The 55,750-nt window shown below is 73.5% G+C and carries 57 protein-coding genes (2 of these 57 only partly in view); 24 read left to right on the forward strand and 33 right to left on the reverse strand.

The genetic code is table 11. From position 1 onward, the window contains the following. Window positions 1–557: the final stretch of a peptidase C39 family protein gene (locus KBX43_RS21110; RefSeq protein WP_064447151.1), read on the forward strand. The gene continues 634 nt to the left of window position 1, outside the view; only the last 557 of its 1,191 coding nucleotides appear in the window; its start codon lies off the left edge, out of view; the stop codon is at window positions 555–557. Here KBX43_RS21110 and KBX43_RS21115 read toward each other — a convergent pair whose 3' ends face one another. Together KBX43_RS21115 and KBX43_RS21120 are read right to left on the reverse strand one after the other, a co-directional pair. Then, window positions 558–1,850 (reverse strand): PQQ-binding-like beta-propeller repeat protein, encoded by a 1,293-nt coding sequence (locus KBX43_RS21115; RefSeq protein WP_210886781.1) that lies wholly within the window; start codon window positions 1,848–1,850, stop codon window positions 558–560. Next, window positions 1,847–3,082, reverse strand: coding sequence for a PQQ-binding-like beta-propeller repeat protein (locus KBX43_RS21120; protein ID WP_210886784.1), 1,236 nt, complete (start codon window positions 3,080–3,082; stop codon window positions 1,847–1,849). The genes KBX43_RS21115 and KBX43_RS21120 overlap by 4 nt, the downstream gene beginning before the upstream one ends. Window positions 3,083–3,175: 93 nt before the next feature. Between KBX43_RS21120 and KBX43_RS21125 the strand changes: the two genes are divergently transcribed. Beyond that, entirely contained in the window at window positions 3,176–5,044 is a 1,869-nt protein-coding gene (locus KBX43_RS21125; RefSeq protein WP_210886837.1) for a hypothetical protein, read from the forward strand. 13 nt (window positions 5,045–5,057) lie between these two features. On the opposite strand, the gene KBX43_RS21130 is transcribed toward KBX43_RS21125, so the two are convergent. Continuing rightward, window positions 5,058–6,839: a hypothetical protein gene (locus KBX43_RS21130; RefSeq protein ID WP_210886787.1), complete on the reverse strand. Its 1,782-nt coding sequence runs from the start codon at window positions 6,837–6,839 to the stop codon at window positions 5,058–5,060. Continuing rightward, a complete protein-coding gene (locus KBX43_RS32130; protein ID WP_307851563.1) occupies window positions 6,797–8,548 on the reverse strand; it encodes a hypothetical protein in 1,752 nt (583 codons plus the stop codon). The genes KBX43_RS21130 and KBX43_RS32130 overlap by 43 nt, the downstream gene beginning before the upstream one ends. 333 nt (window positions 8,549–8,881) lie before the next feature. Between KBX43_RS32130 and KBX43_RS21140 the strand changes: the two genes are divergently transcribed. Beyond that, window positions 8,882–10,072, forward strand: a complete 1,191-nt coding sequence (locus KBX43_RS21140; RefSeq protein ID WP_043330528.1) for a hypothetical protein — start codon at window positions 8,882–8,884, stop codon at window positions 10,070–10,072. A gap of 204 nt (window positions 10,073–10,276) precedes the next feature. On the opposite strand, the gene dxs is transcribed toward KBX43_RS21140, so the two are convergent. The 4 genes from dxs to KBX43_RS21160 are packed head-to-tail and all read right to left on the reverse strand — an operon-like array spanning window position 10,277 to window position 16,849. After that, window positions 10,277–12,220 (reverse strand): 1-deoxy-D-xylulose-5-phosphate synthase, encoded by a 1,944-nt coding sequence (gene dxs / locus KBX43_RS21145; protein WP_210886794.1) that lies wholly within the window; start codon window positions 12,218–12,220, stop codon window positions 10,277–10,279. A 58-nt stretch (window positions 12,221–12,278) separates the two neighbouring features. Further along, window positions 12,279–13,472 (reverse strand): anhydro-N-acetylmuramic acid kinase, encoded by a 1,194-nt coding sequence (locus tag KBX43_RS21150; protein ID WP_307851562.1) that lies wholly within the window; start codon window positions 13,470–13,472, stop codon window positions 12,279–12,281. Between the two features lie 12 nt (window positions 13,473–13,484). Continuing rightward, window positions 13,485–14,765, reverse strand: a complete 1,281-nt coding sequence (locus KBX43_RS21155; protein WP_210886802.1) for a class I SAM-dependent RNA methyltransferase — start codon at window positions 14,763–14,765, stop codon at window positions 13,485–13,487. Then, window positions 14,762–16,849, reverse strand: coding sequence for an APC family permease (locus tag KBX43_RS21160; RefSeq protein WP_043325667.1), 2,088 nt, complete (start codon window positions 16,847–16,849; stop codon window positions 14,762–14,764). Before KBX43_RS21160 ends, KBX43_RS21155 begins: the two co-directional genes overlap by 4 nt. A 158-nt stretch (window positions 16,850–17,007) precedes the next feature. On the opposite strand from KBX43_RS21160, the gene KBX43_RS21165 reads away from it, so the two are divergent. Both KBX43_RS21165 and KBX43_RS21170 read left to right on the forward strand, forming a co-directional pair. Further along, on the forward strand, window positions 17,008–17,673 hold the full coding sequence (locus tag KBX43_RS21165) for a TrkA family potassium uptake protein (protein WP_043325668.1): 666 nt from the start codon (window positions 17,008–17,010) through the stop codon (window positions 17,671–17,673). Window positions 17,674–17,676: 3 nt separating this feature from the next. Then, window positions 17,677–18,360, forward strand: coding sequence for a TrkA family potassium uptake protein (locus tag KBX43_RS21170; RefSeq protein ID WP_043325670.1), 684 nt, complete (start codon window positions 17,677–17,679; stop codon window positions 18,358–18,360). A 7-nt stretch (window positions 18,361–18,367) separates the two neighbouring features. Here KBX43_RS21170 and KBX43_RS21175 read toward each other — a convergent pair whose 3' ends face one another. The 4 genes from KBX43_RS21175 to dut form a co-directional block, all read right to left on the reverse strand. Further along, the gene (locus KBX43_RS21175; protein WP_043325672.1) at window positions 18,368–19,048 is read right to left on the reverse strand and encodes a DUF3159 domain-containing protein; all 681 of its coding nucleotides are present in this window, start codon (window positions 19,046–19,048) and stop codon (window positions 18,368–18,370) included. Continuing rightward, window positions 19,045–19,425 carry an OB-fold nucleic acid binding domain-containing protein gene (locus KBX43_RS21180; RefSeq protein WP_043325675.1) on the reverse strand — a complete coding sequence of 127 codons (381 nt, stop codon included), beginning with the start codon at window positions 19,423–19,425 and terminating at the stop codon, window positions 19,045–19,047. The genes KBX43_RS21175 and KBX43_RS21180 overlap by 4 nt, the downstream gene beginning before the upstream one ends. A gap of 172 nt (window positions 19,426–19,597) precedes the next feature. After that, window positions 19,598–20,221 carry a DUF3710 domain-containing protein gene (locus KBX43_RS21185; RefSeq protein WP_043325677.1) on the reverse strand — a complete coding sequence of 208 codons (624 nt, stop codon included), beginning with the start codon at window positions 20,219–20,221 and terminating at the stop codon, window positions 19,598–19,600. 25 nt (window positions 20,222–20,246) lie between these two features. Next, window positions 20,247–20,744, reverse strand: coding sequence for a dUTP diphosphatase (gene dut, locus KBX43_RS21190; RefSeq protein ID WP_030502984.1), 498 nt, complete (start codon window positions 20,742–20,744; stop codon window positions 20,247–20,249). Window positions 20,745–20,829: 85 nt separating this feature from the next. Here dut and KBX43_RS21195 point away from each other — a divergent pair, with 85 nt between their 5' ends. Continuing rightward, complete coding sequence (locus KBX43_RS21195; protein ID WP_064447141.1) at window positions 20,830–21,321, forward strand: DUF3093 domain-containing protein; 492 nt, start codon at window positions 20,830–20,832, stop codon at window positions 21,319–21,321. A gap of 62 nt (window positions 21,322–21,383) precedes the next feature. On the opposite strand, the gene KBX43_RS21200 is transcribed toward KBX43_RS21195, so the two are convergent. After that, window positions 21,384–22,226 carry a hypothetical protein gene (locus tag KBX43_RS21200; protein ID WP_369830126.1) on the reverse strand — a complete coding sequence of 281 codons (843 nt, stop codon included), beginning with the start codon at window positions 22,224–22,226 and terminating at the stop codon, window positions 21,384–21,386. A gap of 236 nt (window positions 22,227–22,462) precedes the next feature. Then, window positions 22,463–22,759 carry a DUF4193 domain-containing protein gene (locus KBX43_RS21205; RefSeq protein ID WP_013284790.1) on the reverse strand — a complete coding sequence of 99 codons (297 nt, stop codon included), beginning with the start codon at window positions 22,757–22,759 and terminating at the stop codon, window positions 22,463–22,465. Window positions 22,760–23,197: 438 nt separating this feature from the next. Here KBX43_RS21205 and KBX43_RS21210 point away from each other — a divergent pair, with 438 nt between their 5' ends. After that, a complete protein-coding gene (locus tag KBX43_RS21210; protein WP_181373764.1) occupies window positions 23,198–23,713 on the forward strand; it encodes a LytR C-terminal domain-containing protein in 516 nt (171 codons plus the stop codon). Window positions 23,714–23,784: 71 nt separating this feature from the next. Here KBX43_RS21210 and KBX43_RS21215 read toward each other — a convergent pair whose 3' ends face one another. Beyond that, entirely contained in the window at window positions 23,785–24,606 is an 822-nt protein-coding gene (locus tag KBX43_RS21215) for an inositol monophosphatase family protein (protein ID WP_064447139.1), read from the reverse strand. A 287-nt stretch (window positions 24,607–24,893) separates the two neighbouring features. On the opposite strand from KBX43_RS21215, the gene KBX43_RS21220 reads away from it, so the two are divergent. After that, the gene (locus tag KBX43_RS21220) at window positions 24,894–26,498 is read left to right on the forward strand and encodes an RNA polymerase sigma factor (RefSeq protein WP_064447138.1); all 1,605 of its coding nucleotides are present in this window, start codon (window positions 24,894–24,896) and stop codon (window positions 26,496–26,498) included. A 244-nt stretch (window positions 26,499–26,742) separates the two neighbouring features. After that, on the forward strand, window positions 26,743–26,976 hold the full coding sequence (locus KBX43_RS21225; RefSeq protein WP_013284786.1) for a hypothetical protein: 234 nt from the start codon (window positions 26,743–26,745) through the stop codon (window positions 26,974–26,976). Between the two features lie 151 nt (window positions 26,977–27,127). On the opposite strand, the gene KBX43_RS21230 is transcribed toward KBX43_RS21225, so the two are convergent. The 3 genes from KBX43_RS21230 to KBX43_RS21240 all read right to left on the reverse strand — a co-directional run bounded on the left by KBX43_RS21230 (window position 27,128) and on the right by KBX43_RS21240 (window position 29,950). Further along, a complete protein-coding gene (locus tag KBX43_RS21230) occupies window positions 27,128–28,849 on the reverse strand; it encodes a DEAD/DEAH box helicase (RefSeq protein WP_043325686.1) in 1,722 nt (573 codons plus the stop codon). A 191-nt stretch (window positions 28,850–29,040) separates the two neighbouring features. After that, the gene (locus tag KBX43_RS21235) at window positions 29,041–29,691 is read right to left on the reverse strand and encodes a trimeric intracellular cation channel family protein (protein ID WP_043325688.1); all 651 of its coding nucleotides are present in this window, start codon (window positions 29,689–29,691) and stop codon (window positions 29,041–29,043) included. A gap of 40 nt (window positions 29,692–29,731) precedes the next feature. After that, on the reverse strand, window positions 29,732–29,950 hold the full coding sequence (locus KBX43_RS21240; protein WP_030502976.1) for a DUF3039 domain-containing protein: 219 nt from the start codon (window positions 29,948–29,950) through the stop codon (window positions 29,732–29,734). A gap of 88 nt (window positions 29,951–30,038) precedes the next feature. Here KBX43_RS21240 and KBX43_RS21245 point away from each other — a divergent pair, with 88 nt between their 5' ends. After that, a complete protein-coding gene (locus tag KBX43_RS21245) occupies window positions 30,039–30,965 on the forward strand; it encodes a pseudouridine-5'-phosphate glycosidase (protein WP_210886805.1) in 927 nt (308 codons plus the stop codon). Further along, entirely contained in the window at window positions 30,962–31,858 is an 897-nt protein-coding gene (locus KBX43_RS21250) for a carbohydrate kinase family protein (RefSeq protein WP_064447137.1), read from the forward strand. The genes KBX43_RS21245 and KBX43_RS21250 overlap by 4 nt, the downstream gene beginning before the upstream one ends. A 40-nt stretch (window positions 31,859–31,898) precedes the next feature. On the opposite strand, the gene KBX43_RS21255 is transcribed toward KBX43_RS21250, so the two are convergent. Beyond that, window positions 31,899–32,255, reverse strand: coding sequence for a DUF3099 domain-containing protein (locus tag KBX43_RS21255; protein ID WP_013284780.1), 357 nt, complete (start codon window positions 32,253–32,255; stop codon window positions 31,899–31,901). Window positions 32,256–32,362: 107 nt separating this feature from the next. On the opposite strand from KBX43_RS21255, the gene KBX43_RS21260 reads away from it, so the two are divergent. Both KBX43_RS21260 and KBX43_RS21265 read left to right on the forward strand, forming a co-directional pair. Beyond that, window positions 32,363–32,674 carry a hypothetical protein gene (locus tag KBX43_RS21260; protein WP_043325691.1) on the forward strand — a complete coding sequence of 104 codons (312 nt, stop codon included), beginning with the start codon at window positions 32,363–32,365 and terminating at the stop codon, window positions 32,672–32,674. Further along, window positions 32,664–32,975 (forward strand): hypothetical protein, encoded by a 312-nt coding sequence (locus tag KBX43_RS21265; protein WP_030502972.1) that lies wholly within the window; start codon window positions 32,664–32,666, stop codon window positions 32,973–32,975. Before KBX43_RS21260 ends, KBX43_RS21265 begins: the two co-directional genes overlap by 11 nt. A 4-nt stretch (window positions 32,976–32,979) precedes the next feature. Here the strand turns inward: KBX43_RS21265 and KBX43_RS21270 are convergent, their stop codons facing one another. Beyond that, entirely contained in the window at window positions 32,980–34,212 is a 1,233-nt protein-coding gene (locus KBX43_RS21270; RefSeq protein WP_210886808.1) for a low temperature requirement protein A, read from the reverse strand. Between the two features lie 72 nt (window positions 34,213–34,284). Further along, on the reverse strand, window positions 34,285–34,869 hold the full coding sequence (locus KBX43_RS21275) for an HhH-GPD-type base excision DNA repair protein (RefSeq protein ID WP_043325693.1): 585 nt from the start codon (window positions 34,867–34,869) through the stop codon (window positions 34,285–34,287). 92 nt (window positions 34,870–34,961) lie between these two features. Between KBX43_RS21275 and KBX43_RS32135 the strand changes: the two genes are divergently transcribed. From KBX43_RS32135 to KBX43_RS21290, 3 genes are all read left to right on the forward strand, one after another. Next, a complete protein-coding gene (locus KBX43_RS32135) occupies window positions 34,962–36,320 on the forward strand; it encodes a DUF2716 domain-containing protein (protein ID WP_113971744.1) in 1,359 nt (452 codons plus the stop codon). Between the two features lie 131 nt (window positions 36,321–36,451). Beyond that, window positions 36,452–38,035, forward strand: a complete 1,584-nt coding sequence (locus KBX43_RS21285; RefSeq protein WP_069089363.1) for a DUF262 domain-containing protein — start codon at window positions 36,452–36,454, stop codon at window positions 38,033–38,035. A gap of 1 nt (window position 38,036) precedes the next feature. Continuing rightward, window positions 38,037–39,236, forward strand: coding sequence for a type II toxin-antitoxin system HipA family toxin (locus tag KBX43_RS21290; RefSeq protein WP_043325695.1), 1,200 nt, complete (start codon window positions 38,037–38,039; stop codon window positions 39,234–39,236). Between the two features lie 74 nt (window positions 39,237–39,310). Here KBX43_RS21290 and KBX43_RS21295 read toward each other — a convergent pair whose 3' ends face one another. Further along, window positions 39,311–40,531, reverse strand: coding sequence for a S8 family peptidase (locus KBX43_RS21295; RefSeq protein WP_043325696.1), 1,221 nt, complete (start codon window positions 40,529–40,531; stop codon window positions 39,311–39,313). A gap of 180 nt (window positions 40,532–40,711) precedes the next feature. Between KBX43_RS21295 and KBX43_RS21300 the strand changes: the two genes are divergently transcribed. Together KBX43_RS21300 and dtd are read left to right on the forward strand one after the other, a co-directional pair. Then, the gene (locus KBX43_RS21300) at window positions 40,712–42,196 is read left to right on the forward strand and encodes a methyltransferase (RefSeq protein ID WP_187694061.1); all 1,485 of its coding nucleotides are present in this window, start codon (window positions 40,712–40,714) and stop codon (window positions 42,194–42,196) included. After that, on the forward strand, window positions 42,196–42,618 hold the full coding sequence (gene dtd / locus KBX43_RS21305; protein WP_069089362.1) for a D-aminoacyl-tRNA deacylase: 423 nt from the start codon (window positions 42,196–42,198) through the stop codon (window positions 42,616–42,618). Before KBX43_RS21300 ends, dtd begins: the two co-directional genes overlap by 1 nt. Here dtd and KBX43_RS21310 read toward each other — a convergent pair. Next, window positions 42,615–43,403 (reverse strand): sporulation protein, encoded by a 789-nt coding sequence (locus KBX43_RS21310; protein WP_043330535.1) that lies wholly within the window; start codon window positions 43,401–43,403, stop codon window positions 42,615–42,617. The two genes, dtd and KBX43_RS21310, sit on opposite strands and share 4 nt — an antisense overlap. Before the next feature lie 220 nt (window positions 43,404–43,623). On the opposite strand from KBX43_RS21310, the gene sigB reads away from it, so the two are divergent. From sigB to KBX43_RS21330, 4 genes are all read left to right on the forward strand, one after another. After that, window positions 43,624–44,610, forward strand: a complete 987-nt coding sequence (gene sigB / locus KBX43_RS21315) for an RNA polymerase sigma factor SigB (protein WP_043325701.1) — start codon at window positions 43,624–43,626, stop codon at window positions 44,608–44,610. A 104-nt stretch (window positions 44,611–44,714) separates the two neighbouring features. Further along, window positions 44,715–45,056, forward strand: a complete 342-nt coding sequence (locus tag KBX43_RS21320) for a helix-turn-helix transcriptional regulator (protein WP_210886813.1) — start codon at window positions 44,715–44,717, stop codon at window positions 45,054–45,056. Further along, the gene (locus tag KBX43_RS21325) at window positions 45,053–45,544 is read left to right on the forward strand and encodes an SRPBCC family protein (RefSeq protein WP_113971746.1); all 492 of its coding nucleotides are present in this window, start codon (window positions 45,053–45,055) and stop codon (window positions 45,542–45,544) included. The genes KBX43_RS21320 and KBX43_RS21325 overlap by 4 nt, the downstream gene beginning before the upstream one ends. Next, a complete protein-coding gene (locus KBX43_RS21330; protein WP_043325703.1) occupies window positions 45,541–45,948 on the forward strand; it encodes a VOC family protein in 408 nt (135 codons plus the stop codon). Before KBX43_RS21325 ends, KBX43_RS21330 begins: the two co-directional genes overlap by 4 nt. Window positions 45,949–46,100: 152 nt before the next feature. Here the strand turns inward: KBX43_RS21330 and KBX43_RS21335 are convergent, their stop codons facing one another. The 3 genes from KBX43_RS21335 to KBX43_RS21345 are packed head-to-tail and all read right to left on the reverse strand — an operon-like array spanning window position 46,101 to window position 50,767. Further along, window positions 46,101–48,656 carry a bifunctional GNAT family N-acetyltransferase/acetate--CoA ligase family protein gene (locus KBX43_RS21335; RefSeq protein WP_210886816.1) on the reverse strand — a complete coding sequence of 852 codons (2,556 nt, stop codon included), beginning with the start codon at window positions 48,654–48,656 and terminating at the stop codon, window positions 46,101–46,103. Between the two features lie 24 nt (window positions 48,657–48,680). Then, entirely contained in the window at window positions 48,681–49,862 is a 1,182-nt protein-coding gene (locus KBX43_RS21340; RefSeq protein WP_210886818.1) for an acetoin utilization protein AcuC, read from the reverse strand. A 47-nt stretch (window positions 49,863–49,909) separates the two neighbouring features. After that, the gene (locus KBX43_RS21345; protein ID WP_210886822.1) at window positions 49,910–50,767 is read right to left on the reverse strand and encodes a sulfurtransferase; all 858 of its coding nucleotides are present in this window, start codon (window positions 50,765–50,767) and stop codon (window positions 49,910–49,912) included. A gap of 98 nt (window positions 50,768–50,865) precedes the next feature. Here KBX43_RS21345 and KBX43_RS21350 point away from each other — a divergent pair, with 98 nt between their 5' ends. Then, a complete protein-coding gene (locus KBX43_RS21350; protein WP_030502956.1) occupies window positions 50,866–51,552 on the forward strand; it encodes a metal-dependent transcriptional regulator in 687 nt (228 codons plus the stop codon). A gap of 6 nt (window positions 51,553–51,558) precedes the next feature. Here the strand turns inward: KBX43_RS21350 and KBX43_RS21355 are convergent, their stop codons facing one another. The 7 genes from KBX43_RS21355 to KBX43_RS21385 all read right to left on the reverse strand — a co-directional run bounded on the left by KBX43_RS21355 (window position 51,559) and on the right by KBX43_RS21385 (window position 54,974). After that, on the reverse strand, window positions 51,559–52,107 hold the full coding sequence (locus tag KBX43_RS21355) for a hypothetical protein (RefSeq protein ID WP_064447128.1): 549 nt from the start codon (window positions 52,105–52,107) through the stop codon (window positions 51,559–51,561). An 86-nt stretch (window positions 52,108–52,193) separates the two neighbouring features. Further along, the gene (locus KBX43_RS21360) at window positions 52,194–52,427 is read right to left on the reverse strand and encodes a DUF5522 domain-containing protein (protein ID WP_069089357.1); all 234 of its coding nucleotides are present in this window, start codon (window positions 52,425–52,427) and stop codon (window positions 52,194–52,196) included. A 58-nt stretch (window positions 52,428–52,485) separates the two neighbouring features. Further along, entirely contained in the window at window positions 52,486–53,136 is a 651-nt protein-coding gene (locus tag KBX43_RS21365) for a class I SAM-dependent methyltransferase (protein ID WP_064447126.1), read from the reverse strand. A gap of 73 nt (window positions 53,137–53,209) precedes the next feature. Further along, a complete protein-coding gene (locus KBX43_RS21370) occupies window positions 53,210–54,169 on the reverse strand; it encodes a DUF2332 domain-containing protein (protein WP_210886824.1) in 960 nt (319 codons plus the stop codon). Between the two features lie 49 nt (window positions 54,170–54,218). Next, a complete protein-coding gene (locus KBX43_RS21375) occupies window positions 54,219–54,398 on the reverse strand; it encodes a hypothetical protein (protein WP_064447124.1) in 180 nt (59 codons plus the stop codon). Window positions 54,399–54,609: 211 nt separating this feature from the next. Next, on the reverse strand, window positions 54,610–54,789 hold the full coding sequence (locus tag KBX43_RS21380; RefSeq protein WP_069089355.1) for a hypothetical protein: 180 nt from the start codon (window positions 54,787–54,789) through the stop codon (window positions 54,610–54,612). Further along, window positions 54,786–54,974 (reverse strand): hypothetical protein, encoded by a 189-nt coding sequence (locus tag KBX43_RS21385; RefSeq protein WP_064447123.1) that lies wholly within the window; start codon window positions 54,972–54,974, stop codon window positions 54,786–54,788. Before KBX43_RS21385 ends, KBX43_RS21380 begins: the two co-directional genes overlap by 4 nt. A gap of 129 nt (window positions 54,975–55,103) precedes the next feature. Between KBX43_RS21385 and KBX43_RS21390 the strand changes: the two genes are divergently transcribed. After that, a protein-coding gene (locus KBX43_RS21390) for a helix-turn-helix transcriptional regulator (RefSeq protein WP_047891729.1) crosses the window boundary here: on the forward strand, window positions 55,104–55,750 show its 5' portion. The gene runs 196 nt beyond the window's last position; the window shows 647 of its 843 coding nt (coding positions 1–647); it begins with the start codon at window positions 55,104–55,106; its stop codon lies beyond the right edge, outside the window.

A 55,750-nucleotide genomic window follows, 5' to 3' on the forward strand; every position in this document is an offset into this window, starting at 1 on the left:
AGACCCGCTGGGGCGGCGGTGGAGACTCCTGGTGCAGCCCCACCTGCGTGTCCATGGTGCTCGACTTCTGGGGCGCGGGCCCCACCCCGGACCGGTACGCCTGGGTGACGCCGCCCGGCCCCCGCCCGCGGGTGGTGCACGCCGCCCGGCACTGCTTCGACCACGCGTACGCCGGAGCGGGGAACTGGCCGTTCAACACCGCGTACGCGGCGACGCACGGGGTGGACGCGTTCGTCACCCGGCTGCGTTCGCTGGCCGAAGCGGAACTGTTCGTGGCCGCCGGCATCCCGCTGATCGTCTCGGCGGCGTTCACCGCCGGGCAGGTGCCGGGGCTGGACTACGACACCCGGGGGCACCTCATCGTGCTGGCCGGCTTCACCGCCGACGGCGATCCGGTGCTGAACGACCCGTACGCGCCGGACGACGAGCGGGTCCGCCGCACCGTGCCGCGCGCGCCGTTCGAGCGCGCCTGGCAGGTGGGCAGCGGCGGCGTCGTGTACGTACTGCGGCCCGAGTCGACGCCCCTGCCGCCGCCACCGGCGCAGGCCAACTGGTGATCAGCGTCCGGCCGGCCAGATCGCCATGCCGCCGGTCGGGCGCAGGCACACCAGCTGCGTACCCGTGTCCGCGCACTCCGACCAGGCGCCGGGCAGGATCCCCCGGATCCGCACCTGCCCGACCGCCACGTCCAGCGCGCCGACGAGCGTCCGGTCCTCGGTGAGCGTGCGCAGCCCGAGCAGCGGCCCGGACGGGAGGTCGTTGCCCGAGACGCGCCAGCGGCCCAGCCGGGCCAGCACCCGGCCGGTCGGCGGGTCCAGCGCCGACAGTTCCAGCTCCTCCCCGACCCCGCGCTCGGCGGCGATCAGCCGGTCGCCGACCGGCCCCATCCCGAGCCACCGCTCGTCGGTCCAGGCCGGGCGGCCGGTGGCCGGATCGAGGGCCTGCGCGCCGCCCACCTGGTTGCGCAGGCACACCATCCCGGCGCAGTCGGCGAACCAGAGTCCGGCGCGGGAGCCGACCGGCAGGCTCCACCGTTCCTCGAGCCGGTCCAGCCCGTACCCGGTGACTGAGCCCCGGGCGTCCTCGACCAGCAGCAGATCGGCCACCACCTGGGCGTACCGGTAGTCGGCGCGGCCGGCCGCGGGCGCCACCCGGCCGGTGTGCGCGACGGTGCCCGCGTCCGCGTCGTACACGGTCACCCGGCCCTGCGGGGTGACCAGGACGAGCTGTGTCACCCCGTGGTCGTCGCGGCGGTACCCCACCTCCTGGCCCGGTACGGGCAGCGTCCACCGCACCGCGCCGGAGGCCGGGTCCACGGCCCGTACAGTGCCCGCGCCGGGCGGGCGGGGGTTCTCCAGCAGCAGCCCGCCGGAGGCGGTCGGGACCGGGTATCCGGGATGCCGCCAGCGCAGCGTGCCGGTCGCCGGGTCGAGCATCGCCGACACCGAGTCACCGTCCCCGGCCGGGCTGCTCGTCACCAGCAGTCCCCCGGCCACTGTGGTGAGGCCGAGCACGTGGTCGCCGTCGGTCAGCGCGAACCGCCACGCCGGTTCCCCGCCGGGCAGCCGGTACGCGGCGACCACCCGCCCGCCCCGGCCGGTCGCGCCGGGGCCGTCGGCCACCACCACCCGGTCCGGCCGCACCACGAACGCCGCGCCCTGCGGGGCGGGAATCCGGATCGGCACGGGCCTGGGCGGCGGACCGGCGGCAGCGTGCACGACGAGCAGCACCAGTACGCCGAGCAGCGCCACCCGGGCCGCCGGGCCGGGCGGCCGGCGGGGCGGCGCGGGTTCCGGCTCGTCGGCGGACTCGCCGTGCCGCATCTCGCCCAGTTCGATCACCGGGCTCACGGCAGCCGCCGCACCACGTAGTCACCTGCGGGCCTGCGGCAGACCAGCAGCGTCACGCCGGTCGTGCAGTCGGTCCCGGTGATCACTCCCCTGATCGGGGGCGGACCGCCGGACAGGTCCATCTCGGCCAGGAGCTGCCGGCCGCCGCCCAGCAGCCGGGTGGCCAGCAGCGGACCGCCGGACCCGTGCTGCGGGGCCAGGGTCCAGCCGCCCAGCTCGGCGATCAGACGCCCGTCGGCCTGGCCGAGCACCGCCAGGCCGCCGGCGCGGATCGCGGTGTCGCCGACGAGCAGCCGGTCGTCGCGCGCCGCCACGACGCGCGCCCACCGGTCCACGCTCCAGCGCACGGCGCCGGTCGCCGGGTCGAGCGCTGTCATCCCGGCGCCCGGCCGGACGGCGCAGAGCAGGGCGCCGCACCTGTCGACGTAGTCGACGAGCTTCTGTTCGACGGTCCAGCGCGGTCGCAGCGTGTCCAGGTCGTACGCCTCGATGAGCCCGCCGCCGATCTCCAGCAGCAGCCCGGCCACGGTCATCACGTGGCGCGGGCCGGGCGGTCGCACCGGGTGCAGGTCCCGGGCCGCGACCCGCGCGCCGGTGCGCGCGTCCACGACCACCACCTGCCCGGTGGCCGGCCACAACAGCATGCGTTCCGTCCCGGAGCCGTAATCGAACCCCAGCATGCCCGTCGAGGGCAGCGTCCACATCGTCCTTCCGTCGGCGGGGTCGACCCGGGTGATCGACGGGCGGGGGTCGGACGCGGCGGACTGCGACAGCAGCACCCGGCCGACCGCGAACGCGACGCCGCGCCGGCGCCAGACGTCCACGCCGGTGGCCGCGTCGTACGTCACCGTCTCCCAGTCCTCGTCGCCGCCGGCCGGGCCGGCCACCATCACCCGGCCGTCCTGCTCCCACACCGACACGGCGGTGCCGATGCCGGGCAGCGGACTGCGCCACAGTTCCCGCCCTTCGCGGTAGGCGACGATCTCCCGCCCGTCACCGCGGTTCGGCCGCACCACGTACACCACGTCGCCGCAGACGAACACGGCCGAGCCCAGGCCGCCGGGCAGCGTCCACTCCGCCGGTCCTCGCGGCGGCGCGGCGGCGGTGAGCGTGAGCAGCGCCAGCAGCAGGAGCGCCAGGGTGCGGGCCGGCCGGCCGACGCTGCGCGGCGGGCGGGGGGCCGCCGGGGGCGGAGCGTCGTGACGCAACTCCCCCAGATCGATGACGGTCACGACCATCCTCTCCCGCGCGCCCGGCCGCCGTCCGGCCGTGACCGGCATTGCCACAATTCGCCTGTACGATGGCGCGTCGTGGCCGTGCCCGTGGTGGACCCCTCGTTGAACCCCTCGTCCGTCGAGACGGACGCCGTCGTGGCCGATCCGCCACGCCGTGCCCGTCGCCGGCCGGCCCGCGCCGATCTGCTGGCCATCGGAGCCTATGTGCTGCTCGGTGTTCTCGTCTGCCTCAACTACTGGGGCGACGTGGAGCACCGGGTCTCCTCGCACCTGCCGACCGACCACAGCTGGTTCGAGTGGCTGTTCGCGCACGGCGCGTACTCGGTGCAGCACCTGGAGAACCCGCTGTTCACCACCCGGCAGAACGCGCCGGACGGGGTGAACATGATGGCGAACACCTCGCTGCTCGGGGTGACGCTGCCGCTTGCGCCACTGACGCTGCTGCTCGGCCCGCAGGTGATGTACGCGCTCTACCTGGGCGCGGCGCTGTCGGCGACCGCCGCCACGTCGTACTGGGTGCTGTCGCGGCACCTGGTCCGGTCCCGGGCCGCCGCGTTCGCCGGTGGCGCGTTCCTCGGCTTCGCGCCGGGCATCGTCCATCACGCGAACGGCCAGCCCAACTTTGTGTCGAACTTCCTCCTGCCGCTGATCGTGGCGCGGGTGCTGCGGCTGGGCGAGCCGGGGCGGTGGCGGCGCAACGGGCTGGCGCTCGGGCTGCTGGTGGCGTACCAGGTCTTCATCAACGAGGAGATGCTGCTGCTCACCGCGCTGGCCTGCCTGGTCGTCGTGGTGGCGTACGCGGTGCAGCGGCCCCGGGCGGCCCGCGAGCGGGCCGGGTCGTTCCTGGCCGCGCTCGGGCTCGGCGGCGGGCTGGCGCTGCTGCTGACCGCGTACCCGATCTGGTTCCAGTTCAACGGGCCGCAGTCCTACCGCGGATTGCAGGGCGGCGTCTTCCACAACTGGGGCGAGGACCTGGTGGCCTTCGTCACGTTCGCCCGGGACACGATCGCCGGTGACGAGGCGGTGGAGAAGACCATCGGGCTGACCGAGCAGAACACCTGGTTCGGCTGGCCGCTGGTGCTGGTGGCGCTGGGCGCGCTGGTGCTGCTGGTCCGCCGGTCGGTGCCGGCCCGGATCCTGGCCGTGCTGGTGGTCGTCTTCACGATCGCCTCGATCGGCCCGGTGGTGCGGTTCAACGGTGTGGAGACCGACGTCGACGGGCCGTGGGCGTACATTCCGGACGACCTGCCGCTGGTCGAGATGATGATGCCGACCCGGTTGAGCCTGGTCGTGGTGGCCGCCGTGGGTGTGCTGCTCGCCCTGGCGTGGGACGCGCTGGCCGGTGCCGGCCGTCCGCCGGTGCCCGCCCCCCGCGCCGCCGCCGACGACAGCACGGACGACGACGGCGACGGGACGGCCGCGCGCGACACGCGCCGCCGGGTGCTGCGGCTGGCCGGGTACGCCGCGATCGTGGCCGCCCTGGTGCCGCTGATCCCGCGTCCGCTGCCGGCGGAGCACATCGACCCGCCGCCGCGCTTCATCACCGCCGGTGGCTGGCGGCCGTACGTGCCGGAGGGCCGCACGCTGGTGCCGGTGCCGATCCCGAGCAACGTGCACGGGCTGCACACGCTGCGCTGGAGCGCGCTGACCGGACACGAGTTCCCGATCCCGGGCGGCTACTTCATCGGCCCCAACGAACGCGGTGAGGGTGTCTTCGGCGCGCCGAACCGCCCCACCAGCACGCTCATCTACTCCACGATGGACGCCAACGTGGTGCCGGAGATCACCGAGGAGAACCGCCGCCAGGCCGTGGACGACCTGCGTTTCTGGCGGGCGTCGGTGGTGGTGCTCGGGTCCGGTCCGCGCGAGGCGGTGCTGCGTGACCTGATGGCCGAGCTACTCGGCCCGCCGCAGCGGGTGGACGACGTGTGGCTCTGGGACGTGCGCGACCGGGTCTGAGCCGGCGTCCCGGTCAGCCGGTCAGCGCCCGGACGTCCCACAGGTGCCCGCCGGGCACGTCCCGGCCGGGGCCGAGAAGTGCGTCCAGCGTGGCGCGTACCGGGTCGGCCGGCGTCGAGTCGGCCTGCACCAGCGCCGCCGCCCGCCAGTGCCGCAGGTCGGCCACCGCCTGCCGGCGTTCCGCGTCGCCGACCGGCGGCACCTGGCCGGTCTCGGCGGCCCGGCGCAGCAGCAGCGACGTGGGCCGGTCCGGCGCGCCCCAGCGGGCGGCCGGGTCGTCCGCCGAGCGCGGGCCGATGAAGTAGCCGCCCGGCGCGTCGAACGCCAGCGCGGTGCGCGCCGACCAGAACATGGCCGGGCTGACCGCCGCCCCGGTCACCGGCGGCACCGGCACCAGCGTGCGGCCCTGCGGCACGTACGCCTGCCAGCCGCCGCCGGACACGACGGCCGGGACCGGCGCGACCGGCACCGTGCGGATCGGGGTCGGCGCCAGCGGCAGCAGCGCGGCGGCGACCGCGCCGGCCCACGGCGCCCAGGCGCGCACGGCGCCGTGCCGGACCCGGTCGACTGCGAGCGCCAGCAGCACCCCGAGCACCGGTACGCACACCAGCGCGAAGCGCGCCGGCACCACCAGGTCCAGCAGCGGCGCCCCGGCGAGCAGGCGGTACGGGCCGGGCAGCCCGGTGTCGTCGCGGTTCACCACCACCGAGGCGCCGAGCGACAGCGCCGCGAACAGCAGGCCGCACGCGGCGAGCGCGCGTACCAGCGGCCGCCGCCACAGCCATACCACGACGAGCAGCGCCAGCAGCGGCAGGAACGGGCCGAAGAACGAGTTCTGCTCGGTCGGGTTCGGCGACAGCAGCCCGGCCCGGTGGGCGTCCCCGGCAACTGTCTGCCGGGCGGAGGCGACGAACGAGACCAGGTCCAGCCGGTAGCCCCCGGTGTGGAACGGCATCCCCCGGTAGTGGCCCGGCCCGGCGAACTGGAACCACAGCGGGTACGCCAGCAGCACGCCCGCCACCAGCGCGCCGACGCCCAGCCGGCGGGCCACCACCGGTACCAGGCGACGCGCGGCGGCCCGGTCGGCGAGCGCGTACGCCCCGGCGAACACCCCGGCGGCCAGCGCCAGGAAGACGAGCACCTCCTCGCCGAGGAACACCTGGTACGCGACGGCCAGCCCGAGCAGCACGCCGTCGCGGCGTACCCGGTCGGTGGCCGGGCGGAACACCAGCGCGAGGATCACCGGCACCAGGAACTGGGCGGCCATGTGCAGGTGCGCGCCGGCCTGCGCCACCATGCCCGGGGCGAAGCCGCAGACCAGGCCGCCCACCGCGGCGGCGGCCCGGGAGCGGACCAGCCGGCGGGCGAGCAGCGCGTACCAGGCGGTGGCGGTGCCGGCGAGGCTGATCGTCACGGCGACGAGGAACGCCGCCTGGGAGCCGAACGCGACGGTGACCGGGGTGAGCGGCACGCCCAGCCCGAGCACCGACGTGTTCGCCATCAGGTTCACCCCGTCCGGGGCGTTCAGCGCGGCGCTGTGCAGCGGGTTCTCGCCGCCGGTGACCGCGCGGGCCGCCCGGGCCAGCATCCACTCGAACAGGATCTGGTCGCCGGCCTGGTGGAACAGCCGTTCCGGGCGGCGCCACTGGTCGCTGGTGAGCAGCACCGCGAGCGCGAGGTAGCCGGCCACCACCAGCGCGTCGACCGGCCGGCGGCGGGGCGCGGGCGCGGGAGCGGGCTGCTCGGGTGCGGTCAGGCGGGCCGGCTGGTCAGTTTCCGCACGTCCCACAGCCACACGTCCAGCTCCTGCCGTCCGGGCCCGACCAGTTGCTCCACCGTGCGGCGCAGCGGCTCGGCGTTCTGCTCGGCCAGCGGCAGCACCACCACCGCCGCGTTCCAGTGCCGCAGCTCGTCCAGGTAGCGGCGGCGCTGCCGGTCGTCGAGCTTCGGCGTCCGGCCGGTGGACGACACCTCCCGCAGCATCTCGCCGATGCCGCTGGGCCGCCCGCCGAAGCGTCCCGGGTCTCCGGTGACGCCGTTGCGCGGGGCGAGGAAGTAGCCGCCGGGGATCTTGAAGTCGAGGTTGGTGCTGGCCGCCCAGCGCATCGGGTCGGTGTTGCCCATCGCCGGCACCGGCACGGACACGAGCGTCTGGTCCGGGCCGACGTACTGCCGCCACCGGTCGGCGGTGATGAACTCCGGCACCGGCTCCCGGGTGGTGACCCGCAACGGCATCGGCGCGATCGGCAGCAGCGCGAGGATCAGGCCGGCGGCGGTGAGCTTGCGGGCCGTCCGCCGGTCCACGCCCCGCAGCGCCCAGGCGCGGCGCACCGCGTACGCGAGCAGGATCGCCACCGTCACGCTGGTGATCAGGCCGAAGCGGGTGGGCACCACGGCGTCCAGCAGCGGCAGCCGCACCAGGAACTCCCACGGCCCGGTGACGAGTTCCCGGTCCCACCAGGAGATCCGCTCGCCGAGGGAGAGCACGGCGAAGAACAGCCCGGTCGCGGCCAGCGCCCGGACGATCACGTCACGCCGCAGCCAGATCACGATGCCCACGGCAATCAGCGACAGGCTCCAGCCGAAGAACGCGTTCTCCTCCGAGTAGTTCGGGGCGAGGTTGACGTTGGCGCGCTCGTTGCCGCCGAACGTGGGCGAGCCGGGGGCGAAGTACGCGGCGATGTCGTTGCCGTAGTCGCGTACCGCGTCGCTGAGCCCGTGGTACGCCATCGGGCCGGCGAACTGCACATACAGCGGGTACGCCAGCAGCGCGCCGGCCAGCGCCGCGCAGACCGCCAGCCCGGCGCCGAGCGGACGCCACGCGGTCGTCCACCGCTCGCGCTGCTGCACCACCACGGCGATCAGGAACACGCCCAGCGCGAGCGCGGTGAAGAGCAGGATCTCCTCGTTGATGAACGCCTGCGCGGTGACCAGCAGCGCCAGCAGCACGCCGTCGCGCACCGGCCGGGTCGAGCGGGTCAGCACCAGCACCCGCCACACGATGAACGGCAGCAGGAACTGGCTGATGATGTTCGGATGCCAGTTGGCGTGCGACAGCATGGCCGGCGAGAACCCGCAGAACCAGGCCGCCACGGCGGCGGCCGGGCGGTGCCGGATCACGTGCCGGGACAGCACCCGGTACCAGGCGGCGGCGGTGCCGGCCAGGCCGAGCGTGACCAGCGTGACGAACGAGACCGCCGGTCCGAACAGGAGGGTCACCGGCACCATCGGGATGCCGAGCGCCAGGATGGCGGTGTTCGCCATCAGGTTGACGCCGTCGGGGTAGTTGAACTGCTCGGTGAAGAACGGGAACTCGCCGTGCAGCACCACCCGTACCGAGTGGGCCAGGAAGAACTGCACCTGCGCCGGGTCACTGCTGTAGAGCGCGGCCACCCGCCCGGCCGGGTCGGCCCAGATGCCGCTGGTCACCCAGATCGCGGCGAGCAGGAATCCGCCGTACACGATGAGGTCGATCCGGCGGCGGGTCCACCGCCACCGGCGCACGCGCCGCGCGCCCGGCGTGGCCGGCGCCTCGGGCTCGGCCGGCGGTTGCGGAGGTGTCGTGGTCGCCGGCTCCGGCTCGGCGACGGTGACCGGTGGTGGATCAAGGGTGACGGAGCGGTGGCCCGTCGGGGCGGCGGCGTCCGGCGTCGAGGCGCCGCGGGTCTCGGCAGGCGTCACAATCGGCGGAGTCTACCGGAGCCGGATATTGATACCCGAATCGCCCGTCACGTTCCGCAGTGGTCACTCGACCGAAAGGGTGAGCCGGGCGCGGCCGGGTGGCGGGCCGTCTCGTACCATGTGGGCTTCCGACCGACGACCGGCGAGGGGATCAGGGTGCTTTCAGCCCGCCGAAGCGCTACGACGGGCACCGCGCTGGCAGCTCTGCTGCTGGTCACCGCGGGTTGCGGACCGATCGCGGACCGGAAGCCGGCGGACCTGCGGGTCGGCTACGACAGCCTGGACGGCAACCTCGCGGTGTGGCCGCCGCGCGGCAGCCTGGCCGGCGACGCGGCGGCGACCGCCGCGATCACCACAGCGGTACGCGAGTGGCGCTCCCCGGTGGACGACCGGGTACACGTGCCCACCTCCGGCATCCTCTTCTCCGGTCAGGTGGCCGGCTCCGCGCTGGCGCTGGTCGCCGCCGATGTCCCCGGTGACGCCGCCTCCTGGCTGCTGCAACTCGACCGGGACGGGCAGCGCTGGCGGGTGGCCCACGCCACCGAGTACACCGATCCCGGCTACCTGGTCTACTCCGACGTGCTGCCGGTGCGCGACCCGGACGGCCGCCGCTACCTCACCTCGGCCCGCGTCGCACGCCTGCTCGGCCCCGACGGCAAGGCCGTCGCCAGCACCGACGGCGTCACCGAGCCGGTCGCCGTGCCGGACTGCCGGGCCGTCGAGCTGACCGCGGCGCTGCGGCCCACGACGTCACTGCCGCGCGGCAAGGCCGCGGACCGCGTCCTCGACCTGGGTACGGCCACCGAAGCGCCCCGCTACCCCCTGGTACGCGACGACACGGGCGCCGGGAAGCGCGCGCTGACCGGGCTGGACACCTGCGTGCTGGCCGGTGAGCGGGGCCCGTTCGGCAGTGTGCCGCGCCGCATCGGCGACCGGGACGCGCCCCGTTCCGCGCCGGAGTCCTGGCCGATGGCGAAGATCGCCACCCGTTCGCTCGGTTCGGTGGCGCTCGGCGACGGGGAGCCGGGCGAGTTGGAACAGTTGAGCTGGGACAGTCCCAGCGGGACGATGACCGCGGTGGTCTACCGGCCCGCGGACGGCGGCACGCCGGTGGTCTCCCCCGCCGACCGGTCCACCACGCTCCAGGCGTACCACCTGCCGATGCCCGGCCGGCCGCTGGCGGTGCTGAGCTGGCGTACGGGCGAGGTGTCGTTCTCCGCCCCGCCCGGCACCACCCGCCTGGTGGACCGTCCCGGCCTGGTGGTCGTCGAGCACACCGACCAGCGGCAGACGTTCAGCCTGGCCGGCACCGAGAAGACCTGGTACCGCTCCCTCCCCACCCCGTAACCCCCGCCCCGCCGCCCACCCCGTCGATCATGAACTTGACGGCGACAAACCGGACACCAATCCCCGCCAACCTCATGATCACCCCGGGCGCCCCCGCCCGGCGATCTTGCGGTTGCGGCCCTCCCTTATCGGGCGAAGCCGACATCAGGAGGGCCGCAAGTGCAAGATCGACGCGCAGACCGGGCGGCGCGCAGGAGAGCGGGGTCAGCTCTGGGCTCGGGCCCCGTTCGTGGCCGGGTCGACCGGGGTGGCGTCGAGGCTGGAGATCCAGCCGGTGACGTCGCGTGCCACGTCCTGCGCGGTGAGCCGCAGGTCGGCCAGGATCTGCGCGCGGCTGCCGTGCGGGTGCCAGTCGGCCGGCACGCCCATGTCCTTGACCGGTACGCGGACGTCCGCGTCGCGCATCGCCTGAGCCAGCGCGGAGCCGACGCCGCCGATGCGTACGCCGTCCTCCACGGTGACCACGAGCCGGTGCGCGGACGCCAGCTCGACCAGTTCGGCCGGCACCGGGCGCACCCAGCGCGGGTCGACCACAGTCACGCCGTACCCCTGCTCGGCGACCCGGGCGGCGACCTCGACACCGAGGCCGGCGAACGAGCCGACCGCCACCAGCAGCACGTCGGTACGCGCCGACTCGGCCAGCACGTCGACCGGGCCGACCCGGCGTACGGCCGGCAGGTCGGCGGCGACGGTGCCGGTCGGGAAGCGCAGGATGGTCGGGCCGTCGTCCACGGCGATCGCCTCGCGCAGCTCCTCACGCAGCGTGGCCGAGTCGCGGGGCGCGGCGATCCGCAGGCCGGGCACCACGCCGAAGACCGACATGTCCCAGATGCCGTAGTGGCTGGGCCCGTCCGGGCCGGTGATGCCGGCGCGGTCCAGCACGAACGTGACGGGCAGCTTGTGCATCGCCACGTCCAGCAGGACCTGGTCGAACGCGCGGTTGAGGAACGTGGCGTAGACCGCCACCACCGGATGCAACCCGCCCATGGCGAGGCCGGCGGCGGAGGTGGCGGCGTGCTGCTCGGCGATGCCCACGTCGTAGACCCGCTCCGGGTACTTGCGGGCGAGCGTGGCGATGCCGGTGGGCTCGGCCATGGCGGCGGTGATGCCGACCACGTCGGGCCGCTCGTCGGCGATCGCGACCAGCTCGTCGGCGAAGACGTTGGTCCACTTCACCGACGGCACGGCGAGCAGCTTGCCGGTCTCGGCGTCGAACGCGCCGGGGCCGTGCAGGCAGTCGGCCTCGTCGTCCTCGGCGGGACGGTAGCCGTAGCCCTTGCGGGTGACCGCGTGCACGATCACCGGGCCGCCGAAGTTCTTGGCCGCGCGCAGCGCCGCCTCGACGGCCGGCACGTCGTGGCCGTCGACCGGGCCGACGTACTTGATGCCGAGGTCCTCGAACATGGCCTGCGGGGCGACCGCGTCCTTGATGCCCTTCTTGACCGCGTGCAGCACCTCGTACATCGGCTTGCCGACGAACGGGGTGTTGCCCAGCGCGTCCTTGACCGTGTCGAGCACCTTCTCGTAGCCGGGGTTGAGCCGCAGCGACGACAGGTGGTCGGCGAGGCCACCGATGGTCGGCGAGTAGGACCGGCCGTTGTCGTTCACGACGATCACCAGCGGGTTGCCGGCGGTGGCGATGTTGTTCAGCGCCTCCCAGCACATGCCGCCGGTGAGCGCGCCGTCGCCGACCACGGCGACCACGGAGCGCTTCTCGCCGCGCAGCGCGTACGCCTTGGCGAGGCCGTCGGCGTACGACAGGGCGGTGGAGGCGTGCGAGTTCTCGATCAGGTCGTGCTCGCTCTCCGCCTGGCTGGGGTAGCCGGAGAGGCCACCGCGCTGGCGGAGCTTGTCGAAGCCCTCCTGCCGGCCGGTGAGGATCTTGTGTACGTACGCCTGGTGGCCGGTGTCGAAGAGGAGCCGGTCGCGGGGGGAGTCGAAGACCCGGTGCATCGCCAGGGTCAGCTCGACCACACCCAGGTTGGGGCCGACGTGGCCGCCGGTGCGGGAGACCTTGGCGATCAGGAAGTCACGGATCTCGGCGGCGAGGATGTCCAGCTGCTCGGCGGTCATCCGCTTCACGTCCTGCGGGCCGCGGACGGTGCCCAGCAGCCGACCGTGGTTGGCCGTGCCCTCTTCAACACTCATGACCGGAGAGTCTATCGGCCGCGCGACAGTCCGCAGCCCGGCCGTGCATCGACCCAGGTCAGGCGTCGACCACCAGCCGCCGGGGCGCGGGTGGGCGCGGCGCGGCGGCGGACGGGCCGGCCGGCGTCCAGGAGCCGAGCACGGTGGCCCGGGAAGCGCCGGTCACCGACGGCACCGCGCCCGGCAGGCCGTGCCAGGACAGCCAGCCGAGCAGCGCGAACGCGTACGCCTCCTTGGCCTGGGCGGGTACGCCCAGCTCGTCGGTGGTGCGCAGCCGCCAGCGTCCCACGCCCAGCGCGGCCAGCCGCGCCCGGAGTGTGGGATTGCGCACTCCCCCGCCGGCGGCCACCACCTCGGTGACCCGGTGCCGGTCGCAGGCGTCGGCCACCGTGCGGGCGGTCAGCTCGGTGAGCGTGGCCAGCACGTCGTCGGCGGCTACCGGCTCGCCGAGCGCGGCCAGCGCGGCGTCCAGGTAGCCGCCGTGGAACAGCTCCTTGCCGGTGGACTTGGGCGGCGGCGCGGCGTAGTACGGCTCGGCGAGCAGCCGGGCCAGCAGCGCCTCGTGCACCCGCCCGGCCGCGGCCCGCGCTCCGTCGACGTCGCAGGGCCGGTCCAGGAAGCGCCGGGCGGCGGCGTCCAGCAGCGCGTTGGCCGGGCCCACGTCGTACCCGAGGACGGGCGTGCCGGGCGCGACCACGGTGAGGTTCGCGATCCCGCCGAGATTCAACGCCGCTCGTGGGCCGGCAGCCGGGTCGAGCAGCAGCGCGTCGAACGCCGGGACCAGCGGCGCGCCCTGGCCGCCGGCCGCCACGTCCGCCGAGCGCAGGTCGTGCAGCACCGGTACGCCCACCCGGGCGGCCACCCGGGCCGGCGCGCCGAGCTGGAGCGTGCCGCGCACCCGGCCCGCCTCGACCCAGTGGAAGACCGTCTGCCCGGGCGACACGACCGCGTCGGCAGCGCCCCCGGCCAGCTCGACGCCGGCCGCCGCCGCCTCGGCGAACACCTCGCCGAGGCGGTTGTCCAGCCGGCAGACCGCCTCGATGGTGGTGGCCGCCGGGGGCAGCAGCGCGCCGATCTCGGCCCGCAGGTCGTCCGGGTACGCCAGTTCGCGGTGCCCGAGCGGCCGCAGCCGCAGCGTGTCGCCGGCGGCGGTGAACTCGGCGGCCACCACGTCCACGCCGTCGTAGGACGTGCCCGACATCAGCCCGACGATGCGCAAGGAAGGGCCCCTTCTTAACGGATCCGGTAGCAAAAGGGCCCCTTCTTAACGCGCAGGGCCGGGGCCGTGCGCGGGCAGGAACAGGCCGACCAGCTCCACGTGCTGGGTCATCGGGAACAGGTCGTACCCGCGCAACTCGGCCAGCCGCCACCCCGCCTCGCGGAACGTGCGGACGTCCCGGGCGAAGGCGGCCGGGTCGCACGCCACGTACGCGACCGCGCGCGGCCCGGCGGCCACCACGTCGCGGACCACCGGCGCGCCCGCGCCGGAGCGCGGCGGGTCGAGCACCACCAGGTCGACCGGGCCGGTGATCCGGCGCCGGGCCAGCGCGGTCTCCACCCGCGCCGCGACCACCTCGACGCCGCGCAGGTCGGCGAGGTTCTCCCGGGCCGCGGCCACGCCGTCCGGCGCGGACTCGACGAGCGTCACCCGGGCCCCGTCGACCCGTTCGGCGAGCGCGGCGGCGAACAGCCCGGCGCCGCCGTACAGGTCCCAGGCCGTCTCGCCCGGTTGCGGGTCGAGCAGGTCGAGCACCGCGCCGGTCAGCGCGTCCGCCGCCGCCGGGTGCACCTGCCAGAACCCGGAGGCGGGCAGCGTGAAGGACCGCCCGGCCGCCGTCTCCCGGACCCGCTCCGGCCCGCTCACCGCCGTCGGAACCCCCTCGGCGTACGCGACCACGGCGACGTCCCCGCCGGTGCTGGCGACGGTCTCCACCGCGTCGGCGTCGGGCCAGCGGGCGCCGGTCGGCGGGAGCACCGGCAGCTCTTGGATCGCCGGGTGCGCGATCAGGCACCGCTCGATCGGCACCACCTCGTGCGAGCGGTGCTTGAGCAGCCCGGCCCGCCCGGCCGCGTCGACCGCGTACCGGACCCGGGAACGCCAGCCCAGCGGCCCGCCGGGCAGCGCCTCGACGCGTACGCCGAGCGCGTCGATCTGCTCCGCGGTGAGGCCGCCCAGCCGGGTGAGCTGCTCGCGCACCACGGCGAGCTTCCAGTCGAGCTGGGCGGCCGGGGCGACGTGCTGGAGGTCGCAGCCGCCGCACCGGCCCGGCCGGGCGTACGGGCACGGCGGGGTGACCCGGTCCGGTGCGGCGTCCAGGATCTCCACCGCGTCGGCGCGGGCGAAGCCCCGGTGCAGCTCGGTCACCTCGGCGATCACCCGCTCGCCGGGCAGCGCGTGCCGGACGAAGACCACCTGCCCGCCGACGCGGGCCACGCAGTGCCCGCCCGGCGCGACCGCGTCGACTGTCAGCTCGACCCGCTCGGCCTCCTCCAGCCCGGGGCGTTCCGCCGTCGGCACCGGACCGGGACGCTCGTCGGCGCTCACGGCCGCTCCTCCCGCTCGGCGGAGGGCGCGGACGGCGTGGAGGGCGCGGACGGCGCGGACGGGGTGGACGCCACCGGCGGCGGCAGCGTGCTCTGCGGCGCCACCCGGGGGCCGCGCGCCGGACCCCGGCTGAGCGTGGCGTCCAGCCGGTCCAGGTTCTTGCTGGCGGTGGAGGCGAGCTGCCACGGCACGCTCGTCACCATCACGCCCGGCTCGAACAGCAGCCGCCCCTTGAGCCGCAGCGCGCTCTGGTTGTGCAGCAGGTTCTCCCACCAGCGCCCCACCACGTACTCGGGAATGAAGACGGTGACCACGTCGCGCGGCGACTCCCGGCGCACCGACGCGACGAAGTTGAGGATCGGCCGGGTGATCTCCCGGTACGGGGAGTCGATCACGGTGAGCGGCACCGGCAGCTCGCGGCGCTCCCAGTCGGCCTGCAGTTCCCGGGTGTCCTGCTCGTCCACGTTCACGGTGACCGCGGTGAGCGTGTCCGGCCGGGTCGCCCGCGCGTACGCGACCGCCCGCAGCGTCGGCTTGTGCAGCTTGCTGACCAGCACGATGGCGTGGTTGCGGGCGGGCAGCACGCCCCGCTGCTCGGTCGGCTCCAGCTCCTCCGCGACCCGGTCGTAGTGCCGGCGGATGCCGAGCATCACCACGTACATCACCGCCATCGCGACGATCGCGATCCACGCCCCGAGCAGGAACTTCGTGGCCAGCACGATGACCAGCACCACGCCGGTCATCACCATGCCGAACGTGTTGATCGCCCGGGAGCGCAGCATCCGGCGGCGCGCCTCCGGGTCCCGCTCGTTGCGAAGGTGCCGGTTCCAGTGCCGGATCATGCCGGCCTGGGAGAGCGTGAACGAGACGAACACCCCGACGATGTAGAGCTGGATGAGCTTGGTCACCTCGGCCTGGAAGCCGATGATCAGCACCACCGCGAAGACGGCCAGGAAGAGGATGCCGTTGGAGAACGCCAGCCGGTCGCCTCGGGTGTGCAGCTGGCGCGGCAGGTAGCGGTCCTGCGCCAGGATCGAGCCGAGCACCGGGAAGCCGTTGAAGGCGGTGTTGGCGGCCAGGAACAGGATCAGCGCGGTCATCCCGGCGACCACGTAGAGCAGCACCGAGCCGCCGCCGAACACGGTCTCCCCGAGCTGCACGGTCACCGTCTTCTGCACGTAGTCGACCGGGCCGGAGACGATCTGCGTCCTCGGGTCCTCGACGAACTGCAGGCCGGTGAGCCGGGACAGCCAGATGATGCCGACCAGCATGGTGACCGCGATGCCGCCGAGCAACAGCAGCGTGGTCGCCGCGTTCTTCGACTTCGGGGCCTTGAAGGCGGGTACGCCGTTGGAGATCGCCTCCACGCCGGTGAGCGCCGCGCAGCCCGACGAGAACGTGCGCAGCAGCAGGAACACCAGCGCGAACCCGGTGACGCTGTGCTCGGCCTGGATCTCCAGGCCGGCGCTCGGCGCGCGCAGGTCGTCGCCGAGCACGAAGACGCGGACCAGCCCCGTCAGCAGCATGCCGCCGATGACGATCACGAAGCCGTACGTGGGGATGGCGAAGGCGGTGCCGGACTCGCGCAGGCCGCGCAGGTTGATCGCGGTGAGCAGCACCACCGCGCTGACCGCGATGAGCACCTTGTGGGTGGCCACGAACGGCACCACCGAGCCGAGGTTCGCCACGCCGGAGGAGACCGAGACGGCGACGGTGAGCACGTAGTCGACGAGCAGCGCGCTCGCCACCGCCAGGCCGGCCTTGGGACCGAGGTTGACCGTCGCGACCTCGTAGTCGCCGCCGCCGGAGGGGTAGGCGTGCACGTTCTGCCGGTAGCTCGCCACCACCGTCAGCATGACCACGACCACCGCGAGCGCGACCCACGGCGAGAAGAAGAACGCCGAGGCGCCGGCGATGGACAGCGTCAGGAGGATCTCGTCCGGCGCGTACGCCACGCTGGAGAGCGCGTCGGAGGCGAAGACCGGCAACGCGATGCGCTTCGGCAGCAGCGTGTGCTGCAGGCGGTCGGACCGGAACGGTCGACCGAGGAGGAGTCGCTTCAGCAGCGAGGTGGGTCGGGCCACAACCGCCAAGCGTACGACCACCTGGTGCCGGGCGCGGGGGTGGTCGATCTCCGGCCTGCGCGCCCGCGCGGTACGGTTCGGTCCCCCGTCCCCTGGAGGGACGTGGCAGGCTCGCAGGCGACGGGTCGGCGGGCGGCGCCGTGGGAGGAGCGGACACCGTGCATGTGGTGATCATGGGCTGCGGCCGGGTCGGGTCGACCCTGGCCCACAGCCTGGAGTCGCGCGGCCACTCGGTGGCGGTGATCGACCAGGACGCGGACGCGTTCCGCCGTCTCGGGCCGGACTTCGCCGGCATCACGGTGACCGGCGCGGGCTTCGACGGTGAGGTGCTGCGCCAGGCCGGCATCGAGCGGGCCGACGCGTTCGCGGCGGTCTCCAGCGGTGACAACTCCAACATCATCTCGGCCCGGCTGGCGCGGGAGACGTTCGGCGTGTCCCGGGTCGCGGCCCGCATCTACGACCAGCGCCGGGCGCAGGTCTACGAGCGGCTGGGCATCCCCACCGTGGCGACCGTCCGGTGGACGGCCGACCGGATGCTGCGCCACCTGGTCCCCGAGGGCAACGTGGAGATCTTCCGCGACCCGACCAGCACCGTGTCGATCATGGAGGTGCCGGTGCACAAGGACTGGATCGGCCGGCCGCTGCGGCAGCTGGAGCAGGCCGCCGGCGCCCGGGTGGCCTACCTGAACCGGTTCGGCATCGGCACCCTGCCCACCGCCTCCACCGTGGTGCAGGAGGGCGACCAGGTCTTCATGCTGGTGACCGACGACATCAACGGCCCGGTCACGTCGGTGGCGGCGGCGCCGCCGGAAGGGGGGCACTGAGCCATGCGGATCGCCATCGCCGGCGCCGGCAACGTGGGCCGCTCGATCGCCCAGGAGCTGATCGACAACGGCCACCAGGTGATGCTGATCGAGCGGCAGCCGAAGATGCTGCGGCCCGACCGGGTGCCCGCCGCCGACTGGGTGCTCGCCGACGCGTGCGAGCTCGCCAGCCTGGAGGAGGCCGACGTGGCCGGGTGCGACGTGGTCGTCGCGGCCACCGGCGACGACAAGGTCAACCTCGTGGTGTCGCTGCTGGCCAAGACCGAGTTCGCGGTGCCCCGCGTGGTGGCCCGGGTCAACCGGGCGGAGAACGAGTGGCTGTTCACCGAGCAGTGGGGCGTCGACGTCGCGGTCAGCAAGCCGCGCGTGATGGCGGCGCTGGTCGAGGAGGCGGTCACCGTCGGCGACCTGGTCCGGCTGATGACGTTCCGGCAGGGCGAGGCGAACCTGGTCGAGATCACCCTGCCGCCGACCGCGCCCTACGTGGGGCAGGCGATCCACGCGGTGCCGATCCCCCGGGACGCGGCGCTGGTGGCGATCGTGCGCGGCAAGCGGGTGCTGGTGCCCACCCCGGACGACCCGATCGAGGCCGGCGACGAGCTGGTGTTCGTCTGCACCGCCGCGGTGGAGGACGACGTGCGCGCGGTGATCCTCGGCCCGGCCAGCGCGGACCGCCACCGTTCCTGAAGCGGCCTCAGGCGCCCGGCAGCGGGGTGGGCGCGCCCTCCCGGGTGACCCGGCGCACCACCCAGACGGTGATCAGCAGCAGCAGCGCGTACGGCGGGTAGCCCAGCGCGAGCCGGGCCACGCCCAGCGCGGTGTCCTGGTGGGCCAGGTAGAGCCCGGCCTGTACGCCGACCTTGGCCAGCCACACCACGCCCCACAGCACGGTGAGCTGGGTGAAGGTGCGGACCAGCCTGGGGTCGTCGCGCCACTCGGAGCGGCCCTTGGCGACCAGCACCGACCAGATCCAGCCGACCAGCGGCTGCCGGATCGCGGCCGAGAGCAGCAGCGCCAGGCCGTAGCCGATGCCGTAGAGGATGCCGGGCAGGTAGAAGTCGCGCTCGTCGCCGGTACGCAGGGCCAGCAGCGCGCCGATGCCGACGCCGAACAGGCCGTTCACCGCGTGCCGCACCGGCTTGCGCTGGGCCAGCCGCAGGCCGGCGATCAGCAGCGCCACCGCTACCGAGGCGTACACGGCGGGGCGCAGCTCGCCGATCACGTTGGCGACCACGAAGACCACCACCGGGATGCTCGACTCGACCAGCCCGCGCCATCCGCCGAGCTGGTCGGCCATCTGCTCGGCGAGGCTGGGCAGCCGCTCCTCGTCCTGCGGGCCGAGACCCGACGGGGTGTGCTGCTGTCCGGTCGTCACTTCGGCGACTCCAGCTCGTAGTACGGGTTGTAGATCACCTTGCGGTCGTCACGCACCGCCACCCGGCCGCGCGCGGTCAGGTGCCGGCCCGGCTCGATCCCGGCGATGTGCCGACGGCCCAGCCAGACCAGCGTGACGACGTCGGTGCCGTCGTAGAGGTCCGCCTCCAGCGTGGGCAGGTTCGTCCGCGGCGTGTAGACGACGGTGCGCAGCCGCCCGGCCACCGACACCACCTGGCCCCTGTTGCACTGGCGGGCCGGCGTGCCGCCGGACTCGGCGCTCTCCCGGCGCAGCTCCTGCGCCTCGATCTCGGCCTCGCTGGCGGTGAGCCGGTGCAGGAGCCGCCGCAGCGACCCCCGGCTCTCGTCGGTCGTCATGACCTCCGCGTCACCCTCTCCACAGCGGGGCCCCGCTGGTGGCGGAACCGTCCCGCCAGCGTACGCCGACACGGCCCGCCGGCGGGAGCGCCGTGGTACGCGTACCGCCGCCCGGGACGCCGGCACGCCGCGGGCCCGGCGCCGTTCGACGCCGGGCCCGGGCACGTGTGGATCAGACCTCCTGCTGCTCGGCGGCGGCCTGCTGCTCGGCGACCTCGCGGGGCAGCCGCAGCGGCAGCGGCTCGCGCACCGGCTTGGCCTCCTGCCCGCGGTCAACCACCAGGCCGTCCAGGCAGGCCGTCAGCGGCCCGGCGGTGGCCGCCTCGGTGGCCGCGAGGCCCTGGAAGACGCCGCGCACCATCCAGCGCGGGCCGTCGATGCCGACGAAGCGCAGGTCGGTCGGGCCGTCCGGGGTACGCACCCGGGCGCGCAGCTCGGGACCGCGCTCCCCGTCGACCTCCTGGACGGTGGCGCCGTCGGCGACGAGCGACTGGCGGATCTCCTCGCGCACCTCGTCCCAGATGCCCTCGGAGCGGGGCGCGGCGAAGACGCCGAGCTGCAGCGCGCTCTGCCCGTGCACCAGCACCACCTGCTGGATCACGCCCTGCGGGTCGGCCTGGACGCGCACCTCCACGTCCGGCACCGCCGGGATCTGGAGGCTGCCCAGGTCGAGCCGGGGCGCGTCGGGGGCCTCGCTGACGTCGTACGGCCCGCGGTCCGGCGCCGACGGGGTCTCCTCGGCGTCGAGGACCCCATTGTCACGCGCCTCGTCGGCCCGCTTCCGGGAGAAGATCACTGCGTCCACCCTCCGCTGTTCGCACTCACCCTGCCACCTCTTCGCTCTGCCCGCCGGACGGCGCCGGGACCAGGCCGGCGTGCCCACCGGTGGACCCGTGCCCGCCCGTGCCACGCCGGGACGCGGGCAGCTCGGCCACCGGCCGGAACTCGGCCCGGGCGACCCGCTGGACCACCAGTTGCGCGATGCGGTCGCCCCGGCTGATCTTGGCTGGCGTGTCCCGATCGTGGTTGATCAGGTTGACCAGGATCTCACCCCGGTAGCCGGCGTCGACCGTACCGGGCGCGTTGAGAACCGTCACGCCGAGCCTCGCCGCCAGACCGGATCGGGGGTGGACCAGCCCGACGTACCCGTCGGGCAGCGCCACCGACACGCCGGTGGGCACCAGGGCCCGGCCGCCGGGGGGCAGCTCGACGTCCGCGGCGGCCACCAGGTCCGCGCCGGCATCACCGGGATGGGCGTACGCCGGCAGCGGCAGCTCCGGGTCGAGCAGTCGCACGGGCACGGGTACGACGTCTGTCACGGTCATCCTCTTCCGTCCGGTCCTGCGGGGGTGCCCTGTCATCCTGCCGGTTGCCGGGCCCGCGACGCGCCGTACCCTCGTCAGTGTGCGTCAGTCGTCATCTCCGGCCGCGCCGCCGGCCACCGCCGCGCCGTACGCGGAGCGCCTCGGCCTGCCCTGGTGGGCCTGGCCGCTCGGGCTGGCCGCGGCCGCGCTGCTCGCGGTCGAACTGTGGATGGGCGCGACCGGCGTCCGCGCCTGGCTGCCGTTCGTGCTGCTGATCCCCGCCGCGGTGGCCGCCCTGTGGTGGCTGGGCCGGATCCGGGTCGAGGTGCGCGACGGCGAGCTGCGGGTGGACGACGCCCACCTCCCGGTGCGGTACGTCGCGGACGTGGTGCCGCTGGACGCTGCCGGCCGGCGCGAGGTGCTCGGCGTCGGCTCCGACCCGCTGGCCTTCGTGGTGCAGCGTCCGTGGATCGACGGCGCCGTGCAGGTGGTGCTGGACGACCCGGAGGACCCGACCCCGTTCTGGGTGGTCAGCACCCGGCACCCGGTCCAGCTGGCGGCCGCCGTCCTGGCCGCCCGCGACGCGGCCTGATCCGACGCCGCCCCGAGGCGGCCTGACCCGACGCCGCCCGCGAACGGCCGGTCCGACGCCGGTCAGGACGGCTTGTCCGGCAGTGCCCGGGCGGTCCGCCGCAGGTCCTTGCGCAGTTGCTCGCCGAGCGCGCGGGTGGCCCGGCGGTTGAGGTAGCCGGCCACGGCGGCGCCGGTCAGGAACGGCCCGAGCGTGGTGAGGTTGCGCCCGAATCGGCGCATCAGACTGTCCCGCAGCTCGCGGCGGGCGGCGGTGCCGAGCACCGCGCTCACTCCGACGCCCGGCATCATCGGGTTGACCCCGCGCTGGGTGGCCCAGGACTGCACCAGCGACACCGCGCGGCCGGTGCCGCCGGCCGGCAGCGGCACCCGGTGGACCTCGTGCAGCTCGCCGATGAGTTTCAGCTCGATCGCCACCACCGCGACCGTCTCGGCGGCCAGCAGGACGGGGGCGGAGAGCAGCGTGGGCGTCACCGCCCACTCGACAGCTGCCACTCCGCCGCCGGCCGCGCCGACCCCGGCGGTGGCCCGGGACGCGTTGCGGACCAGCCGGTCGGCGAGCGCGTCGTCGTCCAGGCCGGGGAAGTGCCGCCGCAGCGTGGCGAGGTCGCGGATCGGCACGTGCGGGGCGATCTCGGCGACCGTGTCGGTCATCCAGCGCACCGCCGCCCGCGGCTTGAACAGGTCGGTGATCCCCCGGGCGCGGGCCTGCCCGACCAGCCGGGTCAGCAGTTGCCGCCGGCGGGCCGGGGCGATGTCGTCGGCGGTCAGGGCGGCGACCGTCGCGCCGAGTTCCCCGGCGTCCGCGCCCGGCTCACCGGACGTCGAACCGGAGCCGGTAGTGGCCGCCGTCGCGGCGAGTTCGGTGGAGGCCGGCGGCACGGTGGAGCCGCCAGGTGCGGGCACGGCGGAGCCGGTCGGTGTCGCATCCGGCCCGGTCGGTGCCGGTCTCGCCGCTGGAGCCGGGCTCCGGTCGGCGCCGGTCCCCTCGCTGCGCTCGCTCACCCGTCCGCCCTCCTTGCTCCGCGCGGCGTGGCAGCCGCCCGTAACGAGTCAAGCAGCAACCGGCCACCGGCGCACGGCGGCGGCTCGAACAGCGGCGGCCCCGTCGAGGAGGCCGCCGCCGGTGTCCCCGGTCGGGATCAGACGCACTCGCGGCAGATCAGGTCGCCGTTGCGCTCGACCGCCAGCTGGCTGCGGTGGTGGACCAGGAAGCAGCGGGCGCACCGGAACTCGTCCTGCTGCATCGGAAGGACCTTGACCGTGAGCTCCTCGTCGGCCAGGTCGGCGCCGGGCAGCTCGAAGCTCTCGGCCACCTCGGCCTCGTCGACGTCCACGGCGCCCGACTGTGAGTCGACCCGCCGGGCCTTGAGCTCTTCGAGGCTGTCCTCGCCGAGGTCGACCTCGTCGCGACGCGGGGCGTCGTAGTCGGTGGCCATCGGTTTCACTCTCCAATATCGATATTGTCGCTGCCGGTTGTAACGCCGGACGACGCCGTTTCGGTTCCCCTGACCGGCCACCATCTCTGTCGGGCACCCGACCCGACGAGCGGTGGGCCGGGCTCGCCGGTGCGAAATGCCCCCGGTGAGCGCGGAACCTTACCCCCCTGTGGGCGAGGCATGTATACCGCCCTCGCGGGGGAGATGTACGCCTCGGCGCCCGAAGTTGTTCCCAATGTGACTCAGGCGACACGAAGATAGGGGTAGTCCTACCGGTTCACCGCGTGGCGCGCCGGTATGTCGGACTGTTTCCACGCCTGAGCCGGACAACGGTTAACCTCAGCGGCGTACTGGACGGCCGACCGGTCGCGGCCCGACCGCGTCGCCCGCCACCACCCAATCACTGTCCGGGGAGCGCCCAGGATGAGTTTTGCGCGAGTGCGGGCACTCGTTGTCGTCGGACTGCTGGCGGTCGTCGCCCTGGTCGTCGTGGTCGTCGCCGTGTTGAAGGACAGTCAGGGCACAGCCGGTACGGCGGCCGCCTGCCCGGACGGCTGGCCGCTGGTCGACCTGCGGCTGCGGGAGCAGAAGGACGTCAAGATCAACGTCTACAACGCCACCGACGAGGCCGGCCGGGCCGGCAGCGTCGCGGACGACTTCCGCAACCGCAAGTTCCAGGTCAAGAAGGTCGGCAACGAGAAGAAGGCGTTCGACGGCGTGGCCGAGTTGCGGTTCGGGCCCAACGCCGTGGGGTCGGCGCACCTGCTGCGCGCGTACTTCCTGAACGAGGCCAGCCAGAAGTTCGACGCGAACCGCAAGGACGACGTGGTCGACGTGGTCCTGGGCAACCAGTTCCAGCAGCTCGCCACCACCACCGAGGTCAACCAGTCGCTCGGCGACCTGGGCGCCCCGCAGGCGCCGCCGGAGACCTGCCCGAAGCCGGTCGAGAAGTAGGCGGCCGGCGGCCCGACGACGCAGGGCGGTCCTCCTCCGGGAGGGCCGCCCTGTCGCGTGTGCGGGTCAGGTCACGGCCCGCCGGAGGCGTCCAGGTCGACCAGCCGGGCGTGCAGCGGCCCGTGCAGCGCTGGCGGCGCGGCGAGCACCAGGTCCGGTCCGGCCGGGCGGCCGGACAGGCCGGTCACCAGCAGCCCGGCCTCCCGGGCGACCAGCCCGCCGGCGGCCAGGTCCCAGTCGGCCAGGCCCTTCTCGTAGTACGCATCCACCCGCCCCTCGGCGGCCAGGCAGAGGTCGAGCGCGGCGGCGCCCATCCGGCGGATGTCCCGGATGTGCGGGATCAGCTCCGTCACCACCCGCGCCTGGTGGGCCCGGCGGCCGGCGTCGTAGCCGAAGCCGGTGGCCACGAGCGCCTGGCCGAGATCGGTCGCGGTCGAGCCGCTCAGCCGCTGCCCGTCGCGCCAGGCGCCGCCGCCGAGCGTCGCGGTCCACTCCTCGCCGGTGACGACGTTGCGGACCACCCCGGCGACCACCTCGCCGGCCACCTCAGCGGCCAGCGAGACCGCGCAGTAGGGCAGCCCGTACAGGTAGTTGACGGTGCCGTCGATCGGGTCGAGGATCCAGCGCACCCCGTCGGCGCCGGCGGGGCCGGTCTCCCCCGCGCCGTACTCCTCGCCCAGCACCGCGTCGCCCGGCCGCCGCTGCCCCAGCGCGGCCAGCACCTGCCGCTCCACCGCCCGGTCGGCGGCGGTGACCACGTCGGTCACCGTGCTCTTCGTCGCGGCCACCGAGACACCCTCGACCCGCATCCGGTACGCGGTGGCGGCGGCCTCCCGGGCCACCTCGACCGCGATCGTGAGCAACTCCCGCGCCGTAGGCGTCGCGGTGATCATGTTTGTCCCCTTCCCGCACGATCGGGACCGGCCCACCCGTGCGCGGGTATCATCCTTACAAAGTCCACATCTGCGCCGATTCGGCGGTCCCGGACCGCCGGTCCGCCGTGCGGCGCGGGATGATCGCGGCAGACGGCGTTACAATTCACCCTGCCCACGCGCCACGGACCGCCAGCGACCGGACGGCCCGGGACACGGGGGTCCTCAACGACTCGCCCGGCACGGCCGTCCCATGCTGCGCCGGACGACCCGGCCGTGCTCGCTCTTTTCGCCTCCGGAAGGTCTTCGTGACAGATCCCCGCCAGACCGGCGCCGACGTTCGCTCGCTCACCGACACCCTGATCGCCCACGCGCAGAGCGCCGGCGGTCAGCTCACGTCGGCCCAGCTCGCGCGCACCGTCGAGTCCGCTGAGGTGACCCCGGCCCAGGCCAAGAAGATCCTCCGCGCGCTCTCCGAGGCGGGCGTGACGGTGGTGGTGGACGGCTCGGCGAGCACCCGCCGCCGCGTCGCCGCCGCCCGGTCCGCCACCCCGGCCTCCCGCGCGACCACCGCCAAGACCACGAAGAAGGCCGCCGCGCCCGCCCCGAAGCAGGCGCCGGCCGCCGAGGAGGCGCCCGCCGCCCCGGCCCCCCGGAAGGCGACCGCGCGCAAGGCCACCACGGCCGACGTCGCCAAGGCCGCCGCCCCGGCGAAGGCCACCAAGGCGACCCGCGCCACCAAGGCCACGGTGGCCGCCAAGACCGCCGCGGCGAAGCCGGGGAAGGCCGGCGGCAAGGCGGAGGGCCCCGACGGCGAGATCGACCCGGAGGAGCTGGCCGCCGAGATCGAGGACGTGGTGGTCGAGGAGCCGGCCGAGCTGACCCAGGCCGCCGAGGCCGACGCGGCCAGCTCCGCCACCGACAACGACTTCGAGTGGGACGACGAGGAGTCCGAGGCGCTCAAGCAGGCGCGCCGGGACGCCGAGCTGACCGCCTCCGCCGACTCCGTGCGGGCGTACCTCAAGCAGATCGGCAAGGTTCCGCTGCTCAACGCCGAGCAGGAGGTCGAGCTGGCCAAGCGGATCGAGGCCGGCCTCTACGCCGCCGAGCGGCTGCGCGCCGCCGACGAGGGCGAGGAGAAGCTGGTCCGCGACCTGCAGCGCGACCTGATGTGGATCTCCCGGGACGGCGAGCGCGCCAAGAACCACCTGCTGGAGGCCAACCTCCGCCTGGTGGTCTCGCTGGCCAAGCGCTACACCGGGCGCGGCATGGCCTTCCTCGACCTCATCCAGGAAGGCAACCTCGGCCTCATCCGCGCCGTCGAGAAGTTCGACTACACCAAGGGCTACAAGTTCTCCACCTACGCCACCTGGTGGATCCGCCAGGCCATCACCCGCGCCATGGCCGACCAGGCCCGCACCATCCGCATCCCCGTGCACATGGTCGAGGTGATCAACAAGCTCGGCCGGATCCAGCGCGAGCTGCTCCAGGACCTGGGCCGCGAGCCCACCCCGGAGGAGCTGGCCAAGGAGATGGACATCACACCGGAGAAGGTGCTGGAGATCCAGCAGTACGCCCGGGAGCCCATCTCGCTCGACCAGACCATCGGTGACGAGGGTGACAGCCAGCTCGGCGACTTCATCGAGGACTCCGAGGCGGTCGTCGCCGTCGACGCGGTGTCGTTCTCGCTGCTGCAGGACCAGCTCCAGCAGGTCCTCCAGACGCTGTCCGAGCGTGAGGCGGGCGTGGTGCGCCTGCGCTTCGGCCTCACCGACGGTCAGCCGCGCACCCTGGACGAGATCGGCCAGGTGTACGGCGTGACCCGGGAACGCATCCGGCAGATCGAATCGAAGACCATGTCCAAGTTGCGGCACCCCTCGCGTTCCCAGGTGCTCCGCGACTACCTGGACTGACCGCGTACGTCAACAATTCGTGCCGGTTTGATCACCAGCCGTAGAACACTCATCAGTGATCGATCGGTTGCCTGTTTGTGATCGTTGACGTGGCACCCTTGGTGCACGGCACACTGTCCCCCACGCCATGTGTGACCTCGGTCCCCCGCGGGCACACAGGGAAGGCAGGGCCCGAGATGGGTGTTGCACGATAGGTGAGCAACCGAAGAGAGTGTTCATCGGTGACGACCAGAGGAGGAAGGCGATGACCCCGACCCTCACGCCGCCGCCCGAGACGGTGAGCCCCCCGGCCGCCGATGAACGGTGCGACCGCTGCAATGCTGCCGGCAAGCTCCGGATCACTCTGGCGGGTGGGAGTGAGCTGGTGTTCTGTGGGCACCACGCGAACAAGTACGCGGAGGATCTCGTGAAGATCACCGTGCGCTACGCGTCGGACCCGGAGTTCAGCTGGCGTGGCGCCGATCTCATGGCGAACTGAGGTCCGACAGGAAATCCACATCACGACATAACCGGCCGGAGGCACCCACACGGGTCGCCTCCGGCCGGTTTTTCGTGCCGGTGCCGCCTGCGCTGCCCGGTGTTAAGAAGGGGCCCCTGCTCTACCGGAGGCGTTAACAGGGGGCCCTTCCTTACAGGGTCTGCACGGTGGCGATGCGCTCTTCGAGCTGCTCGATCGTCGCCTGCGCGCTGGGTGGGCCGCCGCAGATCCGGCGCAGCTCGGCGTGGATCTTGCCGTGCGGCTGGCCGGTGTGGTGGTGCCGGGCGGCCACCAGAGCGTTCAGCTGCCGCCGTAGCGCCACCCGGCGCTGGGCGGCACTCATCGGTGGGGGCGCCGCCGCCGGGGCCGCAGCGGCCGGCTCAGCGGTCCGCTGGGCGGCCCGGCGCTTCTGCGCGGCGAGCTGCTCGGCCTGCCGCTTGGTCAGCAGCAGCGAGACCTGGTCGGCGGTGAGCAGACCGGGCAGGCCGAGATATTCCTCCTCCTCCGGCGTACCGGCCTGGGCGGCGGTGCCGAACGACGCGCCGTCGAAGATGACCTGGTCCAGCTCGGCGGTCGCGGAGAGCGCGGCGAAGCGCTTCTCCAGCTCGCCGCTGGCGCCGTCGTCGCGCTGGGCGCGCTCCAACAGGTCGTCGTCGAAGCCCTCGCGGTCCTTCGGCTTGCCGAGCACGTGGTCCCGCTCGGCCTCCATCTCGCTCGCCAGTCCCAGCAGGTGCGGCACGCTGGGCAGGAACACCGACGCGGTCTCGCCGGGGCGGCGGGCCCGGACGAACCGGCCGATCGCCTGCGCGAAGTACAGCGGGGTGCTGGCGCTGGTCGCGTACACGCCGACCGCGAGCCGGGGGATGTCGACGCCCTCGGACACCATCCGCACCGCTACCAGCCACCGTTGCTGCGAGGCGGCGAACGTCGCGATCCGCGCGGACGCGCCCTGGTCGTCGGAGAGCACCACGGCGGCCTTCTCACCGGTCACCTGCTCCAGCAGCTTCGCGTACGCGCGTGCCACCTGCTGGTCGCTGGCGATGACCAGGCCGCCCGCGTCGGGCATGCCGTTGTCGCGCAGCACGCTGAGCCGGGCGTCGGCGGCGCGCAGCACCTGCGGCATCCAGTCGCCGGCCGGGTCCAGCGCGGTACGCCACGCCTGGGCGATCAGGTCCTGCGTCATCGGCTCGCCGAGGCGGGCCGCCAGTTCCTCACCGGCGTTGGTGCGCCACCGGGTCTCCCCCGAGTACGCCAGGAACAGCACCGGCCGGACCACGCCCTCGCGCAGCGCGTCGGAGTAGCCGTAGACCGAGTCGGCGCGGGAGCGCAGCAGCCCGTCGCCGCCGCGCTCGTAGCTGACGAACGGGATCGGATTGTCGTCGGAGCGGAACGGCGTGCCGGTGAGCATCAGCCGGCGTACCGCGGGCTCGAAGGCCGCCTTGACGCCGTCGCCCCAGGTACGCGAGTCGCCGGCATGGTGGATCTCGTCGAGGATGACCAGCGTGCGTCGGGTCATGGTGCGCCGCCGGTGCACCTGCGGCGCCATGCCCACCTGCGCGTACGTGACCACCGCGCCGTGGAAGTCGGCGGCGGAGTGCAGGTCGGCGTTGCGGAACGCGGCGTCGAGCTGGATGCCGACCCGGGCGGCGGCCTGCGCCCACTGGGTCTTCAGGTGCTCGGTCGGCGCGACCACGGTGACCGCCTCGACGGTGCCGTCGGCGAGCAGCTCGGCGGCGATGCGCAGCGCGAACGTGGTCTTACCGGCGCCGGGCGTGGCGACCGCGGTGAAGTCCTCGGTCCGGCGGCGCAGGTATTCCACGAGCGCCTTGCGTTGCCAGGCGCGCAGGGGCGGGAACGTGTCGAGCGCCGGCATCCGCGGTGGCACGCGTAGCTCCTCTCCGCCGCGGACGGCGGCGGGCCCGACCGGGGCCACGGGAGCCGCCGCCCATGAAAACGCCCTCGCGCATCCGGTGCCGCGAAGGCGGACTCAGCATAACCAGCGCGGGCCGTACGCCCCACTCGACGCCACGCCTGTCACATCCGCCCACCCCGGTGGGAAGCGGGTCAGGGCAGTGGTCCCCGGGTGCCGGTGCGCGGCGGCCGCAGCGTCGCCACCGGCGCGGACCAGCGTCGGCGCAGCGCGATCAGGCGCAGCCCGAACACGAGCAGGGCGGCGGCGGTGAGCGGCACGGCGGTCGCCTGTCCGGACGCCGACAGCAGCGCCACGGTGACCGCGCCGGCGAGCGCGGCGAGGGCGTAGATCTCCCGGCGCAGCACCACCGGGATCTCGCCGGTGAGCAGGTCGCGGCCCAGCCCGCCACCGATCGCGGTGAGCATGCCGATCATGCAGGCGCCGACCGGGGGCACGGCGGCGTCGAGGGCCTTGAGCGTGCCGATGACGGTGAACAGGCCGAGGCCGGCGGCGTCGAGCACCAGCACCGTGGTGCGCAGCCGGGCGAGCTGCGGGTGAAGCCAGAAGACGGCGGCGGCGGTGACGGACGCGGTGGCGGCGTACCGCCAGTCGGCGAACGCCAGCGGGGGCACCTCGTCGATCGCCAGGTCACGGAAGATTCCTCCGCCGAGCGCGGCGACCACGCCGACGAAGACGACGCCGAACAGGTCGAGCCGTTTCGCCACCGCCGCGGAGGCGCCGGAGGCGGCGAAGACCGCCACGCCGGTGAGGTCGGCGACAAGCAGGGCGGTGGAGGTGGTCACCGCCGCAGGTTACGTCGAGGGGCGGCGGAGCCGCCCGCTGTCACTCGGCGTACGAGTCGTAGATCTCCTTGCACTTCGGGCACACCGGCGAGCCGGGCTTGGCCGCCTTGGTGACCGGGAACGTCTCGCCGCAGAGCGCGACCACGAAGGTGCCCATGACGGCACTCTCAGCGATCTTCTCCTTACGGACGTAGTGGAACATCTCCGGACCAGTGTCCGCGTCCTTCAGCTCGGGACGCTCGAGAACCTCTGTGCTCACGACTCCACCTCCGGCGTTCCAGTTTTCCAGGTCGGTCCGTCCTGGTCCACCTGGGCCCCGGGCGGGAGCGGGCCGTACGGTAGCCGACGTGACCAACTTTCACATCAGTCTCGGTAGTGAGGTGGCCGACGCCCTGCGCGACGGCCGCCCGGTCGTGGCGTTGGAGAGCACGATCGTCTCGCACGGGCTGCCCCGGCCGGACAACCTGCGCGTGGCGCGCGAGATCGAGCAGGCGGTACGGGACGCGGGCGCGGTGCCGGCCACCATCGGCATGGTCGCCGGCGAGTTGCGGGTGGGGCTGGACGACGCCCAGCTCACCCGCCTCGCCACCGTCGACGGCGTGAGCAAGCTCTCGGTCCGCGACCTGGCCCCGGCGGCGGCCACCGGCGCGGACGGCGCCACCACCGTCGCGGCCACCAGCGCGGTCGCGGCGGCGGCCGGGATCGGCGTGTTCGCCACCGGCGGGCTCGGCGGCGTGCACCGGGAGGCGGCGCAGACGTTCGACGAGTCGGCGGACCTGGTCACGCTGGCCCGGACCCCGATCGCGGTGGTCTGCGCCGGGGTGAAGTCGATCCTCGACGTGGGCGCCACGCTGGAGCGGCTGGAGACGCTCGGGGTGGGCGTGGTCGGCTACCGCACCCGCCGCTTCCCCGGCTTCTACCTCACCGACGCCGGCTTCGACCTGGACTGGTCGGTCGAGTCGCCGGAGCAGGTGGCGGACGTGCTGGCCGCCCGCGCGGCGCACGGCGTGCACCACGGCGGCCTGGTGGTGGCCAACCCGCTGCCCACCGACGAGCAGCTCGACCCGGCGCTGCACGACCGGACGCTCGCCGAAGGGCTGACCGCGCTGGCCCGCGAGGGGATCACCGGCAAGGCGGTCACCCCGTTCCTGCTGTCGCACTTCCACTCGGCGACCGAGGGCGCCAGCCTGGCGGTGAACGTCCGGATCATCCTGCGCAACGCCGACCTCGCGGCCCGGATCGCGGTCGCCGCGGCGACCCGTCGCGCCCCATGAGCGCCACGCCGCGCATCGTCGTCGTCGGCGACGTGATCACCGACGTGCTCGCGGTGCTGTCCGGGCCGCTCGCGACCGGCTCGGACACCGCGGCCGGGATCCGGTTCAGCGGCGGCGGGCAGGCGGCGAACACCGCGGCCTGGCTCGCCGGGCAGGGCGCGGCGGTGACGCTGGTCGCCGCCGTCGGCGACGACGAGACCGGCCGGGAACGGGTGGCCGAGCTGACCCGCATCGGTGTGGACTGCGCGGTGGAGCGGCACGAGGGCTACCCGACCGGCACCGTCATCGTGCTCGCCCACGACGGGGAGCGCACGATGATCAGTCAGCGGGGCGCGAACCTGCGGCTGACCGCCGCGCACGTGGACGCGGCGCTGGCCGCCGCGCCCGACGCCGGGCATCTGCACCTGTCCGCGTACACCCTGTTGGACGTCGGGTCGCGCGGCGCCGGCCTGCGCGCGCTGGCCACGGCCCGCGAGCGCGGGCTGACCGTCAGCGTCGACGCGGCGTCCGCGGCGCCGCTGCGGCGCGTCGGCGGGGCGTTCCTGACCTGGGTACGCGACGTCGACCTGCTGCTGGTCAACACGGACGAGGCGACGGTGCTGGCCGGCGGGCTGGACCCGGCGGCGCAGGCGCGGGCGCTGACCGCGGTGGCGCACCGGGTGGTGGTCAAGCGCGGCGCGGCGGGCGCGGTGTGGGTGGAGCGCGGCGGTGTGGTGGAGTTCGCGCCGGCACCCGGGGTGGACGTGGTGGACGTGACCGGAGCCGGGGACGCGTTCGCGGCCGGGCTGCTCACCGCGTGGCTGGCCGGCGCCGACCCGCGTGCCGCGCTGGCCCGCGCCGGTGACCTGGGCGCGCTCGCCGTGACGACGGTGGGCGCCCGCCCGGCGCCCTGACGGCGGTGGCCGGTCCGGGCGGGTGCTCCGCCCGGGCCGGTCAGGGCTCGGCGTCGATGATCTTGTGCGGGTTCTCCTCGGCGGTGAGGGCGGTGGGCGCGGGCTCCTCGCGGCGCCGGTTCTGGAACCGGTTCGCCAGCCGGTGCTCCTCCTTGGGCGGCCGGTCGTTGGCGAGCAGCACGGCGAGCCAGGGCACGAGCACCATGCCGAGCGCGCACAGCGGCAGCCAGAGCCAGAGCAGCGGTGCCTTCGCGCCGACCAGGATCGCGCCCGCCACCAGACACGCGACCCGGATGGCCATCATCAGCACGTAACGCTTCTGCCGGCTGTTGAGCTGGTCGTCCTGGCTGCGCGGGGCGTCGGTGATCAGGATCGGCTGGTACGCCTGACGCTTCACCACGGACCTCCTACGAGGGGATACGGCCCATCCTGTCACTCCGGACGGATGATCGGCGAAATTCGTGACGAGCGGTCGCGTGTTACGTGGGTGGTACGCTTCGATCCGTGGCCAACCGGTTCAGCTTCACCGACGAGGCGCTGGCGAACCTGCGGGTCTACGACGTCACACCCGGGGAAGTCTGGGAGGCCCTGCACAGCAGGCACCGGGTCATCCGGCACCTCGGTGACGACGTGATGGTGGTCTACGCCACCGAGCACCGCGGCCGGCGACTCGCCGTGCTGCTGGCCGAGGCCGACGGCACCGACAACGACTGGGACATCCTCTCCGCCCGCGAACTGAGCGACGTCGAGGCCAAGCGCTACGACGAGGCGGTGCGGAACTCACGCCGACGAGGAGGCGGTCACGATGCACCGTGACGAGGCGACCAAGCGGTTCCACGCCGGGGGCGACACGTTCGCCGACCTGATCGACGACACGTCACCGGCCCAACTGCCCACCCCCGACACCGACGTGCCGATGGTCAGCCGGTCGGTCCGGCTGCCGCTGGAGACGTACGAGCGGGTCCGCGCCGCCGCCGACGCGCGCGGCATCGGCGTGACCACGCTGATGCGGCAGTGGATCGAGGCCGGCCTGGCCGACCTGGACGACTCGGCCACCGTCTCGCTGGCCGACGTACGCCGCGCGCTGGCCTCGCTGTCCCGCCCGACCGCCGCCTGACAACTCACGCCTCGGGGCCACCCTCGCCGAGCGCCTCCCGCCCGATCGGCGAGGCGGAGGACTCCGGCGGCCGGTGCCAGGCCCGGCGGGCGTCGGCGAACGCGACGAGCGCCAGCAGGACGGCCACCGCGCCGAGCGCGTACATCGCCGGCACGGCCACCAGCGCGGGCAGGAGCAGCACCAGGGCCAGCAGCCCGGCCAGCCGGGGGCGGGACACCCGGCCGAAGATCTCGTACTCGAACCGGGAGCGGGCGGCCAGGAACAGCGCCGGACCGCCCACCACGAAGACCAGCCAGTCGGGCCGGGCCGTGTCGTACGGGTGGGCGATGACCAACTCGTAGCCGACCGCCGCGCCGATCACCCCGAGCACCATGAACAGGTGGGTCTGCGCCGCCGACTCGGCCAGCCGTCCCGGCGTGCCGGCCGTCCGCAGCGCCTGCGCGAGCAGGTGACCGGCCCGGTAGAAGTAGATCCGCCAGAGCAACGCCGTGATCACGAACGAGATCGCGAACGCCACCGCGGCGTCGCCGGAGAACTCCTTGCCGCTGTAGGTCACGCCGATCACCAGGATCGACTCGCCGAGCGCGATGAGGAAGATCTGCTGGTAGCGCTCGGCGAGGTGCTCCCCGGCGACGAGCCACTGCCGGACCCGCGAGGCCCCGAGCCGGGGCAGCGGCCAGCCCAGGAGCGTGCCGAGATGGTCCACCGCCAGCGCGACGACCCACAGCGCCAGGCGCGGGCCGGGCATCAGCGCGCCGGCGAGCCAGAGCGGGGCGCTGAATCCCGCCCAGGCGGCCAGCCGCAGCGGGACCATGCGGCGCGGATGCCCCCGCAGCGCCACCGCGATCAGCAGCGGCCGGCCGACCATCACCGCGACGTACGCGAGCGCGAACGGCAGCGCCCGTTCCTCCAGCGCCCGGGGCAGCGTCACCCCCAGCACCAGGCTGCCGAACATGGTGCCGACCACCACGACCTGGATGACCGTGCGCTCCGGCTCGTACCGGCTGGTCACCCAGGTGGTGAGGGTCCAGACCTGCCAGAGCACCAGGAACAGCAGCAGGGTCTTGCCCACGTCGGCGGCCACCGCACCGGCCGAGCCGTCGAGCCCGTCGATCAGGCGCTGCGAGACCCGGGTCAGCGCGAACACGAAGACCAGGTCGAAGAAGAGCTCCAGGAAGGTGGCCCGGCCGGGGCTGGACGCGGTACGCAGCAGCGCCCCGCCCCGCTGCTCGGTCATCGTCCGCCCCCGTCCCCCGTCCTGGCAACAAACGACAGGGGCGGCGGGCCGGTTGCGGCGGCGGGCGGCGGATCAGCCCTTCGCGGCCTTCGCCTCCGCCTTCATCCGCTGCTTGAACTCGCGTACCCGGCGCAGCGACTCCGGATCGGTCACGTCCGCCACCGACCGGTGGGCGTCCGCGTCGCCGTAGTCACCGGCCGCCTCGCGCCAGCCGTCCGGGGTGACCCCGAACCGCTTCCCGAGCAGCGCGACGAAGATCTGCGCCTTCTGCCGGCCGAACCCGGGCAGCTCGCCGACCCGGCGCAGCAGCTCCCGCCCGTCGGCCACATCCGACCAGAGCCGGGCCGGGTCGCCGTCGTAGCGCTCGACGAGCATCCGGCACACCTCCTGCACGCGGGCCGCCATCGCCTTCGGGAAGCGATGCAGCGCCGGCGGCCGGGCGAAGAGCTCCACCAGCGCCTCTGGGTCGTACCCGGCCAGTTCCGCGGCGTCCGGCTCGTGGCCGAGCCGCTGCGCCAGCACGTACGGGGAGGAGAACGCCTTCTCCATCGGCACCTGCTGGTCCAGCACCATGCCGAGGAGCAGGGCCAGCGGGCTGCGCGCCAGAAGTTCGTTGGCCTGCGGGTCGATGGGCAGTGACAGCGTCATGGCGAACATGCTGTCACCCCGCATCGGCCGACGACGGGGACACGCGTACGGCACACAGGAGGAATACTTACGGATCCAGTACGGGAACGGGGGAACAGCCGGTGCCGTCCGTGGCCGATGAGTTGCTCGCCGCCTACGACACTCAGTTGCGGGCCTGGACACCGCCGGCCCTCGGCCCACTCGGAGTCGTCTTCGAGCAGGACGGACCCGTCGTACGGGCGCATTTCGGCACCCACGGCACGGTGGACCACCGTGACCTGCCCGGGGCCGGGCTGGGCGCCCTGATCCGGCGGCAGCAAGAAGCCTTCGCCGCAAGCGGCGAGCCGGTCGAGTGGAAGGTCCACGCGTACGATCCACCGCAGCTCGCCGAGCACCTCGTCGCCGCCCGATTCACCCCCGGCTGGGAACGTCACGTGCTGGTGGCTCCGATCGACTCCCTGCCCTCCGCACCGTTTCCGCTTCCCGTCGGACAGCGCGTCCGGGAGGTCACGTTCGGGGAGCACCCACTGCTGGCGCGGGTACAGGCGATGGCTGCGGCCTCCGGCCCGCACCGGACGACGCTGGCGCAGTCGGAGGCGGACGGCGACGCCATCGGCTGGTGCCGAAACCTGGCGGTGCGAGAACTCGACGGATGGGCTCTGGCAGCCGGCTGGGCCATCCTCGTCGACGGCACCGAGTTCGTCTCCATCGGCGGCATGACCTTGCCTGAGCCCGCATTCCTGCCCGGTTGGCGGGCCTGGATCGACCTGCGTACCCGGCACCCGGGGGATTCTCGTCCGCCGGATGGCTGCCGATGGCGATACGTTGTCGCGGAGGCCACCGGTGATCTCCGGGCGATGCTTCTCGGCGTGGGCTTCCATGATGTGACGACGGTCCGTTCCTACCACTGGTCTCCCCCGAACCCGCCGGCGCGGGAGCGTCCGGTGGTGCTGGTCTTCGACGATCCGCAGGGGGATGAGATCTGGGGGCGCTTCGCCTCTCAGTGGGAGTTCTCGGCCGCGACGCAGGCTCATCCTCGGCTGGTGGAGCCGCCGGAGTCGGTGGCCTGGCACCTCGCCGCGATCGAGGAGGACGAGGCAGGCATCGCGGCACTGGAGTCGATCGTCCAGCGCGGCCTGCGGGCCACCGTTCGCCCCGGCGAGCGCGTGTATGCCCTTCATCCGTTCGTCCAGGGATACCACTTCGACCCGCGACGGACCGGCGGGCCGGGGCAACCGCCTACGCCGCGCTGCGCCTTCCCGGACCGCGGCGACCACCGCCTTTTCACCACAGCCGACCTGCGGCTGGGCACGTTCGGCGACCCGTGGGGCCAATCGCTCTGCGTCTTCGGCGGTGATCTGCTCGCCGAGGTCGAGGCCGACCTCACCGCCCTGCTCGGAACCGTTCTCCGCCGTGGGGGCCGTCCCGTGGGCAACATCTGGAGTTTCGGCCCGGACGGGCACAGCGTCAGCGGCCCGTGAACGTCTCCCTGGGTTGCCGCTCTGGTCGGCGGTCGTGGGTGCCGACTCTCCGACAGGAGACATCGAGTGCCTGAACAAGCCGCGAGGAGCAGAACGGTTACCCTCGGTGCGTCGTCCCAACGGAGGTTGCCGTGCCGAGTCTGGAGAGGCCCCGCGTCGAGTACCGCACGCCCGAAGATCTGGTCCGGGACGTCACGGCAGGGCTGGTGCGGATTCCCCCCTTTCAGCGCTCCTTCAAGTGGGAGGGATCGGACATCGTCCGGCTCTTCGACAGTCTGTTGCGCGGATTTCCAATCGGGAATCTGCTTCTCTGGCAACGCCCCGCACCGGCCCAGCGGCTCCAGGTGGGGCCGCTCGACATCGAGGCTCCCGAGGTAACCGCCGCCCTCTGGGTGGTGGACGGGCAGCAGCGCATCGTGTCCATCGTCGGCGCGCTGACCATGGCTGACCAAGCTGTCGATCCACGATTTCGCATCCACCTCGATCTCGACACCGGCGAATTTCACACCGCCGGCACCCGTCAACGGCCCCCACGTACCTGGGTGCCCGTCAGCTTCCTGCTCGACACCGCGGTCCTGCTCCGCTGGATGCGCGACAACTCGTGGCTGTCAGAGAGTCAGCTAGCGCTGGCCGACCAAGCCGCCAAAGCGATCCGCGAGTACCAGATCCCGACCTACGTGGTGCACTCCGCCGATGAGCACGCGCTGCTCGAGATCTTCACGCGGATGAACTCGACCGGCAAACGCCTGACCAAGTCCGAGGTCTTCCAGGCTCTGCATGCCGGCGCCGTCGGCGACGAGTTGAGCAGCCTGCACGAACTGGGTCAGGTTCCCGCCGTCCTGGGATTCGGCGCGCTTGACGATCGGTTGACCCTCCGCTGCGTCCTGGCGTACCGAGGTGGAGACATCTTCCGGGAGGACTTCCGCCAGGAGTTCGGGCCGCGAGACGACCCGGGCGAGACGCTGCGCGAGGTCGCCGCACGACTGCGTGAGGCCGTCGAATTCCTCCGCGGTACCTGCGGCATCCCACACATCAGGCTGCTGCCCTACTCCCACGTGCTGCCGATCCTGGTCCGTTTCATCCGCTTGCACGGCGTACCGGCCGGCCGGCCGGCGACTCTGCTTCGACGCTGGGTCTGGCGGAGCGCGGTCGCTGGAACGCGGGCCCGCGCAGTGAGCGTCGCGGACATCCGCAGCCAGGTCGAGGCGGTCGGCACCTCCACCGCGCAAGCTGCGGCAACGAACCTGCTGCGGCAGGTGCAGCAGTTCCCGGATTTCGTCGCGGAACTGGACAAGGTCCACTTCAATCACGCGATGGCGAAGCTCAACACGCTCGGGTTGCTCTCTGCCGAACCTCGCGACCCGTTCCGGGGCGAGATTCTGGACGTCAGCCGCCTGCTCGACCAAGGGAGCCCGTTGAGACCACTCCTGGCCGTCAGTGGACACGCTGGCGGAACGATCGCCAACCGGTTCATCCTGCCGCCCGGGGAACGCCCGTCACCGCAGCTCCTCGCGTCGGCTGAACCGGCCGTCGCCGCCAGCCACCTGATCGACGAGCAAGCGCAGGAACGATTGGCGCGCGAAGACTGGCCAGCCTTCCTCGAGCTACGCGGCAGGTCGTGCGAGCGGACCATCACCGAGCACGTCAACCGCATGGCCGAGTGGGGCGCGCGGGACGGCCGCGCGATGGCTGACATTCTCCGACCGGTCGCCTGACATGGCAGTCGTCACTGCCGAAGTACGGCTGCACGGTAGACAGGTAGGCGAGCTGAGGTTCCGGCAGGGCGGCTCGGAGTTCAGCTACGACGACGATCTCGCCTCGCCCCGGCACCAAGTGCTGGGGCAGGTCTTCGAGGACGATCCGCGGGCGATCCGGCGGGCGAGGGTGGGCCTGCCCGCCTGGTTCGCCAACCTCCTGCCGGAGGGTGCCCTCCGCCGCCAGATCGTCCGGGAACTGGGCGGGGGGAACATCGGCGACTTCACGCTGCTGCTACGTGTGGGCGGCAACCTGCCGGGGGCGGTGACGGTTCACGCCGATGTCGAGCCGGCGGATGACGTGATCTCCAACGCGCTGGATGAAGCGAACCATCCTCTGCGGCATTCCCTGGCAGGCGTGCAGCTCAAGTATTCGATCTCCGCAGACCGCCTGGCTGTTCCCGTGAGCGGGCAGGGTTCCTGGTGGATCGTGAAGCTGCCCGACCAGGGCCTGCGAAATCTTCCCGTCAACGAGTACCTCACGATGAGTTGGCTTCGCGCGGCTGACTTCCCGGTGCCGCCGGTGGACCTGATCCGGGCGGATGCCGTGAAGGGTCTCCCCGACGGAATGATCGATCCCGGTGACCTCGTCTACCTCATCCGGCGGTTCGACCGGTCGACCACCGGGCGTATCCACGTGGAGGACTTCGCCCAGGTTGCGGACATCGGGCCGATGTTCAAGTACAGCGAGTCGGGCGCGAGCTACGACACGTTGGCCGCAGCGATCCTCCAACTCACCGGAGAGGACGGCTACCTCGACTTCATCAGCCGCTTGGTCGCGATGCTGGTGGTCGGAAACACCGACGGGCACCTGAAGAACTGGGCCCTGATCTATCCGGACGGCCGCACGCCACGCCTGGCTCCGGTCTACGACTTCCACTCACTGTCGGTCTATTCCCGTTACCGCTGGTCGCCGTTGGCGCTCAGCCTCGGCGCCGAGACCGTCCCGGCGCTCATCGACCAGGAGCACTTCCACCGACTGGCGGACGGTGCAGGCGGTGATCCGGGCCGCACACTGGAGACGGTCGCCCGGACGGTGGACCGCCTCCGCGAGGCGTGGCACAGCGGCCTGATGAACGAGACTCATGCCCGTTTTCCGGCCCTGGCCGACCACTACTCCCAGCGGCTGACGAGCCTGCCGATCTGTCAGTCCGCTCACTGACGTGACGCGGCCCGGCGGACCTCTGGGAGGTCCACCGGGCCGCGGCCCACGGTGTGGTCAGGTCACCCGTGTCGTCAGTTGACGACGAAGAGCAGCCGGTTCGGCGAGCCCGAGCCCGGGCTGGTCACCTTGCCGGTGGTGGCGTTGCTGGTCAGGTAGCTGGCCACCTGAGCCGGGGTGTAGGAGGTGTTGGCGGACAGCACGAGCGCCGCCGCGCCGGCCACGTGCGGGGACGCCATCGAGGTGCCGCTGATCGAGTTGGTGGCGGTGTCGCTGGTCCGCCACGCCGAGGTGATCGACGAACCCGGGGCGAAGATGTCCACGCAGGAGCCGTAGTTGGAGTAGGAGGCACGGGCGTCGGTGCTGGTGGTGGCGCCCACCGTGATCGCCGCGGCGACCCGGGCCGGCGACGAGTTGCAGGCGTTGGCGCTGGAGTTGCCGGCCGCGAGCGCGTACGTGATGCCGGAGTTGATCGAGTTGGCCACCGCGTTGTCCAGCGTGGTGCTGGCGCCGCCGCCGAGGCTCATGTTGGCCACGGCCGGCTTCACCGCGTTCGAGGTGACCCAGTTGACGCCGCTGATCACGCCGGCGGTGGTGCCGCTGCCGGAGCAGTTGAGCACCTTGACGGCGACCAGGCGCACGCCCTTGGCCACGCCGTACTTGGTGCCGCCGACGGTGCCGGCGACGTGGGTGCCGTGGCCGTTGCAGTCGGTGTTGTTGGTGTCGACCGTGTTGGTGCCCCAGGTGGCCCGGCCGCCGAAGTCGCTGTGCGTGGTGCGGATGCCCGTGTCGATGATGTAGGCGCGCACGTTGCTGGCGGTGTTCGGGTAGGTGAAGGTGCTGTTCAGCGGCAGGTTGCGCTGGTCGATCCGGTCCAGGCCCCAGGTGGCCCCGGTCTGGGTGCCCTGGGTGGTCATGACGCGGTCCTGCTCGACGTACGCGACCGCCGGGTCGGCGGCGAGCCGGCGCGCCTGGGCGGCGGTCATCTTCGCGCTGTAGCCGGTGAGAGCGGAGCTCCACACCGTGCCGACGTTGCCGCCGTAGCGCTTGGCCAGGCCGGCGGCCCGGTCCGGGACGGCGGTACGGGCGGCGAGGGTGTTCGCGGTGCCGACCGCGTCGCCCTTGAGCACGACCACGTAGCTGCCGCTGACGGCGTCGGCGGCACCGGCGTACCGGATCTCCCCGGTGGGTGCGGCGAGAGCGGGCGTGGAGGCGGCGGCGGCGAAGGCCGCGGCGGCGGCCGTGACGGCGAGCGCACGCAGCGCGCGGCGCCGGGGAAGGGACACGTCGGGCATCGTCTGGCTCCCTACCGGGGCAGCCCGGTTTGTGGCCGGATCACCCCATCGACGGATGTTGGCAGGAATGCTAACCAGAGATCGACAAACATGAAAGAGATAGTTGCCGATAGATACGGTCCACGTTATGGATCGGCGGGTGCGCGCCACGCCGGACGGCGCCCGAGGCAGGATGAGCACGTGGACCGTCACGACATGCTGCTCTCCCCCGCCGGGGTCGACGCGCTGCGCACCGCGCTGACACTCGCCCGCTTCACCGCCAACGGGATCGCCGACCGCCTGGGCCCGCAGGGCACCGGCGGCGTGGCCCGCAACGACTACCGGGCCGCGCTGCGCGCCACCGAGGACCGGGACCGGCTGGCCACGCTGATCCGCGTCTTCATCTGCGACCAGACCGAGCCGGAGGCGGCGGTCGCCGACGCGCTGGCCCCGCTGGCGCTGGACGAGGCGCTGGCCGGGGGCATCGTCGAGCGGCACGGCGACGGCCTGCGCGCCGGAGTCGACCTGGAGCCGTACGGCGACGACTGGTGGGTGCTCGCCGACGTGCCCGCCAGCGCCCGGCCCGGCCGTCCGCTGCACGCCGAGCACGTGCTGGGCATCGGCGGCGCGACCCAGACGCTGATCTCGGCGGCCGTACGCCCGGTCGTGGACACCGCACTCGACCTCGGCACCGGCTCCGGCGTACAGGCGCTGCACCTGGGCACCCACGCCCGCCGGGTCACCGCCACCGACGTCTCCGAGCGGGCGCTGCGGTTCGCCGCCACCACCGCCGCCCTCAACGGACAGGACTGGGAACTGCTGCGCGGCGACATGGTCGCCCCGGTGGCCGGACGCCGCTTCGACCTGGTGGTCAGCAACCCGCCGTTCGTGGTCGGGCCGGGCACAACCACGCACGTCTACCGGGACTCCGGGCGGGTCGGCGACGCGATCGGCGCGGAACTGGCCGCCGCCGCGCCGGACCTGCTCACCGAGGGCGGCACCATGCAGTACCTGGCGAACTGGGTGCACGTCACCGGTGAGGACTGGGCCGAGCGGGTCACCGGCTGGTTCGCCGGCACCGGCCTGGACGCCTGGGTCATCCAGCGCGAGGTGGCCGACCCGATGGCGTACGTGAACCTCTGGCTGACCGACGTCGGCGAGAGCGCCGACCCGCAGCGGATGGCAGCCTGGCTGGACTGGTTCGACGCGCACAAGGTGGAGGCGATCGGTTTCGGCATCGTCTCGCTGCGCCGCTCCGGCCACGCCCGGCCGGTCGTCCGGGTGGAGGACCTGCGCCAGCGGGTCGAGCCGCCGCTGGGCGACCGGATCGGCGAGTGGTTCACCAGGCAGGACTGGCTGCGCGCCCGGGACACCGAGGGCCTGCTCGCCGCCCGCTACCGCGCCGCCGAAGGGCTCCAGCTCCGGCAGGAGGCCACCATGGGCGACGACGGCTGGGCGGTGGACCGGCAGGTCCTGGCCATGCCGCGCGGGCTGCGCTGGTCGGAGGAGATCGACCCGCTGGTGCTCGCCCTGGTCGGCGGCGCGGACGGCCGGCTGCCGCTGCGCGACCAGCTCTCGCTGCTGGCCGCCGCGCACGACGTGACGCCGGACGAGCTGGCCGAGGCGGCCGGGCCGATCGTGGCGCACCTGGTCGAGCGCGGCATCATCGAGCCGGTGACCGACTGATGCGGGCGGTGGTGCAGACGGTCGGCCGGGCCCGGGTGACAGTCGACGACGAGGTGACCGGTGAGATCACCGACGGGCTGCTGGTGCTGCTCGGCGTCACCCACACCGACACCCCGCAGGTGGCCGCCACGATGGCCCGCAAGCTGCACGAGCTGCGCATCCTCGACGACGAACGCAGCGCCGCCGACGTCGGCGCCCCGCTGCTGGTGGTCAGCCAGTTCACGCTCTACGGCGACGCGCGCAAGGGCCGGCGGCCGAGCTGGACCGCCGCCGCTCCCGCCGAGGTGGCCGAACCCCTGGTGGACGCGGTGGTCGAACAGCTGCGCGCCCGGGGCGCGAAGGTGGAGACCGGCCGCTTCCGCGCCCACATGCTGGTGGAGAGCGTCAACGTCGGTCCCCGGACCCTCGTGCTCGACCTCTAGAAGAACAGCCCACGGCGGGACAGCGACTGCCGCAGCCAGCCGTCGAGCTGGGCGGCCCAGTCGGTCTGCTCCGCCGTGGCGTGGTCCACCGTGAACCGGCCGAAGGCGTCGCGGCCCTCGGTGAACAGACCGCCCCGCTTGTCCAGCTCCAGCACCACGTGCACCTGCTGCGGATCGGTGACGAAGGTGACCTCGAGCTGGTTCATCGCGCCCGCGTACTGCGGCGCCGGGTAGAACTCGATCTCCTGGTAGAAGGGCAACTGCTGGCGTACGCCGTAGATGTGCCCACGCTCGACGTCGGCGCGCGCGAAGCGGAAGCCCAGCCGCAGCAGCGCCTCCAGCAGCCGCTCGTGGGCGGGCAGCGGGTGCACCGACACGGCGTCCATGTCGCCCTTGTCCACCGCCCGGGCCACCTCCAGCTCGGTACGCAGACCCATCGTCATGCCGTGCAGGTGCTGGCCGTACAGGTCGGTGAGCGGGGTCTCCCAGGGCACCTGGTAGCGGAACGGCACGTCGTAGCGCTGCCCCGGCTCCAGCCGGAACGCGCCGGTCATCTGGGCGCGGCCGAACTCCTGGTTGACGTCGTACTCCGAATCGGAACTCTCCACCTCGACCCGGGTGACCAGACCGAGCGCGACGTAGCTCACGTCCACCGGGTGGTCGCCGCCGACCACCTGGATCCGGCCCTCCAGAACGCCGCCCGGGCGACAGTTCGGGTTGGCCAGGACCGTCTCCACCGACGGTCCGCCCACACCCATCGCCTGCATGAGCCGCTTGAAGACCACCACGTTCTCCGATCATCAGTGCCGGGCCGGCCCCGACGGCCGGTCGGTGGCACGGTAACCGCGCCGGACAAGGGAATGCCGGATTCCCACGTGGATTCCTGTCGGGTCCCCGATCGCCTCACTCCCGTCTCACGCCCCGACCGCCAAGCTGTTTGTCATCGGCCCCCACCGCGTGGGCGGCACGGGACCGGTAGGCACGTCGGACACGGGGAGAACAGAGATGACCCAGCAGATGATCGAGCACCAGGACATGGACGTCACCCTCACGGACCTCGACGCCACCGACGAGCGCGGCGTCTCCACCGACCTGGTCCGGGCGTACCTGAACGGCATCGGCCGCACCAAGCTGCTCACCGCGGCGCAGGAGGTCGAGCTGAGCAAGCGGATCGAGGCCGGCCTCTTCGCCGAGGAGAAGCTGGCCACCTGCACCCCCGTCTCCGCCGAGCTGCGCGCGGATCTGGCGCTGATCGCGGCCGAGGGCCGCGCCGCCAAGGACCACCTGCTGGAGGCGAACCTGCGGCTGGTGGTGAGCATCGCCAAGCGCTACACCGGTCGCGGCATGGCCTTCCTCGACCTCATCCAGGAAGGCAACCTCGGCCTCATCCGCGCCGTCGAGAAGTTCGACTACACCAAGGGCTACAAGTTCTCCACCTACGCCACCTGGTGGATCCGCCAGGCCATCACCCGCGCCATGGCCGACCAGGCCCGCACCATCCGCATCCCCGTGCACATGGTCGAGCAGGTCAACCGGATGGTCCGGGTACGCCGTGAGCTGTCCGTGTCGCTGGGTCGCGAGCCCACCGTGAGCGAGGTGGCCGTGGCGCTGGAGATCCCCGAGTTCCAGGTGATCGAGCTGATCTCCTACGACCGGGAGCCGGTCAGCCTGGACCAGGCCGTCGGCGAGGACGGCGAGAGCGCGCTCGGCGACTTCGTCGCCGCCGTCGACCCGCGTACCGAGCCGGGCGACGCCGCCACCAACGGCGAGCTGCGCAACGAGGTCCGGATCGTGCTGGCCACGCTGTCCCAGCGGGAGCAGGCGGTGATCCGGCTGCGCTTCGGCCTGGACGACGGCCGGCAGCGCACGCTGGACGAGGTGGGCCGCGAGTTCGGGCTGTCCCGGGAGCGGATCCGGCAGATCGAGAAGGTGACGCTGCTGAAGCTGCGCGACCCGGAGCGGGCGAACCGGCTGGAGGCGTACGCCTGCTGATCCACCCCTGCCCCGACAGGCCCCGGCGGTTCGCCGGGGCCTGTCGCGCTTGACCGGGGCACCTCCCAGCGTATAGAACCGAATGGTTACACAACCAGGAGGTTATGGACGTGCCCCCGGATCTGCTCGACGCCACCTTCGCCGCGCTCGCCGACCCCACCCGGCGGGCCATCCTCGCCCGGCTGGCCGCCGGGGAGGCCACAGTCACCGAGCTGGCCGAGCCGTTCGCGATGAGCCAGCCGGCCGTCTCCAAGCACCTCAAGGTGCTCGAACGCGCCGGCCTGGTCACCCGCGGCCGGGACGCGCAGCGCCGCCCCTGCCGGCTCGACGCCCGGCCGCTGCGGGAGGCCGTGGCGTGGCTGGCGAACTACCGGGACTACTGGGCCGAGAGCTACGCGCGCCTGGACGAGGTGCTCGCCGAACTGACCGCCGAGGAGCAGCGGTGACCGACCTGACCGTGACCCTGCACGGCGACCGGGAGATCCGGCTCAGCCGCGACTTCGCCGCTCCCCGGCATCTGGTGTTCGCCGCCTTCACCCGCCCCGAACTGCTGATGCGCTGGTGGGGCGCACGCGGCTGGCATCTCGTCGAGTGCGAGGTGGACCTGCGGGTGGGCGGACGCTGGCGGTTCGTCTCCCGCGGGCCGGACGGCGACCTGATGGCCCAGGGCGGCACGTACCGGGAGATCGACCCGCCGGCGCGGCTGGTCTGCACCGAACTCTTCGACGACCAGTCCTACCCGGGCGAGACGCTGGTGCGGCACGACTTCACCGGCTCGGCGGACCGGACGACAGTCGTCACCCACCTGCGCTACGCCACCCCGCAGGGCCGCGACACCGTCCTGCGCTACCCGATGATCCGCGGCCTGAGCGAGGCGTTCGACCGGCTCACCGCCGTGCTGCACACCATTGCGACGACAGGAGCGACAACATGAACTGGACGCTGGAAGTGGTGGTCGTACCGGTCTCCGACCTGGACCGGGCCAAGGAGTTCTACGCGCAACGGCTCGGCTTCGCCGTCGACCACGACACCGATCTCGGCGGGATGGGGCGGATCGTGCAACTCACTCCCCCGGGCTCCGGCTGCTCGATCGTCCTCGGCCGGGGCGTCGTACCGGAGATGCCGCCGGGCTCACTCAAGGGCCTGCAACTCGTCGTGGCCGACCTGGAACGGGCGCGCGCCGAACTGGTCGAGCGGGGCGTCGAGGTGAGCGAAATCCAGGTGATGGGACAGAACCCGCACCCGGTGCCGCACCCGCTGGACAACGTCGGCTTCGTCTTCTTCCGCGACCCCGACGGCAACGGGTGGTCGGTGCAGCAGATCTCCGCCCGCGGCTGAGCGCTGCGGCGCCCGCGGTCGGGCGCGGCGGCGCGCGGCCGTCGCGCGGGCGGGCGCTGCGGGTCGCGCGGGCGGGCGCTGCGGGTCGCGCGGGCGGGCGCTGTTAAGAAGGGGCCCTTCCTCTACCGGAGGCGTTAATAAGGGGCCCTTCCTTACAAGCGGCGGGGGCCGGTGTCGGGGCGCGCCACCTCCGCGCCGGTGCGCACGGTGGCGTGCAGCACCGAGATGCCGTCCGGCCGGGCCAGCACCGGGTTGAGCGTGAGCGACCGCACCCGGGGCTGCTCGTCGGCGAGCCGCCCGACCCGCACCAGCAGGTCGACCAGCGCCTCCCGGTCCACCGGCGCGGCGCCCCGGTGCCCGTGCAGCAGCGGCGCGGCCCGGGGCTCGTCGACCAGTTCGGCGGCGTCCCGGTCGGTCAGCGGCACCGCCCGCCAGGCCCGGTCGCCGAGCAGCTCGGTCGCCACGCCACCGAGCCCGAACCCGACCACCGGCCCGAACGCCGGATCCTCCACCAACTCCACCACGCACGCCACGCCGGGCGCGACCATAGGCTGGACCAGCACCTCCGCGCCGAACGCCGGGGCCATCTCGGCGTACGCCCGGCGCAGCGCGGCGGCGTCGGCCAGGTCGAGGCGTACCGCGCCGAGGTCGAGGCGGTGCCGCAGCCCGGGGGCGGCGGCCTTGAGCGCCACCGGCCAGCCGAGCCGCTCGGCGGCGGCCAGCGCCTCCTCCGTCGTGGTCGCCGGGACCGACTCCACCACGTCGATGCCGTACGCGCGCAGCAACGCCGCCGCGTCGGCCCCGTCGGGGCGCAGCGCGGCGTGCCCGGCCGTGCGGTCCACGTCGGGAAGTTCCGGCAGCACCCCAGCGGGCCGCCGGAGCCAGTCCGCGTACGCGGTGACCCGGCCCAGCGCGCGTACCGCCTCCTCCACGCTCGGGTACGCCGGCACCCCGGCCGGCACCAGCCCGGCGAGGAACGTCGCCACCACCGGCTTGCCGGTGACCCGCGCGTCGGGCAGTGCCGAGGCGAAGTCGGCCACCGGGTCGGCGAGCTGGCCCGGCAGCGGCGGCGCGAACACCGCCACCACGGCGTCCACCCGCTCGCCGGCGACCGCGTCACCGAGCGCGGCGGCGTACGCGGCGGCCCCGGCGCTCGGCCCGACGTCCCGCGGGTACCCGTCGGCGACCGTCAGTCCCTGAGCGGCGCAGGCGGTGGCGGCCAGCCCGGTCAGCGCCGACGAGTTGCCCACCACGGCGACCCGCCGCCCGGCGGGCAGCGGCTGGTGGGCCAGCAGCACACCCACGTCGAGCAGCTCGGACACGGTGTCCACCCGGATCACCCCGGACTGGGCGAACAGCGCGCTCACCGCCGCCGCGTCCAGCGCGGGCGCCTCCCCCACGCCCGGCGGCCGGGCCAGCGAGGCGAGCGCCACCACAGGCTTGCTGCGGCCGATGCGCCGGGCCAGCCGGGCGAACTTGCGCGGGTTGCCGAACGTCTCCAGGTAGAGCGTGATGACGTCGGTGGCCGGGTCGTCCTGCCAGTACTGCAGCAGGTCGTTGCCGGACACGTCGGCCCGGTTGCCGGCCGACACGAAGCTGGACAGGCCGAGCCCACGGCGGGACGCCTCGGCCAGCAGCGCCACCCCGAACGCGCCGGACTGGCTGAACACGCCGACCCGGCCCGCCGCGGGCAGCACCGGTGCGAGCGTGGCGTTGAGGCGTACCGCCGGGTCGGTGTTGGCGACGCCGAGGCAGTTCGGGCCGACCACCCGCATGCCGGCCAGGTGCGCGGCGCGGACCAGCGCGCGCTGCGCCGCCGCGCCGGCCGGGCCGGACTCGGCGAACCCGGCCGAGATCACCACCAGGCCGTGCGCGCCCGCCCGGGCCGCGTCGCGGACCACGTCGGTCACCGCGTCCGGCGGGACCGCCACCACGGCGAGGTCGACGTCCTGGCCGGCGTCGGCCGCCGACGGGTACGCGGGCAGCCCCGCCACCGTCGCCGCGCTCGGGTGCACCGGCACGATCGCGCCGGTGAACCCGCCGTCGCGCAGGTGCCCGAGCAGCGCCGCGCCGACGCCCTGGCCGGTGGTGCTGGCGCCGTAGACGGCGATGCCGCGTGGCGCGAGCAGCCGGGCGATCGAGCGGGCCTCGGTACGGTGCTCCCGGCCGCGCTGCACCTCAAGCGTCGCCTCGGTCGGCGCGATCGGGAAGGTCAGGTGCACCACGCCGTCGGCGTACTGGCGCTGGACCTGGTAGCCGAAGTCGGCGAAGACCCGCAGCATCGCCCCGTTGGCCGGGAGCACCTCGGCGACGAAGTGCACGATGCCGTTGCGTCCGGCCGCGTCGGCCAGGTGCTCCAGCAGCACCGAGCCGATGCCCCGGCCCTGGTAGGCGTCCTCGACCACGAACGCCACCTCGGCCTCCGGCGAGGCGGGGCCGAGGCGCTCGTACCGGCCGACGGCGACGATCCGCTCGCCGGCGAGCACCACGAACGCCTCCCGGTCGCGGTGGTCGACGTTGACGAAGCGCTTCAGGTCGCGTTCCGGGATACGCGGGTACGGCGAGAAGTAGCGCAGGTAGCGGGTGCGCTCGGAGAAGCGGCCGTGCATCGCCACGATCTCGGGCGCGTCCTCGGGACGGATCTGTCGCAGCTGGACGGTCGTACCGTCGCTGAGCAGCACGTCCACCGGTTGTTCGACGGTGGTCACCGGTCGGTCCTCCCTGCCGCCGGCTCAGTCGCGCGGGTCGTGCGGGTCGAGCCCGAGCAGCGGGAAGACCGCCTTGCGGGTGGCCGCGACGGCCCGGTCCACCGCGTTCGGCTCGCCGCTGGGCTGCCACGGCTGGTACGACGGGTCGACGTCGTCGGTCATCCGCAGCGGCACCTCGTGCCCGGGTCGCCGCCGCGCGGCCAGGTCCCGCCAACCCGGCGGGGTCAGCGTGGCCGGGTCGACCGGCTCGCCGGTGGCGATCGCGAGCAGGTGCGTCCAGGCCCTCGGCACCACCTCGACCAGCGCGTACCCGCCGCCGCCGGTGGCGATCCAGCGGCCGTCGCACAGCTCGTCGGCGAGCGCGCGCAGCGAGCGGTAGGTGGCCCGCTGCCCGTCCACCGACAGGTGCAGGTCGGCCAGCGGATCCTTGCGGTGCCCGTCGGCGCCGCACTGGGTGACAAGCACCTGCGGCCGGTACGCGCGCAGCACCGACGGCACGACCGCGTGGAACGCGCGCTGCCAGCCGGCGTCGCCGACCCCGGGCGGCAGCGGCACGTTGACGGCGGTGCCCTCCGCGCCCGGCCCGCCGGTCTCGTCCGGGAACCCGGTGCCGGGGAACAGCGCGAGCGGCGTCTCGTGCAGGCTGATGGTGAGCACCCGCGGATCGCGGTAGAAGATCTCCTGCACGCCGTCGCCGTGGTGCACGTCCACGTCCACGTACGCGATCCGCTGCGCGCCGAGGTCGAGCAGGCGGGCGATGGCCACGGCCGGGTCGTTGTAGACGCAAAAGCCGGCGGCGCGGGCGGGCATGGCGTGGTGCAGCCCGCCGGCCACGTTCACGGCGCGGCGGGCCTCGCCGCGCCAGACCGCCTCGGCGGCGGCCACCGTGGCGCCGGCGATCAGCGCGCTCGCCTCGTGCATGCCGTCGAAGACCGGATTGTCCGAGGTGCCCAGGCCGAACCCGGCGAACAGCGGGTCGCGCGGCGCGGCCCGGACCGCGTCCAAATAGGCCGGATCGTGGACGCGGGTGAGCAGCGCGTCGTCGGCCGGCTCGGGCTTGACCAGCCGCACGCCGGGCCGGTCCAGCACGCCCAGCTCGCGGGCGAGCGCCATGGTCAGCTCGACCCGGACCGGGTCCAGCGGATGGTCGCCCATGTCGTAGGTGAGGAGAGCCTCGTCCCACACCACCACCGTGTCGTCGGCCATGCGGCCATCGTCGCACGTGGGCCCGGGTGCGCCCACCTGACGTACGCTCACCGGCCGGACGTGCCACCGGTGGCGACCGGACGGTCCGGGTCGGCCACCCACTCGCTCCACGAGCCGACGTACAGCGCGGCGTCCGGGCGGCCGGCCAGGTGCAACGCGAGCACGGCCTGCGCGGCGGTCACCCCGGAGCCGCAGTACGCCCCGACCGGCGCGTCCGCGTCCACCCCGGCGGCGGCGAACCGCTCCCGCAGCGCGTCCGCATCCGGGAACCGCCCCTGCGTGACGTACTCCGGGGCGGGCAGGTTGACCGCGCCCGGCACATGCCCGGCGACCGGATCGACCGGCTCGTGCTCGCCCCGGTAGCGCGGCGCGGCCCGTACGTCGAGCAGCACCCCGGGCTCGGCGGCGGCGAGCCGGGCGGCCCGCGCGGCGTCCAGCACCGGCAGCGCGCCCGGCGCCACCGTCACGTCGCCCGGCGCCGGGGCGGGTACGCCGGTGTCGACCGGCAGGCCGGCCGCCGTCCAGGCCGGGTAGCCGCCGTGCAGCACCCGCACCTGCCGGTGGCCCGCCCAGCGCAGCGTCCACCAGGCCCGGGCGGCGGACATCCCGTCGCCGCCGTCGTACACGACAACGGGGTGACCGGCGCGGACACCCGCCGCCCGCAGCGCGGCCTGCAACGCCGCCGGGTCCGGCAGCGGGTGCCGGCCGGCGGCGCCGGGCCGCCCGCACAGCTCGGTGTCCAGGTCGACGAAGACCGCGCCGGGCAGGTGGCCGGCGGCGTAGTCCGCGCGGCCGGGCGGGCCGGTGAGCCGCCAGCGGACGTCGAGCAGGGTCGGCGGATCGGCATGATCGAGTTCGGCGGCGAGCCGGTCGGGCTCGACCAGCAGGTCTGCGGTGGCGGACATGCGGTCCAGTCAACACCATCCGGGCCGCCACCTCCGGCTTCGCCTGCCGTCGATGGTCGGTGGTAACGGGTACCATCGGTGCCCGGGAGGCCGCTGACGTGAAGCACGACCTTGTTGACACGACCGAGATGTACCTGCGCACCATCCTCGAACTCGAGGAGGAGGGTGTGCCGCCGCTGCGTGCCCGCATCGCCGAGCGGCTCAAGCAGAGCGGCCCGACCGTCAGCCAGACCGTCGCGCGGATGGAGCGGGACGGCCTGCTCACGGTCGAGGGCGACCGGCACCTGAGCCTCACCCCGGCGGGTCGCAACACCGCCGTGTCGGTGATGCGCAAGCACCGGCTGGCCGAGCTGCTGCTGGTGAACGTGATCGGGATGCCCTACGAGGAGGCCCACGAAGAGGCCTGCCGGTGGGAGCACGTGATGAGCGACGCGGTGGAGAAGCGGGTCTTCGACCTGCTCAACCGCCCCACCCGCTCGCCGTACGGCAACCCGATCCCGGGCCTGGAGGAGCTGGGCGACCCGGGCCAGCCGACGGTCGAGGCCGGCGAGAGCGAGCGCAACCTGGCCTTCCCGGGCCTGTCCGGCCAGGTCGTGGTGCGCCGCATCTGCGAGAGCGTGCAGACCGACTCGGACGTGCTCCGGCAGTTGCACGCAGCCGGTGTCGACCCGGGCGCGACGGTGACCGTGGCGCAGGAACGCGACGGCGTCTCCATCGACCGCTCCGGCGACCGGGTCCGCCTGCCCCGCGAGGTGGCGTCCCGGGTGTTCGTCGCGGCCCGCTGACCCGGGTCAGAGCTGGCGGGTGTCGATCACCTTGGCCAGCGTGACCAGCTTGCCGGCCGTCTTGTCCGCCTCCGCCTTCGCGGTGCCGGTGGGGGCGGTCCAGCGCAGGGTGGCGAGCCGGCCCTCGGTGGCCAGCCAGCCGACCTCGGCGACCGGGCCCGCCTTCGCGGTCTTGGGCAGCGTGCGCCGATAGCCGGCCTTACCCAGCTTGGTGATCTTCGTGGCGCCGCTGGGCTGCACGTCGAGGGTGAACGTGGCCGCGTCGATCGACGTCTCGGTGACCGACAGCGTCAGCTCCGGCAGCACCGCCCCGGCCGCGCGCACCACGCACGTGTGCGTGTCGCCCCGCTCGGTGGCGGCGGCCACGTCGAACTCGCCACCGGTGTGCTCGGCGATCACCGCGAAGTCGAGCAGCCGGCAGGCGCCGCCCGAGGAGGCGGCCGCGACCGCGACCGGTGGGCGCGGCTCCGTCGGCACGTCGACCGTCGGGGCCTCCTCGGCGCAGCCGGCGGCGAGCAGGACGGCCGGCACGGCCAGCCAGATTCGGGCACGCACGGGAGACCTCCGCGGTCGGCGGCGGGTCCGACCCGCCGGAGTTCCGTCGGACACCGTACGGCGTGCCCGCGCGGGGACGGAAGCCCCTAATCGGTTACGTACGGACAGTGCCGACATCCTCGCCCGCAGCACGTACCACGCCGGGCCAGGAAGCCCGCGCTGAGCACGAACAGTCCGGTCTCCGGATCCAGGTAGCCGGCCTCCCCGGCGGCCAGGGCGGCGGCGTGCACGGCCAGGATCCGGTCCCGCCCCGGGTGATCCGGCGACAGCCGCGACGGGTGCGGTTCGGTAAGCGGCCGGTCCGCCAGCTCGTCACGCACCGCTGAAGTGTAAGGAAGGGCCCCTGCTTAACGTTTTCTGCATAGGAGGGGCCCCCTTTTAACATCCCCCACGGATGGTCCGCTCGGCCAGCAGGAACGCCTGGGACTGCCGCTCCGTGGCGACCGGCGCGCGGACCAGCGTCGCCGAGACCGTGAACCCGGCCGTCGCGAGTTGCGCGGCCAGTCGTTCCGGCGGCAGCCAGTGCACGTCGTACGCGACGTCGTGGCCGTACGCCCGCTCCAGCCGTACGCACCGGTCACCGGCCTTGACCGCGAGGAGCAGGTGACCGCCCGGGGCGAGCGCCCGGTGGAAACCGGCGAACACCCCGGGCAGCAGCTCCGGTGGCAGGTGGATGATCGAGTACCAGGAGACCAGCCCGGCCAGCGAGGCGTCGGGCACGGTCAGCTCGGTCAGCGAGCCCACCTCGAAACGCAGCTCCGGGTACGCGCGGCGGGCCACCGCCACCATGCCGGGCGACAGGTCGACGCCGCCGATGTCCAGGCCGAGCCGGTGCAGGTGGGCGGTGACGCGACCGGTGCCGCAGCCCACTTCCAGCACCGGCCGGCCCGGCCCGACCGTCTCGGCGTACGCGGCCAGCAGCGCCCGGTCCAGCGGTGGTTCCACCACGTCGGGCAGCAGCCGCGCGTAGTCCTCGGCGACCGTGTCGTACGCGGCTCGCGTCTCCACCAGCCACCCGGGTTCGCTCACACCCACCTGCCCCACCCCTCGATCATGAAGTTGACGGTCGCCGCGTCGGCGTGTCGCACCGCCAACTTCATGATCACGCGCTCGGGGTTGGGGTGGGGGTGGGGAGCCAGGTGAGGGCCTGGCCGTGGCCTCTGGTCCAGGCCAGGGGGCGGCCGTCCAGGGCCAGCACGTTGTGGAAGCCTTCGGCGGGTGGCTCGGGCAGCGCCGCGTGCGGCAGCACGGACGGGTCCTCGTTGGCGATCCAGTGACCGGGCAGCGTCCGTACCAGCGCGGTGAACGCGTCCCGGCGCGCCTTCGGCACCTGGTAGAGCACGGAACTGTGGAACACCACGAGCGTCGCCCCGGGCGGGGCCTGCGCCGCCAGCGCGGGCAGGTCGTCCACCAGGTCACCGCGTACCAGCAGTGGCGGATCGGCCGCCGCGACCGCCGCCGCGGCGCGCAGCCGGTCCCGGCGGTGCCGGTGCTCCGGCCAGATCAGCGCCTCCAGCCAGGCCACGTCGGCCGGGTCGGTGACGTAGAGCGGGTTCAGGTCCAGCCCGGCCCGCCACACCACCTCCGGACGCCGCTCCGGCGGCTCGGCGCCGGTCAGGTCACAGTCGAGCAACGGCTCGCCGTCGCCGATCCGCCGATCGCCGTAGCGGTAGGCGTACCGGTCCGGGTAGAGGCACAGCCCGGCGGAGGCGCCGACCTCCAGCAACGCCAGCGGCTGCGGCAACGCGGCGAGCACCGGCAGCAGAGCCGCGCAGCGTCCCGCCTCGTTCGTCTGCGTCGCCCGCACCCGCATCTGCGCCGCCACGTCCGGCCAGTGCCCCATCACGTACGCGCGGAACGCCGCCGGGTCGTCCACCGGCCCGCCGCGCAGCCGCACCACCCCGAACAGCAGGTTCGGCTGACGCTTGGCCGGCGGCAGCGTGTCGAGCAGGGCGAGCAACTCCGGGTCACCGGCGACCACCCGCGACAACCGCTCGTACGCCGGGGACACGCCGCGCGCCTCACGCTCGGCGAACGCCCGATAGATGTCGGTCGTGCTCATCCCCCGAGCATTCCAGCTCGCGTACGCGATGGGCTGTGACAGTGGGCACCTACGGAAGTTTGGGCCGACGGGGACGAAGCCCTCGGGAGATCTCCTCCAGGTGCCGCTGTTGGTGCTCGCGCACCATGGCCTCCCAGACCTCCTGGTCGAAGTCCGGATCGAGCGGCACCCACCGGTGCGAGCCGTCGCAGTAGTGGAACCGTTCGTCGCCCGGCCGAATGACACTCATCGCACCCACCCGAGGAAGCGCTGATGCAACACCCCGGCCGGTACCCAGGTCAGATCCTCCGCCGCCCACACCAGATAGGACCCCATGTACAAGCTCAACGACACCGGCGCTCCGGCGAACTCGGCCCGCAGCTCGCGACGCCGCGTCGGGCAGGGCCACGGAGCGCCACACCCACCGCAGCTCCACACCGGAAGAACCGGCCCGTGGGTGGTCACCGGAGGCCGTCCAGGAAGCGCCGGGTGGCGGTCCGCGCCTGCCTGCGGGCCGCCCATTCGACCTGCTGACAGGGGTACGGGCACAGACGCGCCCACCATGCCCGGCACCCCGTGCAGAAGCCGTCGACGCCGGGTACGTGTACCGACAGGATCTGCCGGACCTGCGGCTCCGTCACGTCTGCTCCTCACCCGGCCAGTGGCCGCGACGGATCGGGATGCGATGGCGTGCGCGGCACGGCAGTTCCGCACCGCAGCGGCAGATCCACCGCCAGCGTCGCCAGGACCACACCGGACGGTGCCGCCGGGCGAGGGTCAGCGCGACCGCCAACACGTACTCCTCGTACGACACACGAGCACGCATGCCGCCTCCTACTTTGTTCATGCGCGGGTAATTTTGCGCGCGCATTTTCAGTCAGTCAACGATGTGCGCGCATGTCGTGCGGGCGTGTCGCGTGTCCACCGCACGCCGGCCGGCGGCACAATCACCGGCATGGAAAGTCCGACCTTCGTTCGCTTCCAGCTCGGGGCGCAGTTACGCAAAGCGCGAGAGCAGGCCGATGTCACCGCCGAGGAAGCAGCGGCGGCAATCGAGGTGACCGCGAGCACCCTGCGCCGCATCGAGGCCGGTCGGGTCGGTATCAAAGGCCCTGCGCTCAACGCGCTGCTTGATCGCTACGGCGTCACCGATGCCGAACTGCGCGACACGCTGCTGTCGATGGCGCGCACCGGGAAGCAGCGCGGCTGGTGGGCGAAATACGGGGATCTACCCTCGTCGTATCGGCAGTACATCGGATTGGAATCCGCAGCCGAGGAGGTGCAGACCTTCGAGACGCTTGTCGTGCCGGGCCTGCTCCAGACACCGGCATACTCGCGGGCGATGATGGCGGAGGATGCCTTCGAACCTTCACCCGAGGCGGTCGAGAGGCGAGTCGCCGTCCGGACGCACCGCCAGGAGCTGATCTCGTCGGGCAAGCTCCGCCTGGTAGCTGTACTGGACGAAGCAGTCCTGCACCGCCAGATCGGTGGTGCAGCCGTCATGGCCGACCAGCTCACCGCCTTGCTCGACGCCGGCAGCCGATGGAACGTCACGGTCCAGGTGATCCCGTTCCGGGAAGGTGCCTACGCTTCCATGCTGTC

The sequence above is a fragment of the Micromonospora sp. C41 genome (genome assembly GCF_018070485.1).
In the GTDB taxonomy this organism is placed as follows: domain Bacteria; phylum Actinomycetota; class Actinomycetes; order Mycobacteriales; family Micromonosporaceae; genus Micromonospora; species Micromonospora chalcea.

Excerpts from the sequence above, each read along its gene's own strand:
- KBX43_RS21370 (WP_210886824.1), bottom strand. The coding sequence starts at position 54,169 with ATGAGCACGACCGACATCTATCGGGCGTTCGCCGAGCGTGAGGCGCGC.
- KBX43_RS21265 (WP_030502972.1), top strand. The coding sequence starts at position 32,664 with ATGCACCGTGACGAGGCGACCAAGCGGTTCCACGCCGGGGGCGACACG.
- KBX43_RS21345 (WP_210886822.1), bottom strand. The coding sequence starts at position 50,767 with ATGTCCGCCACCGCAGACCTGCTGGTCGAGCCCGACCGGCTCGCCGCC.
- KBX43_RS21225 (WP_013284786.1), top strand. The coding sequence starts at position 26,743 with ATGACCCCGACCCTCACGCCGCCGCCCGAGACGGTGAGCCCCCCGGCC.
- KBX43_RS21295 (WP_043325696.1), bottom strand. The coding sequence starts at position 40,531 with ATGCCCGACGTGTCCCTTCCCCGGCGCCGCGCGCTGCGTGCGCTCGCC.
- KBX43_RS21205 (WP_013284790.1), bottom strand. The coding sequence starts at position 22,759 with ATGGCCACCGACTACGACGCCCCGCGTCGCGACGAGGTCGACCTCGGC.
- KBX43_RS21250 (WP_064447137.1), top strand. The coding sequence starts at position 30,962 with ATGAGCGCCACGCCGCGCATCGTCGTCGTCGGCGACGTGATCACCGAC.
- KBX43_RS21290 (WP_043325695.1), top strand. The coding sequence starts at position 38,037 with ATGGCAGTCGTCACTGCCGAAGTACGGCTGCACGGTAGACAGGTAGGC.
- dxs (WP_210886794.1), bottom strand. The coding sequence starts at position 12,220 with ATGAGTGTTGAAGAGGGCACGGCCAACCACGGTCGGCTGCTGGGCACC.
- dtd (WP_069089362.1), top strand. The coding sequence starts at position 42,196 with ATGCGGGCGGTGGTGCAGACGGTCGGCCGGGCCCGGGTGACAGTCGAC.
- KBX43_RS21170 (WP_043325670.1), top strand. The coding sequence starts at position 17,677 with ATGCGGATCGCCATCGCCGGCGCCGGCAACGTGGGCCGCTCGATCGCC.
- KBX43_RS21275 (WP_043325693.1), bottom strand. The coding sequence starts at position 34,869 with ATGTTCGCCATGACGCTGTCACTGCCCATCGACCCGCAGGCCAACGAA.
- KBX43_RS21270 (WP_210886808.1), bottom strand. The coding sequence starts at position 34,212 with ATGACCGAGCAGCGGGGCGGGGCGCTGCTGCGTACCGCGTCCAGCCCC.
- KBX43_RS21215 (WP_064447139.1), bottom strand. The coding sequence starts at position 24,606 with ATGATCACCGCGACGCCTACGGCGCGGGAGTTGCTCACGATCGCGGTC.
- KBX43_RS21385 (WP_064447123.1), bottom strand. The coding sequence starts at position 54,974 with ATGCGTGCTCGTGTGTCGTACGAGGAGTACGTGTTGGCGGTCGCGCTG.
- KBX43_RS21230 (WP_043325686.1), bottom strand. The coding sequence starts at position 28,849 with ATGCCGGCGCTCGACACGTTCCCGCCCCTGCGCGCCTGGCAACGCAAG.
- KBX43_RS21330 (WP_043325703.1), top strand. The coding sequence starts at position 45,541 with ATGAACTGGACGCTGGAAGTGGTGGTCGTACCGGTCTCCGACCTGGAC.
- sigB (WP_043325701.1), top strand. The coding sequence starts at position 43,624 with ATGACCCAGCAGATGATCGAGCACCAGGACATGGACGTCACCCTCACG.
- KBX43_RS21180 (WP_043325675.1), bottom strand. The coding sequence starts at position 19,425 with ATGACGACCGACGAGAGCCGGGGGTCGCTGCGGCGGCTCCTGCACCGG.
- KBX43_RS21340 (WP_210886818.1), bottom strand. The coding sequence starts at position 49,862 with ATGGCCGACGACACGGTGGTGGTGTGGGACGAGGCTCTCCTCACCTAC.
- KBX43_RS21320 (WP_210886813.1), top strand. The coding sequence starts at position 44,715 with ATGGACGTGCCCCCGGATCTGCTCGACGCCACCTTCGCCGCGCTCGCC.
- KBX43_RS21375 (WP_064447124.1), bottom strand. The coding sequence starts at position 54,398 with ATGAGTGTCATTCGGCCGGGCGACGAACGGTTCCACTACTGCGACGGC.